Raw genomic sequence first — 57671 nt, forward strand, 5'->3', positions numbered from 1 at the left:
TCTGTAAATCCCCAGGAAAGGGGTTCTTCTGTGGTAAATCTTTCCTTAGCAGGAAATAATAAGCCTGAAATTGTTGACTACCTCAATGGTACGGTTCGGGTGTTGAGTGAGAATATGCTTGAGCGAAAGAACCTGTTCGCTACCAAGACCATCCGGTTCATAGATAGCAGCCTTGCCGTGAAATCTTTGGAATTGCAGACCGTAGAGGATGAGCTAAATAAATTCAGAAATGAAAATCAGATTATTGATATTTCCGCCGAAACAGGCAAATTGAACACTAAGCTTACCACGCTTGAAGTTCGCAAGGAAGATATAAATCGTCAATTGGCCTATTTCCAGACCTTGGAAGACTATCTAAAGACCCGGGAGGATTATTCAGATGTGCCTGCACCTTCAGTGGCGGGAATAAGTGAAGGAAGCATTGTTAGCGGGGTCGGAAGGATTTTGACCCTGGCAGAAGAAAGAAGGAAATACCAGTATTCGCTACAGGAAAATTCTCCTGTATTCGACAATATTGACCGACAGATAAACGCGGTAAAAGCGGTATTATTGGAAAACATGGATTCTTCCCAGCGATTGCTTAGACAGGAGCTGCAGGAGATCAACCGTGATATTGCCATTGCAGAAGCCGAGATCAGAAAGCTTCCACAGGAGCAGCAGGATCTTTTGAAGATCCAACGGAAATATTCGCTTAGCGAAAAAACCTATAACCTGTTTTTAGAGAAACGAAGTGAAGCCGGCCTGGTAAAGGCAGCCAATGTGAGTGATGTGATGGTGATCGATACCGCAAAGGATACCGGTGGCGGTCAAATAGGACCTAATACGCAGCTTAATTATGTGATGGCCCTTATGGTAGGAGGGCTTATTCCTCTTACATTCGTTTTCCTTCTGGTATTCTTGAATACGAACGTTCATAATGCACAGGAAGTAACAAGGCTATCACCAATTCCGATCCTGGGATTGATCGGGAAAAGCAGACTGAGCACCAATCTGGCTGTTTTTGAGAAACCTAAATCGGCTATCGCGGAAGGTTTCAGGGGGCTGAGATCCAGTCTCCAATTCATGTATAAGAAACATGGTGTTACCGGGGCAAAGACGGTTCTGATGACCTCTTCGGTTTCGGGTGAAGGAAAAACGTTCTGTGCCATGAACCTGGCGACCGTTTTTGCTTTGAGTGAAAAGAAAACAGTCCTGGTAGGTGCCGATCTTCGTAAACCCAAGATCTTTGATGATTTCAAGATCAATAACGACCATGGTATGGTGAACTACCTGATCGGGCAGGAAACGGTAGACGGAATTCTTCAAAAGAGTATGGTGCCGCATTTGGATGTGATTACAGCAGGGCCAATTCCTCCAAACCCTTCCGAATTGCTTATGAATGAGCAAATGGATACCCTTATTGAAGAGCTCAAAAAGCGTTATGATTATATCATTATGGATGCTCCCCCGATCGGGGTGGTGGCAGATGCACTTAACCTGGTCAAGTATGCCGATGCTACTCTTTATTTGGTGCGTCAGGATTACACCAAACGTGGAATGCTCGAGGTGATCAATGAAAAATACATGAAAGGGGAGATCAAGAATATCAGTTTTGTATTGAACCACTTCCAGCATAGCGCCAAATACGGTTATGGCTATGGCTACGGTTATGGCTATGGTTATGGCTACGGAAAGTACGCCCAGTACTATGGTATGGAACCGGGACCACGAGAAAAACTGAAAACCTGGTGGAGAAAGACCATGAGGAATTTCGAATAAGCTTCGGAATTACCTCTTATTCAAAATTAGGGCGGTATTGAACCATTGCCAGATATGGAAACTGCTTTCATTGTTTCCCTGCAGATAACTTTCCCATTCTTTTTTTATTTCCTGATGGTTGAACCAGGAAGAGAATTCTGAACTCTTTAAACTCTCCAGTTCAGTCCATACAACCTCTTTCAACTCATTCCCCAGCCACTCTCGTTGAGGTGTTTGCAAAGGCCTTTTTGGAGCGTAAGTAATATCCTCAGAAACCAAAGGTTTTAAGATCTCTCTCAGCATATATTTTTGAGTATTCCCCTTGATCTTGAAGTGATCTGGCATACTGAAAGCGAATTCCACCAGATTATGGTCCAGAAAAGGTTCTCTTAGCTCAGTGCTGTAAGCCATCGATATCCGGTCATTGAATCGAAGCGCTCTGGGGATCTTGGTATAGAACAGGTCCCGGTATTGCTTATTTTGAAGTTCATTTTTGAAAGGCTTTGAATAAACCGGTTTTTCTGCCAGTTTGGAGAAATCAGAAGATAGCGCCTCTTTTTTGAAAGCTGATTTGCTTCCGGTTCCCTGAATGACCCTGGTACTCTCTTTGGATAAGTAATAATCATAACCGGCCCATTGTTCATCCATTCCCTGCCCGTCCAATAACACTTTCACACCATCCATTTGGGCCTGCCGGAAAATTTTGGAATATGCCAGGGTAGGAATGCCTCCAAAGGGTTCATCCTGGAGATCAGCCATGGTCAGACATAAAGGCATTACTTCTGAAGCTGATAATTTTACTTTCTTCAAAGGATTTTGTGTCCGGGCTATCATTTTCTTCACCCATGGCAGTTCATCATATCTCTCGTCTCCGGTGTAGAAGGTATAGGCACTTATTCTACGCTTGTCTTCAAATAGATTCACCAGCGCGAGTAATAGAGAACTGTCTACCCCGCCGCTTAAGTTAAAAGCGACCGGTACGTCAGCTCTGAAGCGTAGTTTAATGCTCTCCTTTAAAAGCTCAAAATAGATTTCTTTAGCTTCTTCAAATGTATGATCGGGTTTACTTTTTGAGATGTTCGTCTCAAAATCATACCAGCGCTCAATGTTTAGCGTATCATTTGAAAATTCCAAATAATGACCTCCCGGTAATTGGTGGATATTCTTGAAAAAGGTTTCTTCAGGCATTCCATAAGTTCCGTAGGTAAAATAGTTGGCCCAGACCTTTTCGTTGGTTGTATCATTTTTAGTAACCGCCTGAAGGGCCTTTATTTCACTGCTAAAATAGAAGTGTCCGCTTTTTTGGATATAATAGAAAGGTTTAACTCCAAACCGGTCCCTGGCCGCGAAAAGTCTTTTTTCCCGATTGTCCCAAATGGCAAATGCGAACATGCCGTTGAATTTCTGAAGACATTCCTTTCCCCATTTAATATATGCTGCCAGCAACACTTCAGTGTCTGAAACCGTTTTAAAATCATAAAAATGTTTCAGTTCTTCCCGCAGCTCTTTGTAATTATATACTTCCCCGTTAAAGCTTAAAAAATACCTTCCGGAATTGTCCTTAAAAGGTTCATTCGCCTTAGCGGAAAGGTCAATTATTGAAAGGCGATTGTGCCCGATGGCCGCGAAACCTTTATCGACATAAGTCCCTGTGTGGTCAGGACCGCGATGTGCTTGCTGCCGAAGCATTTCACTGATAGCTGCCTCAGAAGGATCAGGGCCGATTATTCCCGCGATTCCACACATTATTTTTGTTTCAGAAGTTGTTCTGCTGCTTCCCAGTCAGAAGGATTGTCAATATTGACATAGGCTGAACCAGTGGTGTCAATAAAGCCGATATTTTTCCCAAAAAGGGAATGTTGTTCCCGGAGCACTTCAGTTTTGGTCAAATAGATCGCGCCGTCCCTGTGGTAAGCTTTCGGAAGGTCCTGTCTTCGTGAAATGATCTCGCTTTCTCCCGTAGCGAGCTTTAATCCTCCGTTTTTTTCTTCAAATACCCAATGCGGATTATAATCATCCGGTACTTCACGAACACTTACCAGGGAATCATAATTACCTTCTGAAAATCTGGTAATAGCTTCATCTATAAGTCCGGCCTTCCTGAATGGCGTGGTAGGCTGTAGCAGGCAAACCGCATCAAATTTTTCACCCTTTTCCTCAAAAAAATCAAGGGCGTGCAGGATCACGTCCAGGCTGGGTGTATTATCCCCGGCCAATTCTTTAGGTCTCAGAAATGGAACTTTCAGTCCTATTTTCTTTGCGGTTTTAACGATATTCTCATTATCAGTGCTCAGGATCACTTTTGTAAGCAATTTAGATGCTTTCGCTGCTTCAAAGGTATACTGTAATAATGGTTTTACCCCTAGTGGCTTGATGTTCTTTCCGGGTATGCCTTTACTGCCCCCGCGGGCGGGAATGAGTCCGAGTATTTTCATTATAAATTGTGTCACCTCGAGCGGAGTCGAGAGGTTGTTCAAATATAGGTTTTTTACCCCCAACCCCCTGAAGGGGGCTATAAGTTTTCGTGCGAGACTTATATTGTGACCTTATTTACTCTTTTGAGCGTTTAGAAAGGTATTTTATATTTTTATTGATTTCTTCTAATACCTGCTTAATATTATTCAGGATGTTTTGATTGGTGAAACGGATAACAGTGATGTTAAAGTCATGGAAAAGTTTAGTCCTGTCAGCATCATATGCCATTCGTTCTCGGTTTAAGTGATATGACCCATCTATCTCTATTACCAATCTGATCTCATGGGAGTAAAATCGGCAATGAATTGATTGATTGGATGCTGTCTTCGGAATTTTACTTTCATTTTTCTGTTTGATAAATAGCTCCAAAGGATTTTTTCTGTTTTTGTTTCTCTACCACGTAGATCCCTGGCCTGTTTATGGATGATCCAGGAGGCTCCGTAGAACATATTTTGTGATTCTTCCATCATTTAAATCTTATAAATCTATTTAAATTATCAGGAGCACACCTAAGGTGTTGAATTATATGAATTTAAGGATGGTTAAGCTTTGATTATAAATAAGGAATCCCGTTTAAGAACGTGGGATCAGGAAAAAAACTCAAAAGTCCTCTATAGGGGATTTAGGGGTTATAGGTTTTTTTAGATCTCTTTTTTCCTTGTTCTTTAAATAGCGGGAGATCATTCCCTGTTCGAAATTCTTATAGATCTCGCGAATAACATAAGGAGTAACGTCTTTATTCCGGCACAGTCTGCCTGAGTCCTTTTGTTTCTTAGGAGTGATCTTTCCGGTTGCATATTCCTGAAGTATTTTGGGAAGAACCTTTCCGGCTTTTTTGATCACTTTATTTCCAATGTCGTGCATCGTGTCAGCAGGAGCCATATCCGGACGTAATTGATATAAAATGGCACCTTTATCTACATTCTCGGTAGCCAGGTGAATAGTAGCTCCTATGCATTCCGGTTCGTCGAACAGGTAAGGGTATAAATTGGTGGCTGAGCCTCTGTAATATGGTGAAAGTCCCAGATGAAGGTTGATTATACGATCTTTAAAATGGCTTAGTAAGGGCTCTTTGATAATAGAAGTTCCGAATAGAACGATAAGGTCAGGCGCTGTATCAGTTATAATTTTAAAGATCTCTTCGTTATTTATACTTCCGTTTTGTACCTGAATTGAAGGAATCTTTTTAGTGAAGTCCAGGTATTCCCCAAAATACTTTTCCTCGCTTTCCGCGCGTGCCTTAAAATGATCGGCAAGAAATTGAGCGTCTTTCTTTCCGTAAGAAGATGTGTCCTGAATGTTTGGTGACTTATTTTCGGTAATTATCAGCGCTAGATCCAGACTTTCTGCGAGAGAAGCCGCGATATAATTATGCCGAAGGCTATCGCTTGTGAGTAAGACTACTTTCATTGCTATGCCATTTGCGCAGGAGCGGATTAGTAAAAATATTTTTTCCGTTGAAAAGGTCATTTTTCCCTAATGGAAGATCGTTACAATCAAAACGGGAGAGCAGGAGGGAATCTTCCTGTAAACTTTTATTAGCGGCTCTTTCCATGGTAAAACCAAGTTTGAAACCTGCATTTTCTATTTCTTCGGAAATACCCCGGCATGCTTCATAGGAACCATACGGATAACTGATGGTTTCTGAAATCTTTCCGAAATTTTCCATGAAAAATGATTGAGTCATTTTCAATTCTTTCCGAAGATCTTCAGAAGCAAGTTGCCCCAAAGGCACATGGGTGTGAGAGTGGGAGCCAAGAGATCCTTCACCATGCAGCTTCCCAAGCGTTTTCTTATCAAAATATAATTCCGAAGCGACTTTTTGTGCTTCAAAGAGAGCGTCAAAGAGCGGAGAAATAAAGTTTTCCTGTTCTTGCAGAGTCAATTTGAAGTTGAGCACATATTTTAGAATGGCGGTTCGTTCATCGTCATAGTTGTAATGATCGATAGCCTGCTTTTTTTCTTTATCTGAAAGGGGAGAAGTGTCTTTTTTTTCAAGGGCTTGCAGAATTTCTTCCGAGGCTAGTTGAGATCGCACCATATGGATCTTATGTACCAGGGAAACATTAGCCTCCTTAAAATTGGAAGTGTTAATGAAAAAGACCGCCGGAATGCCCATTTCATCCAATATGGGTTTGGCAAGCTCATATTGCTCCTTTAGTCCGTCATCAAAAGTGATAAGGATATAATTTTTATCAAATGATCTTCCGCGAAATTTCAGTAATTCCTCCTGAGAGATAAACTGTCCGTGTTTTGCCAGTTCTTCCAACTGCCTGCGGAATTTTTCAGGAGTAAGCCCGAATATACTGGGATACTTGGCTGAAAAGTCCTCGCGGATATAATGATAGTTGGAAACGATGAGCATATTTCAGTTGTCAGTTATCAGTTGTGGGTTGTCAGTTTTACTGTATTACAATCCCTACGGCGTTTTAATACGTGATCGTCTTACTAAACGTAAGATCGGTAGTAGCAAGGATCTCTGCGATCTTCTCTCCTGAATTTCCATCTCCATAGATCCCGGAGGAAGGAAAATGTCCGTTTTTAATTACTTTTTTAACAGCTTCCAGGATTTCCTTACGATCGTAGTTCACGTCAACCACATTTTCAGCCCGGCACCTTCGATGTTGCCTGTTCCCAATGTTGATCACAGGTACTCCCAGGTAAGAACACTCCCGTATTCCGGCGCTGGAATTTCCTATAAGAGCCTTGGAATTCTTCAGCAATTTCAAAAAGTCGATAGGATCCATGTTCTTGAAAAAATGGATGTTTTCAGGTTTTTCCAATTCCCTGAAAGTCCTTATTCCATTTGAAGTTCCGTCTGAACCTGCATCAACATTCGGCCAGAACCAGAAAGTGGGGTAATCTAATTCTTTAATAGCCCTGAGCGTTTCGGTGATATGCTTTTTTGACTCCTTATATTCGGTAGTGACCGGGTGCTGCATGACCACTATGTAACCGGTCTTCCAGTCTAATTTCTCACCCACCCCGCCGTATTTTTCGATAGGATCAAAATCCAGGTCAGGACTATTGGAAATATCTTTTGCAAGATCAATGGAAGGACAGCCGGTATTTAAAACTTTCGAAGGATCTTCTCCCAGTTTGATCACCCGCTCCCTTGCGTCATCAGAACTAACTAAATGCAGGTCAGCCAATTTGGTGTTGGAGTGGCGTACTTTTTCGTCGATACTGCCCGTGACCTCTCCGCCCTGAACATGGACGAGGGGAATATTTTGATACGCCGCAGCGATCGAGGTCGCGATGGTCTCGAACCTGTCGGCTATGGTAAGTACGGCATCCGGTTTCAGGTTATAGAAAACGTTGGTAAGCTCCATTAGACCGAGCCCGGTAGTTTTGGCCATGGTAGTAGGATTTTCTCCTTCCAGTACCATAAATACCTTTGCCGCGATAGGGAAACCATCTTTTTCAATGAAATCTACCGCGTTTCCATACCTGTCCAATAGTGCCGAACCTGCTATCACCAGCTGTAATTCAAGATCGGGATGGTTTTGTATAGCGGTCAAAGCCGTCTTGATCCTGCTGTAGGAAGGACGTGCGGTGACGACAACGCAGATTTTTCTTTTTTTCATGCAGATTGTTATTCCGGACTAAAGTACAAAAAAGTTGAGATGCTTTTGAATTGCTAAGCGATCGATTAAAGTGATTTATCAGGCGTGCCTTCTTAGAAATGGCTGTTAGTGATCTTTTGGTAAAACTCAATATTCCTTGCCGTTACTACCTCGGTAGCGAATCGGTCTTTTACCCTTTTACGGGCAGACTTACCCATTTTTTCCGATAGTTCCTGATCTTTTAGGAGCAGGAGTATTTTTTCTGCATAGGTGATATGATCTTCAGGGTCAACCGTAAACCCGGTTTCTCCATCCACCATAACTTCTTTGGCCCAGCCGATGTCTGAAGTGACCAGCGCCTTTTCCATCGCCATGGCCTCGATCCAGGTCATTGGCAATGCTTCAGCAAAGGAGGGGAGAACAACCACCTGAGCCTTTGCTATTTCTTCCTGAATTTGTTCATATGGCAGGTTTCCTAGCCAATCGATCCTTTTTGAGGCTTCGGAAGAAAAAATCTCTTCCATCAGCTCCTTCGTTGATCTTCCGGTTTTGGAGTCTGTAACATCCTTTCCTGCCAGCAGGAGCTTTGCTTCCGGATTTTGTTTCACTACCCAGTTGAAAATTTCGGCCAGTTCCAGGACGCCCTTTTTCCTGATGATACTGCCGAAGTACAAAATGGTGTTTGGGATTACCCGCTCATTGTTAGGGATGAAATTCCCGACGTCCACTGAATTCGGGATTATCTTGATCTCTCTTTTTAATCTGAATAATTTGGTGGTCTTTTCAGCTGTGAATTCGCTGACAGACAATAGATGCTCAGCCCCTTGCAGGGCCATTTTTTCGAACCAGTAATTTTTCTTCTTCTGAGGCCTTTTTTCAAGGTTACAGAAATAAGTGTCGCTGCCGTTCATTCTGATCACTAATGGACATCCAAGGCTCATAAAAGCCGTAATACCCGTCCAGTCAGGGGCCTCGACAGCGTCAATTTGTTCGACCGCGATATATTTGTTGAGGTAATTCTGTAAAAATTTGCGGTGCAGGTACCAACCTAACCATTTAGATCTTTGTTGTTTTATCAGGTGAAATTTTATTCCCCCTTCAGTAAATATGTCATTCTCATTTTGACCGTATATAAAAACCGAAACCTTCACGTCCTTTTTCACAAGGGCCTCAGCCATATTTTTGATGCTGGTGCCTATCCCGGCAGCCGGAGTGGTGCGGGAATGGGGGTATTCAGATGTGAGGAAGGCTAGGTGCATAAATCAGTTGTAAGTTATCAGTTGTAGGTATGGCAATTGTCATTGCGAGTCCGACAGGGGAGGACGTGGTAATCTGTTATTTGTTAATCCATCAATACTTTCCCAGATCCTTTCAGACGCTTTTTCTGCCGGCTGTAGATTAATCTTTTCAAACCAGTGTTTCGCCTCGCTCACTATTTGCGAGGTATCATTCAAGGCTAATTTTAGTTTTGCCTCAATTTCTTCTTTAGAATTTAACCAGATCACGGAATTATGGGAAGGCATCGACCTGAAATGTATAAAATTATAGACCTTCCGCGGATTCCAGTCGTTATCCTGCTTGTTATCTACCTCGTAGTTGAGATATAAACACGGCTTATCAAAAATAGCGAAATCAAAGACCATGGAAGATGCCAGATTTACAACAGCTTTTGAGTGAAGAATGGTGTTCACCTGTAACTCCAGGTCGGCTTTTGTGGGTAAAATAGCATTCCAGTTATCTCCTGCTTTCTTCCATTTTGGGGCGATAGGTGTGATAATTTCAGAATATTTCTCCAGTACCTTGTCATAGCGACCTGAAAGGTCCACCGGGCTACGCCTGAAAATTATTCCAAGCTTGTGTCCTTCCTGGTTTAAATTCTCTACTGCTTCTGCCATATCCTGTAAATACCGGTGGTCATCAGGGCAGGTTGTAACATCATCCCCGCTGAAACAGAGGTAGTCCTTGCGAAGGTCCAGGTTATTTTCTTTGAAGAACACCTCTCTGGATTTTCTAAGGCTTTCATCAAAATGTGGTTCGAATTGCGGGCTTCCGGTAATGTGTATATTTTCCGCAGGAATAAAAGGATAGTATTTTTGCAATTCATTTTTCATGTACTCGCTCCACACAAAATAATGATCTGTTTCCACCACCATGGTCGCCTTAGGTAAATTATCCCAGGAGAAAATGAAGGTCCCGGTAGGAATCCCCAAATCTTCTGCCGCGGTCAGGGGACCAATGGCAGTTACCGGCCGCTGGTTGGTGCAAAAAACATAATCCGGCCTTTCCTTTTCCAGTATCTCTTTACAGTGTTTATACAAGGGGCCTTTTTTTTCCGAGGCCTTTAATTTATTTCTTAATTTATGAAGACCTTTCTCTCCTTTATATTTTTCCTTATAAAAACTGACGATCCCGTTTTTTACTGTTTTCTTCAGTCCAATGTTTGAAGAAGGGAATTTATAGGTCTGGTAAACGGGTTCCCTAAACTTGTCGGTAAAATGATCAAGTTCCGCATTTATCTTAGCTCGCTTTAGCAGATCGGTTTTGGCACGTGGGTTGCCGGTTAGTCTTATTTCTTTAAATCCCAGTTCAGAAAGGTCAAAAGATGTCTGGTTCCAGAACACCACTTCCCAACCTTTTTGTTTTCCAATTTCCACAAATGAAGTGAATGCGAAATTTCGTAGGCCAACGCCATCGGGCAGTAGTATAAAGATCTTCTTTTTTTTCATGAATGTCTGGTTGGGACCAAAGATAATGGAAAATCAGATTCCGGTTCCCGTTCTCATTTTTCTGTTGTATTTTGCTCGTCTAAGAGTAAAAGATTTGATTCATACTATGTCCCACGCAGAAAACCAAGAACTCATTATTGACAAGCGAAAACCCATTCCTTTATTTTGGTGGAGTGAGATCAAATTCATTTTTAGAGAAAAGGAAAATTACGGGGATCTGCTGGGAAAATACCTGGTAGAAAAAATAGCCGGGCGCCCGATCAAATTTGTACATCCTAAAAAACAGCCATGGTATAAATGGAATAGAACCAATTATTTGACTGCAGGAAGTATTCTTCATCACGCAACTAAAGACAGCATTGTTTGGGGTAGTGGTATAATAGACAGGGAACATAGTATCGCGCCAGCCCACTTCAGAGCTGTACGCGGACCCCGAACCAGGCAATTTTTAATGGATTCTGGATATAATTGTCCGGAGGTATATGGGGATCCTGCCTTGCTAATGCCGGAATATTTCAATCCAAAAGTAATGAAGAAATACAAAGTTGGGATCATTCCTCATTATCATGATCATAAACAAGTATTTGATACCTATAAAGATGATCTGGATATTAAAGTGATCGACCTTTTAACCCTGGATGTTGAGGATGTGACCAAACAGATCCTGGAATGTGAAAGCACGATTTCTTCTTCCCTGCATGGCATTATCGTTTCCCATGCTTACGGTATTCCCAGTGTATGGGTGGAGTTTTCTAATAAGTTGTTCGGAGACGGTGTGAAATTCGCAGATTACCTGGAGTCCGTGGACGTGCCGCTTTATGATCCTGAATATTTGAATCGAAGATATTCTACGGAAGATTTTCTTAAATTGATCGGAGATTTTCAGGCTACTATTAAGCCTGAAAAGCTCAAGGGCCTGCAAGAGAGTTTGTTAAGAAGCTGTCCTTTTTTGTAGCAGTTTGATTAAGGAATGATTTTCTTTTTATGTTATAGATAAAAGTGAGGATTTTCCCGATGAAAGACATAGGATTATGTAAAAATCCCCCTGAAACTATCTATATTTGACCGGTATCCGTGTCGCCCGATATGGGAGTGACAGCGGCGAAGCCGTACCCTATGGTCAATGAACAATGAACAATGATCAATAAACAATGAGCAATGAACAGCCAACCCTCCTCCGCTAAAGCTATGGAGGGCAAGAAGCTAACAGCCAATGACCGACAACCAGGAAAAGAATAAAAATCATTACGAGAAACTTTATGCCAATTATGACATAAAGAACATTCTGTACTGGATCAATCACCTGGATGAATTCCTGGATTCGGCCACCACCACGGAAACCAGCTGGTTCGCCTTGTACCAAGATAATTTTCGTGAAAAGCTTAATGGTAAGAAGGTACTGGAGATGGGTTGCGGCAATTGCATTAACGCAGCAGTAATGGCGGCCCTGGGAGCTGAGGTTTTTGCGAATGATATTGCTTCTTCCAGCGGGGAGATTGTTACAAGACTCAATGAAAATTTTGATTTTAAATTCCCTATTGTCTTTGTGGAAGGAGATTTTCTAAGGAATGATCTTCCTGCGGCCAGTTTTGATTATGTCATTGGAAAAGCTTTTTTACATCATCTTACCCTGCCGGTTGAAAGACAATTTTTAAAAGAAACGGTAAGGCTGCTGAAGCCGGATGGGGAAGCACGGTTCTTTGAGCCGGCTGTGAATTCTCAACTCTTAAATGAATTGAGATGGTATGTCCCGGTGGGAAAGCGTCCTTCTAAATGGAATAAGAAAGCCTTTCAAAAATGGAAAGAGAATGACCCACATCCTGAGAGAAGTTTTAGTTCCCGTCATTGGGAAAAAGTGGGCAGAGAGTATTTTACTGAAGTGCATATTCTTCCGGTAGGAACTGTTGAGCGCTTCAGTAAAATAATGAAATGGGGTAAGAAAAGAGAAGCTTTTAGAAAAAGAGCTCTAAAGGTGGAGGCTTATTTCCCGGTCTCTCTAAACCGGGCCCTTGCAAGAAGTCAACTTTTAGTTTATCGTAAACCCATATAGTAATTTAAGGTTATATTATTCTTGCTCGTATGGTTCAATAAGAAGGGATTCTAAATAGCGGACCTCTTCTTTATTAAATACATCAGTAAATTGCTGATTTGTGTTCTTTCGGATATTCCAGCTTAAAATGGTTTTTTGAAAGGAACGCGGATAATCCAGATCTAAGAAATGACATAATTCTCGAAAAAAGTTGAGAGGATCGTGAATGAGAGCTTCATATGTGACTCTTTTAAATTTAAATTTTTTTAGTTGATCTTTTTCTTTTTTGATCCAGTTGTAATATTCAGCATATTCCCTGATTAACTCTTTTTTCTGTTTCGAGGAAAATTCCTCCAGATTATTCTTGTATCGCCATTTATATTTAAAATAAGAGGCAATGATAGATTTAGGATCGCGGTCGATCCATATCACATAGGGAGAACCGAATATGTCATTAAGAAAATCAGACCTGGAAGGACCGGTAATTTTTGTTATAAGTCGTTCACCTTTTTGTAATGCACTTACCTGATTTAATGAATGGATAAGGTTCATTTTTTCTTCTGGTTTGAAGGAAGAAAGGTTAAGACGAAAATCGGTGATATGGTGTGAGAAGTAATTAAATGGTTCTGCCGGGCGAGGAAAGTTTTGCTTTCCCCTGGTTGTTTTTTCAATCCATGGGATGGATTGAAAATTATTCAGAATTGAAAGAACAGGAAGCGCTGGAAATCGATTCGTATAGGTAGAAATCCAGAAAAGTTGAGGGTGCAGAGCTAAAATGTCGTTAAGGAGTGTAGTGCCACTTTTTCCTGGACCGTGTATAATAACTGAATCTTTTAATTCCATAATTTACTGTTTGGATATAAAAGTAGTTACTAAATACGTTTTTTAGCTTTTATTTTTAAAATGACTCAAAGGAAATATATGGTCAGCGTTTTTATGCTTACCTATAATCAAGAGGAGTTCATTTCTCAGGCTATCGATGGAGTACTGAGTCAGAAAACCTCTTTTAAGTATCAGTTGGTGATCGGGGAAGATTGCAGTACTGACGGCACACGGGAGATCTGTCAAAAATACGCGGAGGCTCATCCTGAAAAGATAAAACTGATACTGAATGATGAAAATATTGGGCTGGGAGCTAATTATGTGAAAACCTATGCGGCATGTAGAGGTAAGTATGTCGCCATCTGTGACGGGGATGATTACTGGACAGACCCATTAAAGCTTCAGAAGCAGGTGGATTTTCTGGAGTCTAATTCAGATTATGATGTGATTTTCACCAATAATGAAAATCTCTACCCTGCTGGAAAAAAGCATGTTCGTAATATAAGTAAGATTCCCGGTACCAGTTCGTTTCGGGAGCTGGTGTTCGGGAATTATATAGCTTCAGTTACAGTTCTGTTTAGGAAAAGGAAACTTAGTGCGTTTTTAGAGGATCTGATAAAAGATCTGCCCTACGGAGACTGGCCCACGTACCTTTGGGTTACCAAAGAAGGTGGCAAAATTCACTTTCTAAATGATGTTACCTCAGTTTACCGTAAGGATTCCGGGACTTCAGCGGTTTTAAGGCGTTCAAAAAGTCGGATAGGGGAAGTGAATTTAACAATACTTCAATATTTAAAACGATTACCTGAATTTGTAGATTTTTTGCCTGAAATTGAACAGGCGATTTTAAAATTAAAGACCGGATTGATGGCTAGTTATTTTAGGGAAGATAAAATATCAAAGTCAATTAAATTGTGGTTTGATCTTAAAAAAAAGACTGGTTTTCTTGGGCCTACAAGAACATACATTTATTTAATTAAACTAAAATTAAAGAAGAAGGTTCAAAAGATTTAAGAACTATCGTATAATGAGAAAATTCCTGAAGAGGAAATATAATAGCCTTAAAAAAGAAAAGGGCCTTCCTGTTTATTGGTCATCCCACAAGCATATAAAAGGGGAAAATTGGGATAACTTTGGTGATGCCCTGGTTCCTTTTCTTGTTGAAAAAATATCGGGCAAGAAAGTTAGCTGGCACCCTTTAAGGTCTTCGAAAACTAATAAGGTATATATTGTAATTGGTAGTATACTTGAGTTAGTGGGTACAGACAATATTGTATGGGGAGCTGGAATAATTAAATCTAATGCACAAATTGCGAATGCCAATATACTTGCTGTACGAGGACCAATTTCATATAGTAGGGTTCTTGCTAGCGGAATTAAAATGAAAAAAATTTGGGGAGATCCGGCCTTGTTACTTCCGTATTATTTTTCGGCTTCTAAAAAAGCTCAGTCAAATAAAACACTTGTGATTCCTCATTATGTTGACTTTGAAGAGGCTAAAAATTTATTAAGCGCGAACGAAAATTTAGAGTTGGTTGACCTGAAAAAAGGAAATCTGGAAGAAATTATTTCAGAAATAGCAGGTGCACGTTTGATTTTGTCCTCATCATTACATGGCCTTATTGTAGCACATGCCTATGGAGTGCCTGCGATTTGGGTGAAATTTACTGATGATTTGGATGGGGACGACATCAAATTTAATGATTACTTTCTGTCTGTTGGAATAAGGCTTTACAAACCTTTTAAATTTCATGAGCGTTTGTTGGAAGAGGTATTGGAGAAAGACATTCTATTACCTGACTTAAAGCTCTTGAATAAGGTGCAATTGAAGTTAATTGAATCCTGTCCGTTTTTAAATAAATAATTCTGAAAATACTTGTTGTAACACCTTTTTTTGGAAATTCAGGTTCGGAGGCTGCACTGCGAAACCTAATGAATTCTTCGTCAAGTAAAATCAATTTTACACTAACGGTTATTAATGGCGGATTAGAAAATTTTGACGATTTGAATCCCTCTGTTAAAATTTTAAAACCGAATAGAAACTCTGTTTTTAAAAAGATCAAAACTCGAGCTTTAAAAAGGAATGACGTATCAAGGTTTGATTATATCAGTAAATTCCTAAAAGAATATCCCCAAGATTTAATTTTACTGAATACCTTACTTTCATTAAAACATATTGATCCAGCTCTTATGAGTGGTTTTAAAACCATATTATATGTTCATGAGACTGAAGATATGTTGGTTAATTTGAATAAGGATAATTTAAAATTTTTAATAGAAAAGGTCGATCTGATTTTATGCTCATCTTCAGCAGTAAAGGAATATCTTGAAATTCTAGGAAGAAAAAAGCAATTGGAAGTGCTATATCCGGTTATAAACTTTCAAAGATTCAATCTGCCTCTTAGCGCAAAGAATAAACGTGAAGAATTAGGATATAAGGATACCGATTTTATCTGGATGATGAGCGGGGCACTATTGGTCAATAAAAACCCCAAAGCCTTTATAAATTCTGCAAAGTCAGTGGTCAGGGAATTTCCTGATGCAAAATTTTTATGGGTAGGGGCTACTGATTCACATGCCTACGAAATTTTCCTACGAAATTTCATCAGTAAAAATGGTTTAGAGTCAACTATTAAAATAATACCAAGGCTTTTGGCTGAATACTATCAATACCTTAATGTTGCTGATGGATTTTTATTAACATCGTTTAGCGAATCTTTTTCCATGGCTGCTTTAGAGGCAACCGCTTTTAACAAACCAGTAATTTCTTTTCCCTGTGGAGGTGTTTTAGAATCAGTCCCTGCAAACAGAAGGGAAGTTACTTCTAATTTTTCGGTGGACGAACTCGTTAATCTCATGAAAAAGGAAATGAACTCAGAAAAAAAAGATTTCGATGTTGAGGATATTCAACACCTTCTTAAAAAAGATAAGCAGTTTTCAGCCTTAAACTTTAAAAAAATTGTAGAGAAGGTGTGTCAGCAAAAAATATAAGAATTGAGACAGGTAAATACTTAGAATGATTGATTTATAATGCAAGAAACAGATAAAAGAGACAACTGGTTGTATATTATTTCGCCAAATAGAAAACTTGTGGATTTGAATTTCGCAGAGATATGGCGTTACCGCGATTTACTAATGTTGTTTGTGAAAAGAAATATTGTGACGGTCTACAAACAAACTATCCTTGGCCCACTTTGGTATTTTATACAACCTTTGTTTACAGCTATAACCTTTACTCTAGTCTTTAATAATATTGCCAACATACCTACGGGCGAGGTGCCTCCTTTTCTATTTAACCTTACCGGGATAACCGCCTGGAACTATTTTAGTCAGTGCTTTACAGGTACCTCCAATACATTCAGGTCTAATGCCGGTATCTTTGGTAAAGTATATTTCCCAAGGGTAATTATGCCTCTTTCCACAGTGATCACGAACCTTTTCAAATTTGGAATTCAACTTACAATTCTCATAATAGTTTACTTTTATTTAGTATCAAATGGTACAAATATTAGCCCTAATTCAAATCTTCTCCTTTTTCCGGTCTATGTACTCATGATGGCGTTATTGGGACTTGGGCTCGGAATGACTATTTCGGCTTTTACAACTAAATACCGCGATTTGACGGTACTGGTGGGATTTGCAACCTCTTTATTAGTTTATTTTTCTGCTGTACCGTATCCCCTTAGTGAAGTTTCCGAAAAAATGCCAGATTGGGCCTGGCTGGTAAAATACAATCCCCTTACTCAAATTATTGAAGGTTTTCGGTATATGATACTTAACACTGGGATTTTTACCTGGACCGGCTTTTTCTATACTTTAGGGGTGTCCATAATGCTGTTTCTTTTTGGACTGGTGGTTTTCAACCGGACCGAAAAGAATTTTATAGATACTGTGTAAATCATGGGAGAATTTTGAAACAACCAAACTTCTTAATCATTGGTTCTCCAAAAAGTGGAACCACTTCTCTTTATCAATATCTATCACAGCACCCGGAAATCGAATTTTCTGATAGAAAAGAGCCAAAATTTTTTTGTTGGAAAGATAGGGACCTAGATTTTTGTGGAAATGAAAAGGTATTAGAGCAAATCAAACAATCAACTATCCAGGATTTAAATTCTTATCTGATGTTATTTCAGAAAAAGGAAGCAAGATTTATTGGTGAAGCATCTGCAGATTATTTCCATACCGAAATTGCTCCACAGAATATACGTGAATTTAATCCCAGGATGAAGTTAATATTGATATTAAGGAATCCAATCGAGAGGGCTTATTCCGATTGGAGGCATAATGTGAAAATGGGCTATGAGCCTGTAAAAAGCTTTCGGAAAGCTATTGCCTGTATAGGGGAGAGAAGATTAAGAAATGGAGTGCCTTATTTTGAATATTTAGAAAAAGGGAATTACAGTAAACATCTTAAGAGGTATTATGAATTCTTTGATCCTGAAAATATACTGGTAGTAACTTTTGATGAATTGGAGAAAGATGCGAACGTAGTTTGTAATCAGATCATCCACTTTTTAGGAATACAAGAATCATTTCATTTTAATGTAGAGAAGGTCCACATGAAAAATTCGTATACCCCGAAATATTATGTTTTTCATCGGTGGGCCAAAAAATTAGGAACATTAAGTTCTTCATTAGAATTATTAATTAAGGATATGAATGCTTTGCCAAAAAAAATCTCCAGAAAGGAAAAGGTTATTTTATTAGATTACTATAAAAAGGAAATTTTGGAATTGGAAAAACTGATTAATAGAGATCTTCAGCATTGGATTCATTAAATGGTTCGACAATTATAAATGTTTTTAAACAAATTAAATTTGCAATCTGCTCATTAATGAGTAGTATATTAAAAGCAGATAGATGTTGAGGAAATACATTAATTTATTTTTTAAAAAAATCTTGGGTGACCGTTTTGAAGAAGTTAGAGCCTATTATTGGGATTTACGATATAGTAATAATTCTTCTCAAAATCTTATAATATATTCTCAAGGCCGCTCAGGTTCCACTTTACTAAACAATCTTCTAAAATCTACAGGGTATTTTGATTCTTACAATGAGATACTTGATCATGACAAAAAACAGGTAGCCTTTCCCTATCGCTATATAAATGGCTATTCAAAGATTGCCAAAAACAACTTTCTATTTAATTTAAAGATTCAGAATTTAAATTCTGCTCTTCGAAAAGGTGACACTCCAAATAAATTTTTATCGAAATTGTCACAAAAGGGGTGGAAAATAATTTGGTTGGAAAGAAGTAGTAAATTAGATCAAACCCTCTCAAATTTTCTTGCAGAGGACTCTTCACAATATCACTACACCTCGGGAAAGAAAAGGAAATTGAGAATTAAAATAGATTGTAATTCATTTAATAAAAGAATTAAAAGATATGAGAATTTAAGGGGCCAAGAAATAAGATCGCTTCATAATATACCTTATATCTATATCAATTACGAAAAAGATCTATTGCTTGCAGATCGACATCAGGCAACGGTGAATAAAATTTTACAACATTTGAGTTTGCCTTCAAAAGAAGTTTATAGTGTTTACAAAAAAATAAACACCTTTGAACAAGAAGATATTATAATAAATTATCCAGAATTTGAAGAGAAAGTATTGAACTCTCTAAAAGTTTAGAGAAAGTGAATTTTTAATAAAAGATTAAAAACCGGAAAAGAAAAGGCGTGGATGAGCACTATTTTAAAAGCTGAAAACATCAGTAAACAATACCGCCTGGGCACCGTAGGAACAGGCACTCTTGGAGATGACCTTAAACGCTGGTGGTACGGGATGCGTGGGAAAGAAGATCCGTTTTTAAAAGTTGGCGCTGTTAACGAACGCAATTCAGCGGCCAATGAAGATTATGTGTGGGCCCTCAGAGATATCAATTTTGAAGTAAAGCAGGGCGAAGTGCTTGGGATCATTGGGAAAAATGGTGCCGGGAAATCAACACTGCTTAAATTGCTTTCGCGGGTAACTGCGCCTACGACCGGGACCATAAAGACCAGAGGCAGGATTGCTTCTTTACTGGAGGTAGGGACCGGTTTTCATGGAGAACTTACCGGCAGGGAAAATATCTTTATGAATGGTGCGGTACTTGGCATGACCAAACCGGAGATCAAAAGAAAGCTGGACGAGATCATCGCCTTCTCCGGTTGTGAACGCTATATAGATACTCCGGTGAAGCGTTATAGCAGCGGGATGACGGTAAGACTGGGTTTTGCGGTAGCTGCCCACCTGGAGCCTGAGATCCTGGTGGTAGATGAGGTGCTGGCCGTTGGAGATGCCGAATTTCAGAAAAAGGCCATAGGGAAGATGCAGGACCTTTCCACCGGGGAAGGGAGAACCGTACTTTTTGTTAGCCATAATATGGCTAGCATTAATATGTTGTGTAATAGGACCTTGTTATTGGAAGATGGAGGTATTAGATTTGATGGTATTACGGCTGAAGCAATTTCTTCTTATTTGAATTATTATAGTGGTGAAGAAATTAAAGACTTAGAAGATCGAATTGATAGATTAGGAGATAATAAAAAATTTAAATTTAATTCTGTTGAATTACATGATTCTGAAGGGGTTGTGTCGGATGTTTTTACTTCTGGTGATTATACTAGATTAAGAATAGGATTTAAATATGGAGGAATAGACATTAATAAATTGATTATTACCGTAGGAATTAAGCAAAATGATGAATTGATATGCTTTTGGGCTTTTGACGAATTAGGTTTTAGGTTAGAAAAAAATTCTTCAGAATTAAATTTAGAAATACCAAATCTGAATTTAAGAGGAGGTAAATATCATTTTTGGCTTTTCTCCTCCTACGGTAATACAAGAGAGGAAAATTATTGTGATGTAATCGATAAGGTTTTACCATTTGAAGTCATACCTGGAGATTTTTGGGGATCAGGAAAGATTAATAGAAATACTTCAAAGATGTTACTGGATGGGAATTTTCAATAGAAAATATCTTTGGTATAAAGCCAAATTTTATCTTGATAAAAAATCTTTTAGAGGCAAATATTTTTTGAGAAGGTTATTAATGTTACTAAAACCTAATATTGAAAAAGGATTAATTGTAAAAATAAATAGCGGGTTTAAATTAAAAATATTTCCTCTTTATGATAAGGGTATTGAAAGAAGATTATTTGAGAATGGCATTTATGAAAAAGGAACTTTAAAAATTTTCAATAGAATAATCGAGAGTGGATACATCATTATTGATGCAGGTGCTAATATTGGTCTTATGAGTATTCATTTCTCTCGATTGACAGGATCAAATGGTAAAGTATTTTCTTTTGAACCCCACCCTGTAACTTTTGATATACTTAAAGATAATATTAATATTAATCAAAGTACAAATATCTATCCTAATCAATTAGCACTTGGGTCAGCAAATAAAAAAGGTGAAATTTTTGAAAGGTTACATATAAATAGGGGTGCAGCCTCCCTTGTTAATTCTGACAATAAAAATGGATTTCCCATTTTTATTGAGAAGTTAGATTCGTATATAGAAAGAAAGAGCATAAAGAAATTGAACTTATTAAAAATTGATGTTGAGGGGTATGAATTAGAAGTTTTAAAAGGAGCCTTAAAATCTATAAAGAAGTTTAAGCCAATTATTTGTTTAGAATATAGTACAGATGTTTATTCTCAAAATTCACCAATTAAAATTTACTTTTTGCTTAAAGAATTAAATTATCTAGTATTTAAACAGGAAAATGGCAAAGAAAGTGAATCAGGTTTAATTGAAGTAAAGGTAAAGGAAGAATTACCCCAACACGATAATTTATTCTGTTTTCAAGCTTTTCATTTGAATGAATTTGCTAAAGATATATTTGTGTCATGAAGGTATTATATATTGTAGGCCAATTTCCTTCTTTATCTGAAACCTTTATTATTAACCAAATAAACGCAATAATCAAGAATGAATTTGGGGTCAATATTTATTCATACAAAAAAGCTGTTTTTTTTGGGCACGATTCTATAAAAGAAAATAAATTACTTGAAAAAACTTATTATCATCAAAAGTGTCCAGAAAGCAGAAAAAAAAGGCTAAAGGATTTTTTTTTCTGGTTAATTGAGAATATTACTAAAGTTAATTTCAGCCCATTACTTCAAATTCTTAGAAGAAAAGACCTTTATCGTAAATCGTCTTTTTTCATGCTTTTTTATGAAGCTCGATGGTTCTTAATTCACAATCGTTACCGGAAGTTTGATGTTATTCATGCCCATTTCGGACATAATGGAGAGCGCATTGCCAGATTATTTGATATAGGGCTTTTTAAAAACACTAAATTAATTGTCAGCTTTCACGGGTTTGATCTAATTCCGAAGGTTGCTGCTAATATTAATTTGCATTATCCCAATATTTTAAAAACATATTCTGCTCTTACGGTAAACACCAAATATTTGGAATCTTTATTAAATGGCTCTAATCTTGATCTAAAAAATATGCATGTACTTCCCGTTGGACTAGATACATCTTTTTTCAAAAAAGAAGAAACGAATAACAAAAATGGAAAATTTAGAATATTATTCTGTGGCCGTTTGATACCACTCAAGGCACCCGATTTAGCCATTGAAATTCTGGGAAAAGTGATAAAAGATGGTTATTCTAATTGTGAGCTATTAATAGTGGGGGATGGTAAAATGAAGAACCAAATTTCGAATCTGATACTGGATAAGGGGTTGAAGGGAAAAGTTATATGTATGGGACCTTTAGTTCAATCAGAAGTTAGAGCTGCAATGGATAGGTCCTCGGTACTTATAATGCCAGGTATACCTGATCCTGAGACAGGGCGTGAAGAAACTCAAGGGCTTGTTATTCAGGAAGCACAATCCATGAATTTACCAGTAATCGTTTCCGATGTGGGAGGTATGAAATATGGATTAATTGAAAATGAAACTGGATATGTCATACCAGCTGGAAATATTAAAAAATTTGCAGAGAAAGTAGAATATTTAATTGATCATCCTGAAGTCAGAGAATGTATGGGGGAGGCAGGAAGATTATATGTTGAAAATAATTTTGATTCCCGAATATTAGCTGATGACCTAATTAAATTATATAAATCTTCTATATAGGATCTTGAAAGTTTTAATTTGGATTTTCCCAATCAATAAATTTTGAATAAACACCTTCTTTTTCTTCACCTCCCCAAAAATGGGGGAACTACCCTAAATTCTATCCTGGATCGTTTATATAAAAAGCAGAAGGTTTTCAGTATTCGAGAAAAGAATCCTCACGAGCTCAATACGGCTGATTTTTTAAAATTGCCGAAATTGGAGAAGGAAAGGATCAGGCTTGTAAAGGGTCATTTAAAGTTCGGGTTTCACGAACATTTCACCGGGCCATCAGAATACTTTACCTTTCTCAGAAAACCTGAAGAACGCATCATATCCTTTTATCAATATGTACTGGATAATCCTAGCCACAGATTATTCGAAGAAGTGAGCAAAATGAGTCTTTATGAATTTGTTACTCAACTCAAGGATGCCGATACTAATAACGGGCAGGTTAGGTGGATAAGTGGTATGGTTGAAGAAGGTGAAGGAATGCTGGAAAAGGCACTTGAGAACATACAGAATCATTTTTCTTTTGTAGGCTTTACCGAAGAATTTGATGAATCACTAATCCTCCTTCAAGAAAAATATGGGTGGAGCCTACCGTATTATAAGGTTCAAAATCGCACCAGGAAACGGCAGTCCTTGGAGGCACTTGATGATAAGACCAAAATGGCCATAGCAGATCATAATCATTTGGACCAGCAACTTTACACCATCTTTAAAGAAAGATTTGACCAGCAAAAAAAAATGATCAGGAACCTCAATTTGAAAGTCCTGCGACTAAGATCCTACAATAAGCTATATTCGATTTACAAAGGCTGATATGGTCTTGTAAAAGTAGGATTGACCTGTAGTTCTAAGGTCATGATCAAACACAACACTTTTCTTTCACCTGTTTAATATGGTTTCAGTTATTATACCAACCTACAATCGTGCGGAGCTCATTGGGGCTACCCTTGATTCCATCCTGGCTCAAACCTTTAAAGACTGGGAGTGTATTATAGTAGATGATGGTTCTACAGACTATACAGAAGAGTTACTTGAATTTTATTGTGGCCGTGATTGCCGGGTGAAATATGTTAAGCGACCAGAAGGCACCAGGAAGGGAGCGAATACCTGCCGCAACTATGGTTTTGAGATTAGCAGCGGAGAGTACATTCAGTGGTTTGACAGTGATGACCTCATGCTGCCTTCTTTTTTAGAAGAAAAAGTGAATGTTCTGGATAATAATAATGTAGACTACGTTATTTCCAAAGCCTTCAATTTTAGGGATCCCGATACAACCGATGTTATTAATAAGAATGAGTATCATTACAAGTTTGAAAATTATAGATTAACACATTACAATTATCTCGTTCAGAATATTAATTGGTTAACTTATGATTTCATGTGTAGAAGATCACTTGTAGAGAGTTTAAGGTTCAATGATAACCTTAGATCCGCACAAGAGCGTAATTTTTTTACCAGATTAACCTGTTATTCTGAGAATGCATTTTTATTGGACAGGTATCTTACAAAGAGAAGAATTCACGATTTTTCCATACAGACGAGATTAAAGAAAAATGAGGCTCTGATGCTCGGGCATGAATTGGAATTTTTCTATCATACATGGCTTGATTTTAAGAAAATGGATCGCTGTAAAGAATCACAAAATATCCTTTTTGTAGAAGCAGTAAAAAGGTCATTTTTTACAGAACCTTCATTTAAGGTCTTAAAAAATCTTACAGCAGGCTTTTTGACTAATGGAGAAATCCAATCAGGTGCCTGGTATTTTCTTTATCAATTGTCAATGAAAATCTTTGGAAGAGGGATCTTTTTCAGAGATCGGTTCCGAGAAGTTTCCCCAATCCTGAACCAAAAGAAATGTGCCTAATGAAGATATGGAAGAAGTTTACAACATTCTTTAAAGATCCTGCTCAGAAAAAAAAAAGGGATATTTTGATTAATGTCTTAACCCGTACTTCCGGCAGACCAGTAGGCTTTGAGAAATGTTTTTCTTCGGTTGATGACCAAACCTATCCCAATATAAGGCATATTGTTTCCTATGACACTCCGGAAGATCTGTCCTATTTAAAAGGAAAGAAAATAGATTTAATAAGAGTAAAAAAGAAAACTTATAAGGGAAGGCTAACTAGGAAAGGTCATAAATTGAATTTTGAACCTTACAACCTATATTGTAACCGGCTGCTTAGGAAAGTAAATCATGGTTGGATTTTATTCCTTGATGATGATGATATGCTGGCAAATGAAACAGTTTTAAAAGATTTGACGAAGGTGATTGAGAATGTCGATAAAGATACCCTGCTGATCTTCCAGACAGAATATCCTGATAGCCGAAAGCTGCCAGATGATGATGCATTCAAGGTTGAAAAAATCCAGTATATGAATATTGACACTGCCTGTTTCGCGTTTCATTCTAAATACAAAAAGGCGGTAAAATGGGATGCTTGGAGGGGTGCGGATTTCCGATATATTAGAGATCTTGCCAAGGAGATACCAAATCAAGTATGGATAAAAGATTCCTTTACTAAAAAAAATAATTTTGGTGATCAGGGAAGGAGAAACGATTTAAAAATATAAATGGGAATTGAAAATTATTCGGTCTGCGCTATTATCCTAAATTATAATACTTCCTCTGATACTATTATTCTTTATAACCTCCTAAGGTCTTTTAAATACAATTATTTAGATATTTTAATTATAGATAATAATTCAGAGGAAAAGGATTTTTTGAAATTAAAGAAAGAAATTCCTGAAGGTTGTCTTAAACGCAATGATCAAAATTCAGGCTACGCGGGCGGGAACAATATCGGAATTAAGATCGCTCTTCAGAAAGACGTCGATTATGTTTGGCTTCTGAATCCCGATATCCGTGTTTCTAAGACTACCCTGCCTCTATTATTGGAAACCTTAACTAATGACAAAAAAATAGCTGCCGTTGGGCCTAGAATTTTGAAGAGAGAAGAGGATGACAAGATCTTTTCGGACGGGGGTATTGTTTTACAAGATCAACTCTGTACTACACTGCATAAAAACCAAAACTTATTTTCTTCTGAAGTAAAGGAAATTGTAGACTATGAAATTGATTATATAGACGGTAGTTGTATTTTAATTAATACAGACTCATTTAGGTCAGTTGGATTTTTGCCTGAAGAATATTTCATGTATTTTGAAGAAACTGACTGGTGTTTAAAAGCAAAAAATAAGGGCTACAAACTTGCAGTGAATTCAAGCTGTCGCGCCTATAACCTTTGCAGTGAAAAAGGAAAAAAATATCATTTTTTAATGATGAGGAATCGGCTGATCTTTGCCAGAAAGTATCATCATGATTGGAAATCTGTAGTTCAAGCTTATGGAATTAACCTTAGAAACGAAGTTATCAATAAGTTAAAGGGAAAATATTTTAGTCCTTTCTTCTTAAGCAGGCTAAAAGGTTATTTTTTCGGTGTTTTAAGAATTCTGTTTTAAATGAAAATTTTCCTTCCTTTTAAGAAAGACCTGAATCCATATTTAGAAGAAATCGAAAAACATTCTCATTGTGAATTTGTTTATTCCCATTTTGAAAATTATGATTCTTCTTTTAAGATCGTCAATATACATTGGCCAGAAGCTATTTTTGACTGGTATGAACCAACCATTGATCAGTTGGAAACCCTTGAAGCTGCAATAAAAGAATGGAAGGCAAGCTCTACCATCATTTATACTAAACATGATGATGAGAGACATAAAGGAATGACTCCGAATTTTGAAAGACTTTTTAAGTTAATCGAAAAGAATTCCGATATTTTTATTCACTTAGGTCAATTCAGCAAAAGGAAATATGAAAAAATATATCCTACCGCCAGACATAAAGTTGTATATCATCCGCTATATTCTCATTTTTTTAAAATTTATCCGAAAGTTTATGCTCGAGAGGTATTAGGAATAGATAATAATTCTTTTGTAATAATAGCCCCTGGGACTATAAGGAATTTTCAGGAAAGGGAAATGGTTTTAAAATCTTTTAAAAAATTTAGGAGAAGGGATAAGGTGCTGATAGCTACTAAAATGAGAAATGAAATTGAATTTGAATTTCCGGGAAGAACCAGGCTGAAAGGTTTTTTTGACGTACGAAATTTTATTGTAAATAGATTTGAAAGGAATCACACCCCTCCAAAATATCTCTTTAGTTATGGGAAAATAAGTTTTGAAAAATTTTCTATACTAATGTCGGCTGCAGACATAGTATTGATTCCTCGAATTAAAACTTTGAATTCCGGAAATGTTCCTCTCGGGTTTACTTTTGATAAAATTGTCGTGGCAGCGGAAACAGGAAATCTGACAGAACAATTAAAAGAAATTGGACTTCCAACATTTGATCCTTTTTCCATTAGCTCAATTGTAGGAGCAATTGGTGAAGGAGAAAAACTTTTTAAAGAGGGTTTTAAATTACCGAAAAAAGTAATTAAAAAATATGAGCCTAAGGAAGTCGCAAAAGCCATGGATGAAATTTTTAGTAAAGCTTTTTAAATGACACCTAAAATTTCCATTGTAATTACTTGCTATAATGAATTTAAGCATATTAAGAAGGCAGTAGACTCGGCCATTAGTCAAACATATGTAAATAAAGAAATAATCCTTGTAGATGATGGTTCGGACAGAAAAACAAAAGCTGTTTTAAAAACTTTAGAACCAAAAATCGATCTGCTTATTACCCAGAGTAATATGGGGCCTGGAGCTGCACGGAATAATGGTATTAAAGCTGCTAATGGAGAATACATCTTGAACTTGGATAGTGACGATTTTTTTGAACCTACTTTTTGCGAAAAAGCCGTTAAAATTCTTTTAACCAATTCTGAGCTTATTAATGTAACCTGTTATGCCAAATGGTTCAAGGATGATAATAATTTCCAAATTTATAAACCTGCTGGCGGTGGATTGGAAAATTTCCTTTTTAAAAGTGCTTCTATAGGCAACTCTCTGTTTCCGAAGTCAGCTTGGCAGAAAATAGGAGGTTATGATCAAAAAATGAGTGGTTTTGAGGATTGGGAATTTTTTATTCGCCTTCACATTTCTGGAAAAAAGACCTTTGTTATACCCGAGATTCTATTCAATTATCGTAACAGTGAGAATTCGAGAAATTTTAAGGCTAATCAAAAGAAATACATTCTTTCTGAATATATCTTTCTTAAACATTCAGAACTATATAAAAAGTTTTATCCAAATCTGATAAGGCAACTATTAAGTCAGATATCAAGACAAGAGGTAGGCAAGATTAAGGCAAAGGCAAGTCTGGAATACCGAATTGGTAAATTTCTGACTTGGCCAATTCGCAAAGCATCTTATATTTTAAAAATGTATGGAAACTGAAACCCTCATAGGGATTGTTGTTCCGACATATAATAGGGCACACCTAATTGGAGAGACTTTGAATAGTATTTCTAAACAGACTTATTCACATTGGGAATGTCTAATTATTGATGATGGTTCTTCTGATAATACTCGTGAAGTTGTAGAAAATTATTTAAATATAGATAAACGATTTTTTTATTTTCAAAGAACAAAAGATTATAATAAAGGTGCTGCCGGTGCCAGGAACTATGGTCTTGACTTGGCCATAAAAAGAGGAGTAGAATTTGTTCAGTTTTTTGATGATGACGACATCATGTATCCTCAAAAATTGGAATTGCAGTTAAAACCATTTCTTTATGATGAGAAAATGGTTTTTACCGTTTGTAAATTTGACAAGCTTGTTGAGATGAAAGAAGGAGAGTCAAGTTTTCATAGACCTTCATATGACCTTCACCACGAGCATGCGGGTGATGCTATTCTTTCCGGTGACCTGAAGATAAATACCCTAAGTTCCATGTGGAGATTGAGTATTCTAAAGGACTTTAGATTTAATGAAACGCTTTCCCATGCAGAAGAATGGGAATTATTTACCCGGATTGGATACCATTTCCCTTCTAATTATGGGATTGTGGACGAATATCTTTACAGTTACAGAAAGCATAAAAATACTCTCACGATGGGAGCAGATCCAGATTATTCTAAAAGAAAAACCTCGGGAGTGATCAGGACTATCCTATGTGATTATCTTACCAAGGAAAAAATTCATACGAAATTCAGTATTTTGTTTTTTGCAAAGTACTTCCTGGTGTATAGTTATAATCCTTCCAATATTAAAAGCTTTTTGAAATATATAAAGGAGCAAAACATGCCGTGGAAAATTGAGCTATATCTTAGATTGGGGCTGACAATGGCAAAAATTAATCGAAAAATCATATTTAAATTAAGTAGTTGGATCTAGAAACAGCAGATTTATCTAAAACTCCGAAGGTTTCAGTAATAGTGCCGACCTTTAATCGAAAAGATCTTTTAAAAGAAGCATTGGATTCAATTCGGGCTCAGACTTTAAAGGACTGGGAATGTATAATTGTAGATGACGGCAGTACAGATGGAACTATTCCCTTTTTACAGGATTGGGTTATAAAAGATCAAAGATTTAAATATTTTTCAAGACCTGATTATTACTTAAAAGGTGCTGCATCGTGTAGAAACTATGGTTTGATACAAAGCAAGGGAAGATACATTCAATGGTTGGATGATGATGATTTGATTTCAAAAAATAAACTGGAATTTCAAATTAGAAAATTAGAAGAATATTCTGAAGAAGATTGCTTTGCAACTTGTAGTTGGGATTTGTATTGGACTGGAAAACAGATTGAACTGAAATATCTAATTTCTGAAGAAGAATATTTAAACTCCAAATCGTTTTTTAAAAAATTGTTTGAAAAACAATCATTTATTCCCGCCTCGGCATACCTAATTCCTAGATCAATAACCTTCTCCGCAGGTATGTGGAATCAAAGTCTTAGCCTTAATGACGATGCAGAATATTTTACAAGGATATTACTTCATTCTAAAAAACTTGTAATGACAGGTGGTTGCTATGTTTTATATCGTGAGCATTCGAATGAAAGAATAAGCACTAGGACCGATAAGAAGAGTCTGGATTCATTTTTATTAAGTTTACATTTAATATATTCTCACTTGTTAAGCCACCATATTAAAGTACCTTATTACTTTAAATGGAAACTCAAAAAAGTATTTCTGCAGTATTCGCATAATTCGATGGATGTTTTGCAGATGCATTATTATTTTTTTCGCGAAAATGGTATTGATCTCAGGTTCCCTCGATTATTGAATTTAAGAATCCTTTTTTTTAAAAAAATCTATCCGTTGTATAAGAAATTAATTCAAAGAAAAGTTTGGTGAAAATCCTAGTGTCCTTTGGAACGCGCCCTGAAGCCATAAAGATGGCCCCTGTTATTTATGAAATGAAGAAGCAGGGGGTTCATCATGTTATTTGCAACACGGGTCAACACCTGGAGATGCTGGAACAAGTTCTGGAATTCTTTGAGATCGAATCTGATCACAATCTGAATTTAATGACCCACGATCAGTCTCTGAATTCATTAAGCGCCAATATCCTGACAAGACTGGATGAAATACTAAATGAGGAAAAGCCAGACTGGGTCTTGGTGCACGGGGATACCACCACCAGCGTGATGACCGCCTGGGCCGCCTTTCACAAAGGGATTCCCGTTGCTCATGTAGAGGCAGGTTTGCGTACCTATAAAAAGAACTCTCCATTTCCCGAGGAATTAAACCGACAGATAACCGCAAAATTAGCTGATCTTCATTTTGCGCCTACTGAGCAGGCAAAAGAAAACCTGAGGAACGAAAATATCGAAAATGAAAAAATTGTTGTTACCGGGAATACAGTAGTGGATGCATTGGATCTTGGGAAACTCAAACTTGAGACCCAGGAAGATCCCATTTGTTTTGCCGGATTAGAAAAGGACATTACAAAATTAAAATATATACTGGTTACGGGCCACAGGAGGGAAAACCTGGGTGCAGGTTTTGACGAGATCTGTGAGGCATTGCTGGAACTGAAACGTTCGGAAAATATAGATTTAATTTATCCGGTACACTTGAATCCGAATGTAAAGGCCCAAGTACATGATAAGCTGGGAAATATTCCCGGGATACACTTAATTGATCCAGTTAATTACCCCGAAATGTTATGGTTGATGATGAATTGCGAATTCATTATATCAGATTCAGGCGGTATACAGGAAGAAGCACCTGGGTTAGGTAAAAAAGTTCTGGTAACCAGGAATTTTTCAGAAAGAATGGAAGGGGTAAATGCAGGTTTTTCCATATTAACAGGTACCGATAAAAAGAGGATACTGGCCGAAGCAAAAGAATTATTGAAAAACCCGTTTGATCCCGTAGGTTTAAAAAGTCCGTATGGTGATGGTAAGGCCTCTGAGAGAATAATTAACACCCTTTTGAATCCGCATCTACCTTTTAATAATTAAAATCTGCTGATAATTGTCATCCTCTCCTAAAATCCTTGTGGTAGTCGAATCGATTGATGTTGATGAAAGCAGTGGTTCTAAAGCTAATTGGGCGTTTATACAGAACCTGAAAAAGGCCGGATATCAACTCAAGGTATATCATTTTAGCAAGAAAGATATAGTGCTTAAAGATATCTCGACAGTAAAGATCCGGGAGAATCGAAGAAGTTTTCTATTTCTGTTAAGCAGGCTGGAACGCTATTTTCGTAATTATCTTAAAATAGAACTTCACCGTCCACTCGAAAATACTTTTGGTTTTTCTTTTACCCTGATGAACGATCGCAATAGCATAGTTTCAGAATTAAAGAACATGGATATTAAGCCCGACCTGGTAATTACCCTTAGCAAAGGAGGCAGTTTCAGGCCACACCACGCTTTACTTCAGATGCCAGAATGGCATTCAAAGTGGCTTGCTTATATGCATGACCCTTATCCCATGCACCACTATCCGAAACCATATACCTGGAAAGAGCCGGGCTATGAACAAAAGGAAACCTTTATTCGAAAGGTATCCCAAAAAGCTGCTTTTTCTGCCTTTCCTTCACAATTGCTGAAAGAATGGATGGGGCAATTTTATCCCAACTTTTTAAGAACGGGGATCATCATCCCGCATCAGAACGTTGCATACTCCCACGAAAAGGTTGATTTTCCGGAATATTTCAATCCTGAAAACTTCAATTTATTGCACGCAGGCAATTTACTGGGAGCTAGAAATCCAAAGCCTCTTTTGGAAGCTTATAATATGTTCCTGAATCGTCATCCGGAGGCAAAACCGGATTCCAGGTTGATATTTTTAGGAGGCAGTAACGAGAGGGTAATGGACGAAGCAGGCAAAATACCAAACATAATTGCCAGTGAAGGCTACCTTCCCTTTAAAGAGGTCTATGCCATGCAGCAGAAGACAGCTGTAAATATCATTTTGGAAGCAAGATCTGAGATCAGCCCATTCCTTCCGGGAAAATTCCCTCATTGTGTAAATTCCGATAAGCCCATGCTTTTACTGGGGCCTGAGAAGAGTGAAGTTCGAAGATTATTAGGGACAGAGTATCCCTACTGGTCAAAAATTATCGATTCCCAAAGAATTTCTCAACTCATAGAGGATTTGTATAAGTGCTGGAAGATTTCCCCGGAAAGCTTTCATCTGAAAAGACCTGATATTAAGGAATACCTGGAAGCTGGTCATTTGAAAAAGGTATTGGATACTGTTTTAGAGAAGAGTGCATGAAGATCCTCATGGTTTCCATATTTGCCCCACACTTCTTTAACTGGACCGAACAGTTGAGAGATTCAGGTCATGAAGTTTACTGGCTGGATGTATTCGATTCCAATACTCATGTTGAGAAAATAGACTTCGCACAACAAATTATAGGTTGGAGGTATAAAAAGAACTTTAAGGGCCGATATTTTATTAAGAACAGGGCACCAAAATTGAACCGGATAGTAAACCTTTTAAATGAGCGGAAACTTACAGATGTTTTGGAATCCAAAATTAAAGAGATCCGGCCGGATGTAATTCACAGTTTTGTGATCTATTTGTCAGGAGTTCCAATCCTTCCGGTGATTGAAAAATTTCCGGAGGTTAAATGGATACTTTCTACCTGGGGAAGTGACCTTTATTACTACAGAGAACAACCGAAGTATTTAGAGGGAATTAAAAAAGTATTACCAAAGATCGATTACCTATTTACAGACTGTAAACGGGATCAGGAGATCGCACGGGAGAATGGATTTCAAGGAAAATTTATGGGAGTATTCCCCGGTGGGGGAGGTTTTGAGCTTGAGAAGCTGGCAGAGTCTTCCAAACCCCATGAGGAAAGGAATATTATCCTCATAAAAGGCTACCAGGGGAAACACGGGAAGTGTGTGGAAGTTTTAAAGGCAGTTTCCGGGCTGCGTGAGGAATTCACAAATTATGAAATCGTAGTGTTTGGTGCGGCAGAAGAAGTTTTTGAATTTATAGATTCTTCAGATTTAAAGCACTGGAATAACCTGAAATGTTTAGAGAAATTAGCTCGTCAGGAGGTTTTGGAGTTGATGGGTAGATCTCTTTTATATATCGGCAACAGTAGTTCAGACGGTATGCCCAACACCTTGCTGGAAGCAATAGTCATGGGTGCATTTCCCATACAATCAAATCCCGGCGGGGCGACTGCAGAACTGATTGAAGACGGGAAAAACGGAGTGCTTATAGAAGATCCGACTGATGTTCAGGAATTAAAAAATATCTTAAAAGAAGCAATTAACGGGAGCCAGGATCTTAAAGCGGGAGTTGCTTATAATTTTGAATATATTAGGCCTATGCTGGACAGGGGCAGGGTGCGGGAGCAGGTTTTGGAAAAATATAAATTAATAGAAAGCGAAATCTAACTGATTGGAGAAACGATTTTCAATAGTATATGCTAACCGGAACCGTGATCCTGAAAGGATAAGAAGCTCTTTCAAGTCCCTGGAAGAACAGGTAGGACGTTCATTTGAGGTCATCTTTGTGGATTATGGTAGTAAGGCCGAACTAATTCCGGAATATCGGCAAATCGCAGGTGATTTTTCTTTTGTTAAAGCATTCTTTTTAGAAGTGCCGCAAGTCCTGTGGAATAAAAGCAAAGCTCTTAATTACGGGATCAAAATGGCCGATGGGGATTTTATTTTCATTGCCGATGTAGACCTGATCTTTCACCCTGAAACTCTCACGTTGTTTGAGAAACTGGCTAATCCTGAAAAATTCTTCCTGTTTAAACTCGGATATTTAAGTAAGCAAGAATCGGTGAAATTGAAAGGGAATTACACTTTTGAACATTTGAAACCGGTACGATATGGCAAGGTGAACGGAATGGTCCTGGCCGGGAAACAAGCATTGCTGAAAGTGAATGGGTTGGATGAATTCTTTCATTTTTACGGGGCTGAAGACGAGGATCTCTTTGCCCGCCTTGAAACTGCCGGCTATAAAAGAGATTTTGCAGGCGCTGAATATTTTTATCACAACTGGCACAGGAGTTTTAGCGGTTCCGAAGACAAACTGCTAACAGGCAATCCAAGGGTTAAGAATATAATGAGACTTAATCAGCGACATTTTCAGAGGAACAGGGACCTGGGGATCATCAAGCCTTCTAAAATGGCAGAGATCATTTCCCCTGAACAGGCAGATATTTTAAATGAACCTACGAGGTGTTTCCGGATCAAAAATATCATGGCGCACGTCGAGCATTTCCTGAGAGAAGAGCTACCCTCCCTCGATGGCGAGGTCGTTAAAGTGGAGTTCGTGGAGGATCCTTATTTCAATTCTTTTAAACATAAACTGAAAAAACTGCTCGGAAAACAAACACAACCTTATATTTCCATGAAACAGGTGAACGATATGCTGCTCAAGGAGATTATTTACTGTTACAGGGACCATAATTATTCATTTAAGTTGAAGGAAGATCTAAACAGTATCAGCTTTAGAATAGCTTTATGAAAAAACAAAAGCTCCGGCAAGCCTACCGGAAATTCGATCATGCCGAAGGAAATCAGCATATTGCCAGTGAATTTGCGGTGGAGAAACTAATGGAATTGATCACCTGGTTTAAAACGAAAAACATCCTCGAAGTGGGATTGGGTATCGGCAGCATTTCAGGAACTATCCTCGAACTCCAAAAAGACGGGGGGCAATATTACGCAGGAACTGAGGACAATCCATACTGTCTGGAAGCTTTGAATAGGAATCTGGGAACTAATTATGAGAAAGTGGATATTTATGGAGGGATAGGAGAGATTCCTGATTATTATAAATTTGACCTCATAATCATTGACGGGAAAGATCAAAACCTGAGTCAAATTCAAAGCCTGCTTTCCTCAAAGGGAATAATTGTCATAGAGGGAGACAGAATGCCTCAGCAAATTCTTCTTGACGAATTGTTTCCACATAATATAATGGTACATAGTATCAGTCTAAAAAAAAATTCTGCAAGGAGTCCTTTCCCAACAGATGAATGGCAGGGAGGTGTTAAGATTTTATTTATTAATCCTACTCTTAAACAAAAAATATGGTGGTTTAAAGAGAAGATATTTACAAAGTTAAAGTATCAATATCCAGGCAGACATTTTGGACAAACAATTACTGAATAAAATTCATGAGAAATAAAATTGTTAATTTTTATATTGACTTCAGAGCAAAATTTATACGTTTAAGAGATAGTATTTTTGGAGATACGAATTATAAGAAATTTATTATAATCAGTGACTCCAGAACAGGTTCTACTTTGGTGAATAATATGCTGAATTTTCACCCGAAAATTATTGCTAAAGGAGAGGTTTTCAGGGAGCTTAATTCAAAGAGCAGTGGGCAGGTTTGGAAGGAACTTTTTAGTAATTACCCCAAAAGGATAAAATATGTAGGCATTAAATTATTTTATCATCATCCTTTGAAGGGAGATAAGGGGGTCTGGGATCTGGTTGAAAGGGACAGATCAATAGTTATAATTCACCTGGTTAGGAAAAATATTTTACGTTCTCTTGTTTCAAAAAAAATAGGTTTAAAGACAAAGCAATGGACGGAGAATGTAAACTCGACAGAAACCATCGATGCGGAAAATAAAAAAATAGAGCTGAGTCCTGAGGAATGTGAAAGCTACTTTGAAGAGATCAAAGCATATCAGGAAAAGACCGACAGTATGTTTTCAAAACACAAGTTGATACCTTTAACTTATGAAGACCTGGCAAAAGACAGGAGAAAAGTTATTAATGGGTTATATAGAGCTTTAGGATTAGATAGGTTTGAAAGAGATTCTGAATTAAAGAAACAGAATCCTGAACCCCTGGAAGATCTGATTTTGAATTACCAAGAGCTTAAAAACCATTTTTACGGTAGTAAATGGGAAATCTATTTTAATGGAGAACAACAATAAGGTGTTTATCATAGCCGAAGTCGCACAGGCCCATGACGGTTCTTTTGAAAAGGCTCTGGAATATATTGAAGCCCTTGCCCAAACGGGCGTGGATGCGGTGAAATTTCAGGTTCATATTGCGGATGCTGAAAGTAGCATTCATGAACCTTTTCGCGTTAAGTTTTCTGATCGTGATAAAACCCGGTTCGATTACTGGAAACGTATGGAATTTAACCTGGAAGAATGGAAACGACTTAAAGCAAGCTGTGATGAAAAAGGAGTTGAATTCCTGGCTTCCCCGTTCAGCAATACCGCGGTTGATCTTCTGGAAAAGATGGGAGTGAAGAGATACAAAATTGGGTCGGGCGAGGTGAATAATTTCCTGCTTTTAGAAAGGATCGCCCGTACAGGGAAACCGGTAATTCTTTCCTCGGGAATGAGTTCGTTTGAAGAACTGGATGCAGCTGTGAATTTTTTGAGGGAAAGAAAGATGGAATATAGCATTCTTCAATGCACTACTGCCTATCCTACCCAGCCTGGAAATTATGGCCTGAATGTAATTCCTGAATTAAAAAAACGATATGGAGTTACAGTTGGTTATTCAGATCATTCGGCAAAGATGGAGACCTGTATTGCAGCCACCGCTTTAGGGGCTGAGATCCTTGAGTTTCATGCTGTTTTTGACAGGAATAGTTTGGGTCCCGATGCCTCGTCTTCCCTGGAAATGGAGGAGATCTCTCAGCTGGTGAATGCCGTTAAAAATATTAGGACCTCACTGAATAATCCTGTAGATAAAAGCGACAGTACTATTTTTGAAGGTTTGAAAAATATCTTTGAGAAATCCCTTTCGGTAAACAAAGATCTCCCGGCAGGTCATATTTTAACTTTTGATGACCTGGAAGCAAAAAAACCTAAAGGCTATGGGCTTGATGCTTCGAGATTCGAGGAGGTAATTGGAAAAAAGCTGAAAAAGGAATTAAAGAAATGGGATTTTTTGACGGAGCAGGAGGTATAAATGAAAAAGGTAGTTCTGCATTTCAATTCAGTAAACCACCATTTCAGTCAACTTATCACCGGGCTGGAATATCTAAATCATCATAGGAAAATTGACCTTAGCTATAACTTTGATTTTGGAAAATATCCCGAGAATATTTTCAGGGTGGAGATCTCCGGTTTGAACCTGTTCTTTGATCTTGCAGACCACTCTAAAATAGACCCTATTCTTTACCGGGAATCAGATTTCTACATTAAAAGAATGTTGTTGAAAAAAGATCATGTCGAAAATCACAAATTAACCCCCTATGGCTTATATTTTCCTGTTTATTACCGAAATCCTACCCTTAAATACCTTTTCTTAAAAGACCTTTCCTATTGGAAATATTCACTTAAATATTGGAAGGGAGTATCTAAATTTTTAGACATTCGGGATAGCATCGCAACCAATGAATTATCTATAATAGAATCAGACCTGACGGAGAACAAAGGCGTTATTTTTCGTTCAAGGTTGTGGGGTGCAGGTAAGGATCATCCAAAATGGAAAAGAGAAAATAGAAAAGCTTTAAATGACCAGCGTATCAGGATCAATAAATTATTGAAGGAGAAATTTGGAGATTCTTTTACCGGAGGTATAAGAAAAGATGATTTTTCAGATAAGCAATGCCCGGAGTTGGTGTTGCCGAAAAAGGAATTTCATCGGAAGCGGTATTTAAAAAAGATGCAAAATTCTTCTATTGGAATCGTTACTTACGGACTTGAAGAAAGTATAGGTGCTAAGTTTGGAGAGTATCTTGCAAACGGCCTCGCCATTGTGACCAATCCAATTGATGAATTTCAACTATTAGGCCCTTTAAAAGAGAAAGAACACTATTTTTCGTATCATTCCCCAGAAGAATGCCTGGAAAAAACTCAACTGTTATTTTCAAATGATGGTCTGCGTAGATCCATGCAAAAGGCCAACCGGGAATATTATAATAACTGGCTGCACCCGGGAACAAAAATGATGAAGATCTTTGAACGAATAGACTTACTATGATCCTTCTTATTCATAAAATAGGTGGCCGTATAGTTGAGGTTCGCAAAGATGGTGAGCCAATGATAGTTTCCAGCGATCCTTGTAATGCTATATGGAACCTGGCTGAAAAATTCCCTGAGGAAAAAATATTATGGGTAGAGGATGAACTGAAAGAATTTTTAGATCCCAGGCTTGCTGAAAAGAGGATTTTACATGAGCGGATAATGGTCTCTTATGCTGTAAATTCTAAATTTCTTCCTGGAAATATAGGTTATGTTGATCAATTACCTTTTATCAACATCAATCCTGAAATAAAGTTTCCAACCTGGAGAATGAGCAGCGATGTGGGAGGTATAAAGGGAAAAACCCTTCTTAGTTTCAAAGAGGAATTTAAAGGGATCAGGAACTTTGACTTTCTTCTCAATTCAATAGCCAAAGTGGGGCAGCAGAACGGTTTATTCTGTTATTCAGATCCCGGGCTGCTTCAACTTAATAAATTACCTAAGACAGCTAATGCCAGAGGAGGAGACGCTGAATTATTTTCCTTTGTTCACCGTCATTATAAAACAATTTGGGTCTATGTTTTATTCTTTTGCCTGATTCGATATGAAAATCGCTTACCGATCACTGCTTTCTTGAAAGCTTTTTTTGATAAGAAATTTTTCGGGAAAGTAATTGATATACCGGAAATCACTCAGACCGCAGAAGTAAATGAGGCCTCCATTGATGTGATCATTCCTACCATAGGAAGATCAAAATATCTGCAGCAGGTGGTTAAGGATCTGAGCAGGCAAAGTCTTTTGCCGCAAAGAGTGATCATAGTAGAACAAAATCCGGCTCCTGATTCAACTTCAGAACTGGTCCAAATGCTTGGGGAGGAATGGCCTTTCGAGATATCACATATTTTCACACATGAAGCTGGGGCCTGCAGGGCAAGAAACAAAGCCTTAAAAGAAGTGAAATCTGATTGGGTATTCTTTGCCGATGACGATATAAGGATGAATAGAGAAGTATTAGAAAATGTCATCAAGGAAGCCGTTAGGTTGGACGTGGAATGTCTTAATCTAAATTGCAAACAGGAAGGGGAAGAAACAGTATTCAAGAAGATCAAGCAATGGGGGAGTTTTGGTTCGGGAACCAGTTTGGTGAAAAGCCATTTTGCCTTACAAAATGAATTTTCTGAAGTTTTTGAACATGGGTATGGGGAAGATGCTGATTACGGAATGAAGCTCAGGAATTCGGGTTGTGACATCATTTATCATCCAGATCTTGAGCTCCTGCATTTAAAGGCGCCGGTTGGAGGATTCAGGAAAAAGCCTGTGCTGGAATGGGAAAAGGAAGATCCTCTACCCAAACCTTCACCAACATTAATGATACTGGGTAAAAGATACTATACCTCCAAACAAATGAAAGGTTTTAAAATTTCTCTCTATTTGAAATTTTTCAGAAAACAGAAAACGAAGAATCCCTGGACGTATTTAAAAAATATGGAAGAGCGCTGGAAAAGAAGCGAATATTGGTCAGCAAGACTGGAGAGAGAAATAATTTATCAAAAAACGCATGCAATAAAGAGAATAAAGGAATGAAATATTTGATTTCAAATCAGAAGACTTTGTTGCCCCCTAAAGACTGGCCTGTACCCACCAAGATTCAGAAGATAGGTGTATTAAATGTTCTTCTGGAGGAAGAAAGGAATATTGAAGTCATCCGGAAATGTTTACTACTGCATGATGGTTATCTGCGTGATTTAGATGAAAAAATCGATGACCTTGCGGGACAACTGCGAAGTGTCACTAAAGCTATCGGCGGAGAATGGCCCCTGGCCTCCAACTATACCGGTTCCTTTTCAGCTGCGCTGATTGATTCTGAAGAACAGAAAATAGTATTATGTACAGATCAGGTGGGACTCTATCCCTTATACTATCTCAGAAAAAGTGGCCTTTTTTATATTTCTAACAGCATAATTTTGATAGGCGCTATTTCGGGTTGTGATTTTGATGAAGCGGGAATTGTACAAAGATGCCTAGGACCTGAGTTGGAGAACATCGGCTCGAGAACAATACTTAAGAATTGCAAACGTTTGCTGCCGGGAGAATGTCTGAGGTTTGATTTTGAAGGAAATATTTTATCCAGGGAATACGACAACAGGCTGTATAATGATATAAGTGATCCTTCTCAGGATCATGACCTGGCAAAGGAATACTGGAGGGCCTACCAAAATGAAGTTAAGTATTGCGTCAATTATTCTGAGAATGTAAATATTGCACTTAGTGGGGGGATTGACAGTAGAATTGTGTTAGGTGCTATTCCCGATGAGAAACCGCCAACCTGTTTTACTTTTGGCGATCCAGGCAATTACGAATCAAGGGTTGCTTGGCGCCTGGCTAAGATCAAAAAAGCAAAATTTGTAGCCTGTCATGACTCTTCGGTTTACTTTCCTAAACCTGAAACTTTAAAACGTTATACTCTTCAAACAGAGGCCGTACAACTTTGTTCCTGGTTGGAGATCACCGAAAAGGTTGGAGAACCAAAAAAGGAACCGCTTTTATTTGGAGAATTGTGTGAGGCCTTGCCAGCGAGAAAAATAGAAAAATTTTCTTCCAGGAAGTTCAGACAGGAAAATTTCTATAAATATTATATCAGAGGAAAGGACTATGAGTTTGAAAAAGTGAACGAAAAAAATGTTTCAGAATGGAAAGAAAAGATAAGAAAGAGGTTTCGCATCTATTATCATGAAAGAAACCTGGTTAAAATTAAAGTGAAGTCTGGACAGGAGCAGTTAATCACTGCTCTTAATACCAATCTGGAAGAGATCTTCTCCCGGATCGATGCCCATAATTTGCCATATATTGAATTATATGATGAACTTTTTTCCTGGTATACCTATACTCGGATGCGTCTTTCCAAACAATTGTTATTAAGCGGAAGTAAATTTGATTCCTATTCTCCCGCTATGTCTTTACAGCTGCTAACCAGGACAAGTAATTTACACCCCAATTTAAGACTTAACTACCGTTTCGCGAAAAAACTGTTCAGGAACCATAAGGAGCTAAAGAAGCTCAACAGGGTACCCACCAGCCAGGCGCCTTTAATTCCACAGAATTTCCCTGACCTATTAAAATTCGCCATGTGGGGATTCCGTTCTAAGGCAGATCAGGTCATAACAAAACGGTTAATGAAAACAAGGGATATTTCAAAACCTTACCGACTTTTCAGATCCATAAACTGGGCGAAAGTATATCAGCATCCGGATATGGAAAAGAACCTGAAAGCTTACTTTGACCCTAACCATTTGGGAGAAGCTTATTTTAAAGACATATATGCTCAGGCAATTGAAAGGAAAGCATTAAAACAATGGCCTTTTGCAAATATGAATATTATGAATGCAGCCAGTTTGAATACCGAGTTAAAATTAATTAATGACTTTAAAAAAGGATAATGCGTTTCAGCCTCATCATATGTACCTTTCAGAGACCGAAAGCTTTAGTGAAGTTATTGGATTCGGTATCTGAACAAACTGAATATCCTGATGAAATATTGATCATTGATGGTTCAGATGATAATCAAACAAAGGATATTTTAGTTGAAAAGAAATTTCGAAACACCCGATATTTTAAGGTGCTGGAAGGCCAACGGGGACTCACCCGTCAAAGGAATTTTGGAATACAGGAGGTTTCAGAAGAAACTGAAATTATTTGTTTTCTGGATGATGATGTGGTTCTGAAAATGGATTATTTTGAAAACCTCTTTAAAACCTATATAAAATACCCAGAAGCCATTGGAGTAGGAGGATATATAATTGACGATATAAAATGGGAGGAGAACGGGGAGGCAGAATTTGGGGATTTTGTTTATGATGGCTTTAAAAGAAAACTAGGCAGCAGAAATGTGCTACGTAAGAAGTTTGGGTTATTAAGTGAAACCCCGCCCGGCGTTATGCCCAAAGCTTCGAACGGGTTCTCTACAGGTTTTCTACCACCTTCGGGAAAAGTATACCCGGTTGAATATTTTATGGGCGGAGTGGCTTCCTATCGGAAGGAACTCTTTCAAAAGATTAGATTTTCCCATTATTTTGAGGGCTATGGTCTTTATGAAGATATGGACTTTTGTTTGCGGGCTTCAAAATTGGGACAATTATATGTGAATACCACCGCTCAATTGTTTCACTACCATGAGGAGGCGGGTAGACCTAATCGTTATGAGTATGGAAAAATGGTGATCAGGAACGGCTGGTACGTATGGCGTGTAAAGAATCCTTCCCCTGATTTGGAGGCCAAGCTGAAATGGCATGCTACTGTTTTTTTGTTAACTTTTGTCCGAATGGGGAATATATTTACAACTTCAAAAAGAAAAGAAGCTTTAACAGAAAGCCTGGGAAGAGTGGTGGGGTGGTGGAGCTTAATTTTCAAAAAGCCATTGTAAATAAATGGCTTTCTATCTTTCGGTTTCGTTAAGCCTGTCTTTGCTTATGGGTAAGCAATTATTGCACGAAAGGAAAGAATGACCTTTTAACCCGAGATAGATCTAGGATAAAAATTTTTGACTCAGATTACGAATCATACGTGCATAATGGATCAATAGGTTATGCTTATATTCATTCCCGGAAAAACCACTTCTGCCTTTAATCCTTAATGGTTCGTAAAAAGGTTTATAGACTTTTCCTTCAATTCTTTTATATTGAACAGCGGCATCCCATAAGGATAATTCAAAATTATATCTAATGCTTAAATTTTGACCTACATTCCATTGGTAAGGCCAAAAATCCGGAGTAAAAAAGAAGCACCGGGAATCCATATTTCTAAATTTATAGGAATTGGCATATATTAAACAGCATTGATTATCTCTAATTTTAAGAAATTTACTGGATAACCTGTTGAAATTGAGAACTTTTAATCTGCCGGTTATTTTGGCAATAGCCTTCGCTTCTTTAATAAATTTAGAGTTTTTTATTGCATAATCAATAAGCTCAAGTTCTTTATAAGCTTTACCGCGATCAGGTTCAATAGGTTCAGATTTGAAGGTGAGATATTCAATTCTTTCAGGAAACAAAGGGAATCCATCTAAAGGATCACCTGAATTTTCAGCGAAAATAATTTTGAAAGGGGTTTTATGAAGGTAAAAATCTAAAGCTTTTAAATATTGCTTTTTGCGAATTTCCGGATCCAGAATTTTAAGTTTGGAATAGCTGTTCGGAGTAATTGTAGCAGTAAGCAATATAACAAGGTCCTGATTTATTGTTTTCATGAATAGAAATATTCAAATTCGAGTTAACGTATCCAAATGAGAGACAGTCAGAAAATTAAAGGTAAGCTTTATAATCATTTTACCATTAAAAATATCTAAAGTCTATCAATTAGGCGTAATCGTGAAGTGTAAACTACCGATTTTGCCTTTTTCTTTTTACATTTCCAGCATGAAGCCTGAAGAACGAATCGCCATCAATAAACGCCAGGAAGAATTCTATAACAGAAAGAATAAGAACCTGCCCACCCGTATCTGGTCCTATTTCAGGAACGGCCTTCTAAACCGGATCAAAAAAGGGATAGGTATAGAAAAAGATATCTACGAATTGCATAAAAGCTGGTTCGGAGATCTTTCTGACAAAAAGGTGCTGGACCTGGGTTGCTATATGGGGAACAGCCTAAGTATTTATCTGGCAGAAAATTCAAAGAGTTATTTAGGTATTGATCTTAGTGGGAAAGGTATCGCGCATCTTAACCGCCGTTTAGAAAAAGTGAAAGGAGCCAGGGCAGAAGTCATGGATTTTCTCTCCGATGATTTTACAGAAAAGGATTTTGATCTTATTTATGCTTATGGGGTATTGCACCATTTTAAGGATGTGGATGAATTGATCATAAGATTGCAGGAGAAGCTTCGACCCGGCGGAATAATTGTTAGCCATGATCCCTTACAGACTAGCACTCCTTTGAGAATTTTGCGTACTGTCTATCGCCCTTTTCAAAGTGATAAGGATTGGGAGTGGCCGTTTTCAAGGAAGACCTATTATAAGTTTGAAAAAGCTTTTGAAATTCAGGAAAGAAGAGGGGTGTTGGCAAAGACTAAATATGCAGCCCTTTTAGGTTTAGTGCCGATTACAGAAGAAAAAAAACTGTCGAAGGCGAAGGCATGGCATCAAATGGATTGGGAACAATCAGCAATTTCTGATTCTTATATGTTTAAATGTATGCATTTGAGTATGTTAATGCGAAACAAGACGACTTAATGTTATTTTCCATTTTCACACATGTTGAACATCTGAAGAAGAATAAGCATTACCTGGCCTATTCTCCTTATGTGAGGGAAATGAATTTATGGCTAAAACATGTGGACAGAGTAAAGGTCGTTGCCCCTTATTCTGAAATGGAATTAAATGGAGCTGCTGAATATGAGCATTCGGAATTTTATTTTTCGGAAATCCCGGGTTTTAACTTATTGTCATTAAAAGGTGTTTTTCTGAGTTTTTTTAAAATTCCTTTTATAGGTTGGAAACTTATCGAAAATATGAAACGGGCCGATCACATTCACCTTCGATGTCCCGGTAATATTGGACTGATCGCATGTATCTGTCAGATCTTTTTTCCGAATAAACCAAAAACGGCGAAATATGCCGGGAATTGGGATCCAAATGCGAAACAACCCTGGAGTTACCGACTGCAGAAATGGATCTTGAAAAACCCTTTTTTGACCCGGAATATGACAGTTCTGGTGTATGGCGACTGGCCGGGGCAAACAGCTAATATCAAACCTTTTTTTACCGCCAGTTTTTCGGAAAATGAAATTAAACAGATAAGAGAAAAAACATTTTCAACAACCTTTACTTTTTTATTCGTGGGTAACCTGGTGCCGGGAAAGCGACCTATTGAGGCTATTCAATTGGTTCATGGCCTGAAGGAATCCGGATCCCGTGTGAACCTGGAAATTTACGGCCATGGCCCGGAAAGAGACAATCTGGAGAGTTATTGCCGGGAAAATAATTTACAGGGAGACGTAAAATTCCACGGAAACCGTTCTCTTGAAGAACTGAAAGCAGCCTATCAAAATGCACATTTTGTGATCTTGCCATCCCGATCTGAAGGTTGGCCCAAGGCTCTTGCGGAAGGCATGTTCTTTGGATGTATCCCAATTGCCACTCCTGTAAGTTGTGTGCCATGGATGTTGGGAGAAGGGAGCAGGGGAGTGTTGATTACGAATAAAGCCAACGGCCAACGGCCAACAGGCAACGGTTCAAAAAAAGGGTCAGTCGACAGTGGTCAGTGGGCAGTTGATATAGAAAAGATCTTATGCTTACTTAGAAAACCTGAAGAAATGCAACGAATGTCTATGGAAGCAAAGAGATGGAGTCAGCAGTATACGCTGGAGAGGTTTGAAGAAAGGATCAAGGAAGTTTTGAGTGTCAGGGGTCTTAATAAATCGGCGGAAACCGGAAAACTTTCCCCGGCTCCCTTTAGGGATGGGGTAAAGCGGGGAAAGAATTAATAGAAGCAATTTGAGAACCAAATACTTCGACCGTCGTTCTGACTCAAAGTGACATTCAAAATTAAAACAATAAACAGAAAACCGAAAGCGGAAGAATGCGGGTCTTACAAATAATAGACAGTTTACGTAGCGGCGGCGCTGAACAGATGGCGGTTTCCTATGCGAATGCCCTATCCGGTAAGATAGAGGGATCATACCTTTGCTGTACCCGAAGGGAAGGACTGTTGAATGCTAAAATAGCTAAAGAGGTAGGATACGTATTTTTGAATAAAAAGCACTCTTTTGACCTTAAGGCTTTCCTGAAGCTTCGTCGATTTGTTGTGAAAAACGAGATCGATCTCTTGCAGGCCCATAGTACCTCCTGGTTTTTAGCGGTGATGTTGAAGATAACCCTTTGTGAAGTAAAACTTGTATGGCATGACCACTATGGAAGGGAATTGAAGAACAGACCGGCTTATCCTTTGAAAGCGTTTTCAGGATTCTTGGATGGGGTCATTTCTGTAAATCCCGATCTCAAAAATTGGGCTCTGGATACACTCAAGGCGAAAAAGGTTATCTTCTTTAAAAATTTTCTGCCTTCTATTTCTCTTGAAAGAGGTGCGAAACTAAATGGCGAAAACGATCTGAAGATAATATGTGTAGCCAATTTCCGGCCTCAAAAGGATCATCTTACTTTACTGAAGGCGTTTCAGAGATTACTTCTATCAACCAAAGAGAAAGTCAGTCTTCATCTAATAGGCAAAGACAACCAAGATGAGTATTCAGAGAAGGTTCAGCAGTTTATCAGGGAACATGCTTTAAAAGATGTTCATATTTATGGAGAACAGGAATCCATTGGGTTTCTTCTGGATCAGGCCGATATTGCAGTTCTTTCTTCGTCTTCGGAAGGTTTGCCTGTGGCGCTTCTGGAATACGGTAGAGCAGGTTTACCTGTAGTGTGTACAAATGTGGGGCAGTGCGAAGAGGTGATAGGTGGCTTCGGAAAACTGGTGGAACCGGAGGAACCGAATGCCTTAATGAAGGCTCTCCTTCAATATGTCAATAACGAACAGCAACGAAGCCAAGATGCAAGGAACTTTCAGCAAAAAGTTCTTTCCGAATATTCAGAAGAATTGATTATCCCACAGGTGATAAGGTTTATGCAATCTCTGTAAAAATACTCTTTTAACTTTCATTAAAGTTTTAATATTGTAATCTGTGAATGTAGCAAGTATTAATATAAGACGACAACGCGCCCTCCTGGAAAAGTTAGGAAAAATCGAGTACGTCAAAATGTTACTGCTGCATTTTGGTATCGCCTTTGCCATCTACATTTTTGAAGGGCTTTCCTTGCTGTATTTCCTGGGAGTATTTGGGTATTTCCTTTTCATCACTATTCAGAACGAAAACAGGAACAATGAAGCCTTGATGGCCGCGGCCTACATTGCGGGGGCAGAGGTGTATTGGAGGATGACCGGGGCTTTGTTCTTTTATGAAACGGGAAAATATGCTGTGATCCTTTTTTTGTTGATCGGTATCTTTTTTAAAGGAACATCTTCTAAGACTGTGCCTTTTTGGACATATTTATTTATTCTCCTACCCGGGGTAATAGTGGCTTCGGTCACTATAAGCTACGAAGCGGAATTTAGAAAACTCATTGCCTTTAACCTGGCTGGACCTGTATGCCTGGGGATTTCAGCCCTGTATTGTTATTATAAAAAGATCAGGAAAAAAGATTTTCAGAGAGTGCTCTTAATGCTCTTAATGCCGTTGCTCGCTCAGATGATATATCTCTTCCTATATACACCTTCTCTACAGGAAGGCATTATAAGCCTGTCTGGAAATTATGCTGCAACCGGAGGTTATGGGCCTAATCAAATATCTACAGTTTTTGGCCTGGGGGCTTTTCTTTTGGTGACTCGTTTATTCACGGTTAAAAATAAAACTGTGAATTTGATCGATCTTATTTTATTGGGGATGATGGGATATAGAGCTTTGATCACTTTCTCTAGAGGAGGGGTTATTACTGCCTTGATATGCATAGCTGCATTTATTGCCCTGTTTTATTATAAACAAAATTCTGGTGAAAAAACTAAGATAAGGTTCAAGCTGATCATTCTTCTTGCAATTTTTCTTGGTATTTGGAGTTTTTCTTCACTCAAGACATTTGGTTTACTGGAGAACAGATATGAAAATAGGGATGCAGCAGGAAATCTAAAAGAGGATATTACCACAGGTAGGGTCGAATTGGTGGAGACCGAACTGCAGGGTTTTTATGAAAATCCGGTAATAGGGATAGGGGTTGGAAAAGGCCGGGAGTATCGAGAAGAAAATCTAGGAGTAGAGATCAATACCCATAACGAAATTAGTAGGTTATTGGCTGAGCACGGAATTTTAGGGGTGGTAGCCGTTATTATACTTATTATTGTTCCATTAGTTTTCTGGACAAAATTCAAGAATAACTATTATTTTCTCGCTTTTCTGGGCTTTTGGTTTTTGACCATTAATCATTCGGCTATGAGGATTGCCCTGCCTGCATTTGTGTACGGACTCGCTTTATTATATATCGTTGATGACAAAAAGAATTCTCTATATAGGTAATAACCTTACGAACCCCACCTTTACGGCCACCTATATTTCTTTTTTTAGCGAGGCTTTAAAGGAGGAAGGGTATGAAGTAAAGACGGCGTCGGGTAAGGATAATAAGATCCTCAGGTTGACCGATATGCTCAACCTGATATGGCATAACCGCAACCAAACCGACCTGGTTTTGATCGATACCTACGGTGCGCAGAATTTTTATTACGCATATAGCACCGCTAAGTTATGTTATCGATTAGACCTGCCTTATATTCCCATCTTACATGGAGGTAATTTACCGGAACGTCTGAAAGATTCAAAAGACCTGAGTGCTGAACTGTTCGGGAAGGCCTTTGTGAACATCGCGCCCTCTCACTTTTTGCATGATGCTTTTAAAGCCGAAGGGTTCGATAATGTACAGATAATCCCAAATTCCATTGTTCTCAGAAATTACCCTTTTAAAGAAAGACAGCGATTTGATCCGAGATTGCTTTGGGTGCGGCGGTTTCAGGAAAGGTATAATCCATTGATGGCCTTAAAGGTTTATGAAAAACTTTACCAAAAGTATCCCGGGGCTCGATTATGTATGGTAGGTCCCGAAAAGGACGGATCTTTATCCCGCTGTAAGAAATATGCAAAGAAGAATAACCTTCCGGTTTATTTCCCTGGGAAAATGAAGAAGGAGGCCTGGTCATCTCTCTCGGTAGATTATGATTTTTTCATTAATACCACCGATGTTGATAATACGCCAATCAGTGTTATAGAGGCCATGGGGCTTGGACTGCCGGTAGTTTCTACTAATGTTGGCGGCATGCCAAATCTAATTAACGATCCCCATGATGGAGTACTGGTGCCCCAAAATGATGAAACGGCCATGACTCAGGCATTAGAAGAACTTTTAGAGAACCAGGAGAAAACGAATGCTATAGCTCTCGCAGCCAGGCGAAAAGTAGAAGAGTTCGATTGGGAAAAAGTGAAGGAACAATGGAATGAGGTCTTGTCTTCTGTACCTAGCCACACTTCACTGCAGTAAATGAGCAAAAAACAGCTGATATATATAGGAAATAAATTGAAGGAGAGAGGGGGGAATCCTACCTCAATAGATATACTGGCGCCTTTATTTCAAAAGGAAGGTTATAACGTTATCACTGCCTCAGGTTTCAAAAACAAGGCTTTTAGGATCCTTCACATGCTGTCTGTAATTCTTAAGAATTCCCGGTCTGCAAATTGGGTGTTGATAGATACTTACAGTACGAGCAATTTTTGGTATGCCTATTCAGCAGGAAGATTAGCTCATTTTCTTGGGTTAAAATATATTCTTTTGCTACATGGCGGAGAACTTCCGGAGAGACTTCAACGCACTCCCGGGAAAACACATTGGCTTCTTAAGCACGCGTGCGCTAACATAGCGCCTTCTGCTTATCTTAAAGACAAATTCCAGGCTGCAGGTATCTCCGGAATAAAATATATTCCGAATAGCATAAACTTAAAGGATTATCCTTTTAAGGAGCGAACAGGCTTTCAGCCGAAACTGTTATGGGTACGGGCGTTTGCCGGAATCTATGATCCTATGTCGGCAATACAAACTTTGGAACTGCTTTTAGAAAGGTATCAAGATGCTGAACTCTGCATGGTGGGCCCGGAAAAAGACGACTCCTTCAAAAAGTGTCGGGATTATGTTAGCAAAAAAAACTTACCAGTAACATTTAAAGGAATACTCGATAAACGTGAATGGCATAGGCTTTCGGAGAGCTATTGTATTTTTTTAAATACCAGTACCATCGATAATACTCCCGTAAGTGTGATCGAAGCTATGGCTTTAGGTTTACCGGTGGTCTCTACAGCAGTGGGCGGTATTCCTGTACTGATCGAGGATCAAAGAACCGGCCTGTTGGTTCCTGCCAACAATTCTCCTGCCATGGCAAATGCTGTAGAACATTTACTTTCCCATCCTGAAAATGCAAAGCAGATTTCAGTTTCAGCCCGTCAGCAGGTTGAAAAATTTGACTGGAATTCTGTCAAAGATTTATGGGCTCAGGTTTTCTCCTGAATAATTTTCTTTCCTTTTTTTAAATCCATAAGATTTTAACTTTTTTAAGTATTTGATATTTAGTACATTTCTTCAGTATTAAATCTCACCCCTGCACGAACTTTTTATAGAATTCATTTCCTTAATAGGATTTTGAAATATAAAAACTGAGTGAATATTTTAGTGCCCTCCTCATCTTTCACTCTGTAAAGCAATTATTTGACCTAACTTATAATGGGATTCTGTAATGAATTCCACTGGTTAATGTTATGGAAGAAGCAGAACTCTTGACAAAAAACAGGCGGCCGGATCTTTCGGAAGTAAACTCTTCCTTATATTTACCGCGTAAATTTTTCCGAATGTCCCAAAGACGGCGAATTCATTTTGAGATCTCTGAACGCAAAATCTTCCTGAGGATTTTTGATATATTTTGGGTGTTGACCACTCTTTACTTTACAGGACTTTTTTTTCACTTAGATTACTTTACCATCAATGCCGACTTCTGGGTGTGGACCCTGATGCTTACTCTTTATCTTACGCTGTTTTCTTCGGTTTTTGAGCTCTATGATCTGCAAAAGGCAAGCAGGTATGAGACAGTACTTAAAAATGTCTTTTTAGCATCTTCTGTGACCGTTCTAGTGTATCTTTTAACGCCAATTCTTACTCCGGTATTGCCGAATAACAGAATGCAGATCCTGTATTTTTACCTCGCGGTTGTTTTCGCTCTTTTGGTATGGAGGTTCGCATATATCAGGTTCATTTCTTCCCCGCGTTTTTATAAAAGGGTTCTGGTGATTGGTGATGCTTTCGATATGGATAAGATCGCTGATCAGCTTCTACGTGCAGATCCAAATTATTCTGTGGTAAGTTATTTGAATACGGGCTCTGAACAAAACCGTGAGATTAAATCACGAAAAGGTATATCACATTATCATTCTGAAAGTATTACGAACATAATCAGACGGCATAAGATAGATGAGATCTTAATTAATGAACTGGATCCCGAAAATGACAGTGCAGACCTTAGTGAGGAGATCTTTGTATTGCTGAAAAGAGGTTTTCCCGTGCGTGACTTTAACCAGGTCTACGAAGAGAAGACACACAGGATTCCGGTGCAGATGATCAACCGGAACTTTTATGAATTTTTCCGCTTTAGCCGAAGTAATGACAATAAGTTTTACCAGATCTTTCATCGTACAGCAGATATTATTATCTCGGTTATAGGGCTGGTGATCGGTTTTATCCTGGTGCCTTTTATTTTTCTCGGCAATTTGGTTGCCAACAGGGGAAGTCTGTTTTACAAACAGGAACGTGTGGGGCGAAACGGAGAGGTTTTTGAGATTATTAAGTTCAGAACCATGGAACTCAATGCCGAGCCCAACGGCGCTCAATGGACCACAAAAAATGATTCCCGGGTTACCCGCTTCGGAAAGTTTCTTAGAAGGTCCCGACTGGATGAAATTCCACAGTTTTATAACATATTGAAAGGGGAGATGAGCTTTATAGGGCCCCGTCCTGAACGTCCTTTCTTTGTGAAAGAATTATCTGAAGCCATACCATTTTATGATACCCGGCACTTCATTAAACCGGGCCTTACCGGTTGGGCGCAGGTAATGACTGATTATGCCGACAGTCATGCCGACAGCCTTGAAAAACTTCAATACGACTTGTATTATATCAAGTACAGAAATATCTTTATTGATATCACCATCCTTACCAAGACCTTAAGCACCATCATTTTCTTCAGAGGTCAGTAAGATTCAATTAACAATTATCAGGCTGGTAACCATCAACTGACCACTGACAACCGGTTACTGCTTTAACTGATCCGGCTGCGTTTCCATTTTATCATCGCAAAAAGGAAAATGAAGAGGGCTAAAAATTGTGCGATACGGGCAATGTAATCTCCATGGCGGGAGTAAAAAGTGACTTTATCGTTCAAAGTTATTTCTCCTATCAAAGCTCCTTGCTTTTCATAGCCTAATGATTTTGTGATCTCTCCCTTCTCGTTGATAAAAGCCGAGATCCCTGTATTGGCGCTTCTGGCTACCGAGCGTCGGTTTTCAATTGCGCGAAGCCTCGCATAACTCAAATGCTGTTTGTGACCCTGGGTTTTTCCCCACCAGGCATCATTGGTAATGATCGCCAGGAAATCGGCTCCGTTATTTACATAGCCCGTAACGTAATCTCCATAGACCGATTCATAACATATTATTGGTCCGGCCTCTCCCGATTCATCCAGTTCAAAAACACTTCTTTCTGGCTGGGTGGTTTTCATGGCCACCGTTCCTCCAAGATCGATCATGACATCTCCCAGGATAGGGCGCAACACCTCCTGATAAGGGAAATTCTCAACTCCCACCACCAGTTTTGACTTGTGGTAGAAGCTCACGGAATCATTTGCGTTCACCAAAAATGCCGAGTTGTAGTCATTATACCAATCCATTGGTCCGATCTGGTTACTTTGCCCTGTAACTCTTGAAGGATCATTGAATCGCTCATACATGGAAATACCACTCAAAAATGATATTTCCGGATGGTTTCTCACGAATTCTCGGGTGTAGTAACTGGCTTCAGAATTCCTGAACCTGCTCAGCACAGTTCCGTCAGCAAAAACAGTCTCGGGAGCGATCACCACTTTAGTATTAGGAGTGATCTTATTTTCGGCAAGTTTGGTAAGAAGTTCGCCTATGCGGGTGTCTGTGGTATTGTATTTTTCGGTGTAGGGGTTGATATTCGGTTGGAGTACAACGGCTTCGATACTTCTGTCACTTTCTTCATAATTGTTCAGAATGATCAAAGAAATAAGGATCGGAACAAGAATTAATAGCCCGGTTTTTAACGCCCCCCGATATATGATTCCTTTATCCTGATATTTTTCAAAAAGAAGCCACATTTTCAGTAATGAAAAATTAGCAAGCAGGACCCAAAGCGTTCCGCCGAAAGTACCGGTGTATTCATACCACTGTATCCAGGAGGTGAATTCAGAAAACCCATTTCCCAGGTTCAGCCAGGGCCAGGAAAATTCCCAGTTCAAATGCAGATATTCAAAGACCATCCAAATACTTATGAAGAAGGATGCGGAAGCTTTAAAATTCACTTTTTTGGCAACCTGGTGAAAAATGAGGAATACCAATGCCATGAAAAGGGAATTCATGACGATGGCGAAAACACCTCCAAATGGCGTGGAAATATAAAGCCAATAGGTAGTGATCACATTCCAAATGAAAAAGCTTAAATAAGAAAGCCCGAAGATCTTCCATTTATGATGCTTCGCGCCTTGTTCCCTCAGGTGGTTTTCAACATAGAGTAAAGGAACGAATCCGAAGAAAAGAAGAAACGGAAATCCATATGTGGGCCAGCCCAGGGCTAGTATAAATCCGGAAACAAGTGCGTATATAAAGTATTTCATCAGGGAGCTTTGTGCCAAATTTAGCAAACTCTGTTTACATTCCGGGAAGCCTTTTCGGGAATACCGGTTTTTTCAGAATTTAATCTTTGACTAACTCTGCTGCCTTTTTACTATTTTTACCCAAAACCAACCAATATGAACCTTACCAGACATATTCCCAATACTATCACTTTGCTAAACCTTCTCTGCGGAAGTATCGCGACGATCTTCGCGGTGCAAGGCAACCTGGTGATGGCTGCTATTTTTGTAGCTCTGGGGATCTTTTTTGACTTTTTCGACGGACTTGCCGCGAGACTTCTTAATGTGAAATCTGAATTAGGGTTACAGTTAGATTCGCTGGCAGATATGGTTACCAGCGGATTGGTGCCGGGAATTATTATGTTTCAGCTATTCCGAAAGGCTCTCCCTAAATATGAGGCTACAGCAATTGACTGGGAGGCGGGACAAAACTTTTTTGAATGGAATTTTCCGGTTTTGGCTTTGTTAGGTTTGTTAGTGACCTTAGGATCAGGGTACAGATTGGCGAAATTCAATATTGATGAGCGTCAATCAGATTCTTTCATTGGTTTGCCCACTCCAGCGAACGCGTTATTAATAATAAGTTTACCCCTGATACTCATTTATCAGCCTCAACCGGAACTGGTAGCGATTATACTCAATCCGTGGTTTCTAGTAGGGCTGAGTTTATTCAGCTGTTTTATGCTGAATGCTGAGGTGCCATTATTTGCACTGAAGTTCAGTGATTGGTCTCTTGGTAAAAATAAATTGCGTTACGGATTTTTACTTTTCTGCCTGCTGTTATTGATCTTTCTGCAGTTCGCGGCGATCCCTGTAATAATAGTCAGCTATGTAATTCTGTCAATTATCTCTAACAGGACCGGGAAATAAAGTTTGATAAAAGGTATTTCTGAAAGTATTTTCAGAAATAAAAATCAGAAATTACTGAGCTTTTCAGCGTCTTTCAGTAAAAACTATTGGAATAATTTTTTCTTCCGAAGTTCAAAATTCTGACCTAGATATACTTTTCGAACCATTTCATCTTCCGCCAGCTCTTCCGGAATTCCGGCTTTAAGAATGCGACCTTCGAACATTAAGTACGTTCTGTCTGTAATAGCAAGGGTTTCCTGAACGTTGTGGTCAGTAATAAGAATTCCGATGTTCTTGTCTTTCAGCTGAGCGACGATCCTTTGAATATCTTCAACCGCTACAGGGTCAACTCCGGCAAAAGGTTCATCCAGGAGAATGAAGTTTGGATCTGTTGCCAGGGCACGGGCGATCTCGGTTCTACGACGCTCTCCTCCACTTAACAGGTCTCCGCGGCTCTTCCGAATATGCCCAAGACTGAATTCTTCGATCAGGGATTCCATTTTCATCTGGCGTTCCTTTTTTGACAACTTGGTAAGCTCCAGAACGCTCATTATATTGTCCTCAATACTCAGCTTTCTAAAAACAGAAGCTTCCTGTGCCAGGTATCCAATCCCGTGTTGAGCCCTTTTGTACATCGGGAATTTGGTAATGTTTTCCTTATCCAAAAAAATACGGCCGCCATTAGGTTTGATCAATCCTACGATCATATAAAAAGAAGTGGTTTTCCCGGCTCCGTTCGGTCCAAGAAGCCCCACGATCTCGCCCTGATTTACTTCAAGAGAAATGCCTTTAACGACTTCCCGTCCTTTATATGATTTAATAAGATTTTCGGCTCGTAGTTTCATGTTGATATAAGATTTTGGTTTTCGACCAGAGGATAAAGTTACATGAAAGAGAAGAGAATTAAGACTTCAGAAATAACATCTCTCAATTCTCAATTCTCAGATCTCAATACTATTTTTCCAATTCTTCCCAGTATTCGTACGCTCTTCTAAGGTGTGGAATGACAATAGTCCCACCTACCAGGGTGGCGATACTTAGAGCTTCCATAGTTTCTTCTTTAGAAATACCTTCCTTATAACAGGTCTCTAAATGATATTTTACACAGTCATCGCACCTTAACACCGTAGAGGCTACTAAACCAAGTAACTCTTTCGTCTTTATGTCAAGAGCGCCCGCAGAAAATGCATTGGTGTCAAGGTTAAATATACGTTTTATGATCTTATTGTTGTCGCCAAGGATCTTATCGTTCATCTTCTGGCGGTACTCGTTGAATTCTTCTACCTGATTTTTCATCGCTGCTGCTTTCTTAATTTTCTTTCTTCTTTTTTAGTTACAATTTTTGCAATAATAATGCTGATCTCATACAGGACCAGTACCGGTATCGCGACAATGATCTGGCTTAGAATATCCGGCGGGGTAATAATGGCCGAAATTATAAGTACGATCACCAAGGCGAATTTCCTGTATTTTCTTAAAAATTCAGGGGTAACCAATCCTATCTTGGTCAGGAAATAAATGACGATGGGCAGCTCAAATATCAGGCCACATGCGAGGACAGATGATCTCACTAATGAGATATAACTGCCAATATCGAATTCATTCAAAACTTTCTCACTTACCTGGTATTTTCCGAGGAAGTTGATGGAAAGTGGCGTGATCAAATAATAACCAAATAATACCCCTAAAAAGAACAGAAGAGAGGAAATGAAGATAAAACCTCTGGCTGTGTTCCTTTCATTGGTGTACATGGCCGGTGAAATAAACTTCCAGAATTCATATAGTACGTAAGGAAACGCGATTATGAATCCAGCGGTGATAGCAGTCCAGATGTGCGCTGAGAATTGTCCGCCCATGGTTCTGGATTGTATGGTGAATGGCATCTCTTCAAAACAGAAACCGCCTTCCAGACCAACTAACGATGACATTCTGCACAAGATGTCATATGTGAAAAAATCGGCGTTGGTGGGTCCGAATAATAGAACGTCAAATATGAAACTTTTTGCCAGAAAAGCTGCGGTGGCCGCTATGACAACTGCCAAAGTGGCTCTTATCAAATGCCAGCGTAGCTCCTCCAGGTGGTCCAAAAATGACATTTCCCCGGCTGCTTTCTTTACTTTCTTTGCCATCTAGATTATTCCTTCTCTTATTAGGTTGTGTAAATGTACTACCCCGTAGTATTTGTCATTTTTGACAGCCAGCAATTGAGAGATCTTGTTCTCTTCCAGAACATCGAGAGCATCAACTGCCATGGCTTTATGAGAAATGGTTTTTGGATGAAGGCTCATAATATCTTTGGCCTGAAGTCCGGAAATATCGGTGCTTTTATACAACATACGGCGTATGTCACCGTCTGTGACGATCCCTACGATCTCATCGTTTTCGATCACTGCGGCTACTCCCAGCATTTTTTCCGAAATTTCCACGATTACTTGCGGGATAGGGGTGGTGGGAGTTACCGCCGGTTTTTGGTTTTGATCGGCGATGTCACTTACTCTCAAATATAATTTTTTACCTAATGCACCTCCAGGGTGGTATTTTGCGAAGTCCTTACTGGAGAATCCTCTTAACTTCAGTAAACACACTGCCAGGGCATCTCCCATCACTAATTGCGCGGTGGTACTGGTTGTTGGAGCCAGGTTATTGGGACACGCTTCCTTTTCTACAAATGAGTTTAGCGTAAAATCGGCTTGCTGCCCTAAAAAGGAATCAGGGTTGCCGGTTATTGCGATCAAGGTGTTTTTAAAATTCTTGATAAGTGGAACCAATACCTTAATTTCTGGGGTATTTCCGCTCTTAGAGATACATATGACCACATCATCCTGAAGAATGGTTCCAAGGTCCCCGTGAATAGCATCGGCAGCATGCATGAAAACAGAGGGAGTACCGGTGGAATTCAGAGTGGCGACAATTTTTGTGGCAATTACTGCACTTTTGCCAATTCCTGTGATAATAACCCTACCTTTGGATGCGTAGATAGACTCCACGGCCTGAGCAAAATTTTGGTCTAATAATTGCTCTAAATTTGCTATTGCTTTGGCTTCAGTTGAAATGGTTTCTCTGGCAACAGAGAGTATTTTTTCTTGAGGTGTCAAATTTGTAGAATTATGAATTGCACGACTTAAAGAAAAACGTATCTTTAATTGTGCAAATGTATGTAAAATTGTAACACAATTGAATGACTTCGCAGGAAATCAACTTACACGAACAGCTTAAAAAATACTTTGGTTTCAGCCAGTTTAAAGGCCTTCAGGAAGAGGTGATTAAAAGTATTGTCAATGATCACAATACTTTTGTTGTCATGCCTACGGGAGGCGGTAAATCTTTATGTTATCAATTACCGGCTTTGATTAAGGAAGGGACTGCAATTGTGGTTTCTCCTCTTATCGCCCTGATGAAAAACCAGGTAGATGCGATCCGCGGAATTTCTTCGGAAAATGGGATCGCGCACGTGCTGAACTCTTCCCTTAATAAAACGGAAGTGAAACAGGTGAAGGAAGATATTACCAACGGAATTACGAAATTGTTGTACGTCGCCCCCGAATCCCTTACAAAAGAAGAAAACGTTGAGTTCTTACGCAGCGTTAAAATCTCTTTCCTGGCGATTGATGAAGCTCACTGTATCAGTG

Annotated in this window: 54 protein-coding genes and 1 pseudogene (2 of these 55 running past the window's edge); 40 read left to right on the forward strand and 15 right to left on the reverse strand. The window is 38.6% G+C overall.

Annotated elements, in window-relative coordinates:
* Positions 1 to 1758: the 3' portion of a GumC family protein gene (locus ACFQ1G_RS14060; protein WP_380740596.1), read on the forward strand. It extends 708 nt beyond the left edge of the window; 1758 of the gene's 2466 nt are visible here — the last part of the coding sequence; the start codon falls outside the window, past its left edge; the stop codon is at positions 1756 to 1758.
* Between the two features lie 9 nt (positions 1759 to 1767).
* On the opposite strand, the gene asnB is transcribed toward ACFQ1G_RS14060, so the two are convergent.
* The 8 genes and pseudogenes from asnB to ACFQ1G_RS14100 all read right to left on the reverse strand — a co-directional run bounded on the left by asnB (position 1768) and on the right by ACFQ1G_RS14100 (position 10504).
* On the reverse strand, positions 1768 to 3483 hold the full coding sequence (gene asnB / locus ACFQ1G_RS14065; protein WP_380740598.1) for an asparagine synthase (glutamine-hydrolyzing): 1716 nt from the start codon (positions 3481 to 3483) through the stop codon (positions 1768 to 1770).
* Positions 3483 to 4214 carry an acylneuraminate cytidylyltransferase family protein gene (locus ACFQ1G_RS14070; RefSeq protein WP_380740600.1) on the reverse strand — a complete coding sequence of 244 codons (732 nt, stop codon included), beginning with the start codon at positions 4212 to 4214 and terminating at the stop codon, positions 3483 to 3485. The genes asnB and ACFQ1G_RS14070 overlap by 1 nt, the downstream gene beginning before the upstream one ends.
* A 73-nt stretch (positions 4215 to 4287) precedes the next feature.
* Positions 4288 to 4682 (reverse strand): annotated as a pseudogene (locus tag ACFQ1G_RS14075) (endonuclease domain-containing protein).
* A gap of 130 nt (positions 4683 to 4812) precedes the next feature.
* Positions 4813 to 5622, reverse strand: a complete 810-nt coding sequence (locus tag ACFQ1G_RS14080; protein ID WP_380740602.1) for a formyl transferase — start codon at positions 5620 to 5622, stop codon at positions 4813 to 4815.
* Entirely contained in the window at positions 5594 to 6577 is a 984-nt protein-coding gene (locus ACFQ1G_RS14085; protein ID WP_380740604.1) for a polysaccharide deacetylase family protein, read from the reverse strand. The genes ACFQ1G_RS14080 and ACFQ1G_RS14085 overlap by 29 nt, the downstream gene beginning before the upstream one ends.
* 64 nt (positions 6578 to 6641) lie before the next feature.
* Positions 6642 to 7799 (reverse strand): UDP-N-acetylglucosamine 2-epimerase, encoded by a 1158-nt coding sequence (neuC, locus tag ACFQ1G_RS14090; RefSeq protein ID WP_380740606.1) that lies wholly within the window; start codon positions 7797 to 7799, stop codon positions 6642 to 6644.
* Positions 7800 to 7891: 92 nt separating this feature from the next.
* On the reverse strand, positions 7892 to 9037 hold the full coding sequence (locus ACFQ1G_RS14095; RefSeq protein WP_380740608.1) for a glycosyltransferase family 4 protein: 1146 nt from the start codon (positions 9035 to 9037) through the stop codon (positions 7892 to 7894).
* 39 nt (positions 9038 to 9076) lie between these two features.
* Positions 9077 to 10504 (reverse strand): UDP-glycosyltransferase, encoded by a 1428-nt coding sequence (locus ACFQ1G_RS14100; protein ID WP_380740610.1) that lies wholly within the window; start codon positions 10502 to 10504, stop codon positions 9077 to 9079.
* A 106-nt stretch (positions 10505 to 10610) separates the two neighbouring features.
* Between ACFQ1G_RS14100 and ACFQ1G_RS14105 the strand changes: the two genes are divergently transcribed.
* Entirely contained in the window at positions 10611 to 11459 is an 849-nt protein-coding gene (locus ACFQ1G_RS14105) for a polysaccharide pyruvyl transferase family protein (protein ID WP_380740612.1), read from the forward strand.
* Between the two features lie 258 nt (positions 11460 to 11717).
* The gene (locus ACFQ1G_RS14110; protein WP_380740614.1) at positions 11718 to 12554 is read left to right on the forward strand and encodes a class I SAM-dependent methyltransferase; all 837 of its coding nucleotides are present in this window, start codon (positions 11718 to 11720) and stop codon (positions 12552 to 12554) included.
* Between the two features lie 15 nt (positions 12555 to 12569).
* On the opposite strand, the gene ACFQ1G_RS14115 is transcribed toward ACFQ1G_RS14110, so the two are convergent.
* Positions 12570 to 13376: a sulfotransferase gene (locus tag ACFQ1G_RS14115; RefSeq protein ID WP_380740616.1), complete on the reverse strand. Its 807-nt coding sequence runs from the start codon at positions 13374 to 13376 to the stop codon at positions 12570 to 12572.
* Positions 13377 to 13454: 78 nt separating this feature from the next.
* Here ACFQ1G_RS14115 and ACFQ1G_RS14120 point away from each other — a divergent pair, with 78 nt between their 5' ends.
* The 28 genes from ACFQ1G_RS14120 (at position 13455) to ACFQ1G_RS14255 (ending at position 42121) form a co-directional block, all read left to right on the forward strand.
* Positions 13455 to 14369 carry a glycosyltransferase gene (locus ACFQ1G_RS14120; protein WP_380740618.1) on the forward strand — a complete coding sequence of 305 codons (915 nt, stop codon included), beginning with the start codon at positions 13455 to 13457 and terminating at the stop codon, positions 14367 to 14369.
* Between the two features lie 13 nt (positions 14370 to 14382).
* Entirely contained in the window at positions 14383 to 15219 is an 837-nt protein-coding gene (locus ACFQ1G_RS14125; protein WP_380740620.1) for a polysaccharide pyruvyl transferase family protein, read from the forward strand.
* Positions 15220 to 15287: 68 nt separating this feature from the next.
* The gene (locus ACFQ1G_RS14130; protein WP_380740622.1) at positions 15288 to 16346 is read left to right on the forward strand and encodes a glycosyltransferase; all 1059 of its coding nucleotides are present in this window, start codon (positions 15288 to 15290) and stop codon (positions 16344 to 16346) included.
* A 39-nt stretch (positions 16347 to 16385) separates the two neighbouring features.
* On the forward strand, positions 16386 to 17252 hold the full coding sequence (locus tag ACFQ1G_RS14135; RefSeq protein WP_380740624.1) for an ABC transporter permease: 867 nt from the start codon (positions 16386 to 16388) through the stop codon (positions 17250 to 17252).
* Between the two features lie 14 nt (positions 17253 to 17266).
* The gene (locus ACFQ1G_RS14140) at positions 17267 to 18136 is read left to right on the forward strand and encodes a sulfotransferase domain-containing protein (protein WP_380740625.1); all 870 of its coding nucleotides are present in this window, start codon (positions 17267 to 17269) and stop codon (positions 18134 to 18136) included.
* Positions 18137 to 18218: 82 nt separating this feature from the next.
* Positions 18219 to 18992 carry a hypothetical protein gene (locus ACFQ1G_RS14145; RefSeq protein ID WP_380740627.1) on the forward strand — a complete coding sequence of 258 codons (774 nt, stop codon included), beginning with the start codon at positions 18219 to 18221 and terminating at the stop codon, positions 18990 to 18992.
* A 51-nt stretch (positions 18993 to 19043) separates the two neighbouring features.
* Positions 19044 to 20315, forward strand: coding sequence for an ABC transporter ATP-binding protein (locus ACFQ1G_RS14150; RefSeq protein WP_380740629.1), 1272 nt, complete (start codon positions 19044 to 19046; stop codon positions 20313 to 20315).
* Entirely contained in the window at positions 20299 to 21201 is a 903-nt protein-coding gene (locus ACFQ1G_RS14155; RefSeq protein WP_380740631.1) for an FkbM family methyltransferase, read from the forward strand. Before ACFQ1G_RS14150 ends, ACFQ1G_RS14155 begins: the two co-directional genes overlap by 17 nt.
* Positions 21198 to 22439: a glycosyltransferase gene (locus tag ACFQ1G_RS14160; protein WP_380740633.1), complete on the forward strand. Its 1242-nt coding sequence runs from the start codon at positions 21198 to 21200 to the stop codon at positions 22437 to 22439. Before ACFQ1G_RS14155 ends, ACFQ1G_RS14160 begins: the two co-directional genes overlap by 4 nt.
* 42 nt (positions 22440 to 22481) lie before the next feature.
* Positions 22482 to 23243: a sulfotransferase family 2 domain-containing protein gene (locus tag ACFQ1G_RS14165; protein WP_380740634.1), complete on the forward strand. Its 762-nt coding sequence runs from the start codon at positions 22482 to 22484 to the stop codon at positions 23241 to 23243.
* 79 nt (positions 23244 to 23322) lie between these two features.
* Positions 23323 to 24294 carry a glycosyltransferase family 2 protein gene (locus tag ACFQ1G_RS14170; RefSeq protein ID WP_380740636.1) on the forward strand — a complete coding sequence of 324 codons (972 nt, stop codon included), beginning with the start codon at positions 23323 to 23325 and terminating at the stop codon, positions 24292 to 24294.
* On the forward strand, positions 24294 to 25001 hold the full coding sequence (locus ACFQ1G_RS14175) for a glycosyltransferase family A protein (RefSeq protein ID WP_380740638.1): 708 nt from the start codon (positions 24294 to 24296) through the stop codon (positions 24999 to 25001). Before ACFQ1G_RS14170 ends, ACFQ1G_RS14175 begins: the two co-directional genes overlap by 1 nt.
* On the forward strand, positions 25002 to 25889 hold the full coding sequence (locus ACFQ1G_RS14180; RefSeq protein ID WP_380740639.1) for a glycosyltransferase: 888 nt from the start codon (positions 25002 to 25004) through the stop codon (positions 25887 to 25889).
* A 177-nt stretch (positions 25890 to 26066) separates the two neighbouring features.
* Complete coding sequence (locus ACFQ1G_RS14185; RefSeq protein WP_380740641.1) at positions 26067 to 26930, forward strand: hypothetical protein; 864 nt, start codon at positions 26067 to 26069, stop codon at positions 26928 to 26930.
* Positions 26931 to 27770 carry a glycosyltransferase family 2 protein gene (locus ACFQ1G_RS14190; protein ID WP_380740643.1) on the forward strand — a complete coding sequence of 280 codons (840 nt, stop codon included), beginning with the start codon at positions 26931 to 26933 and terminating at the stop codon, positions 27768 to 27770. It abuts the gene before it with no gap.
* Positions 27760 to 28710, forward strand: coding sequence for a glycosyltransferase family 2 protein (locus ACFQ1G_RS14195; protein ID WP_380740645.1), 951 nt, complete (start codon positions 27760 to 27762; stop codon positions 28708 to 28710). The genes ACFQ1G_RS14190 and ACFQ1G_RS14195 overlap by 11 nt, the downstream gene beginning before the upstream one ends.
* Complete coding sequence (locus ACFQ1G_RS14200) at positions 28701 to 29678, forward strand: glycosyltransferase family 2 protein (RefSeq protein ID WP_380740647.1); 978 nt, start codon at positions 28701 to 28703, stop codon at positions 29676 to 29678. The genes ACFQ1G_RS14195 and ACFQ1G_RS14200 overlap by 10 nt, the downstream gene beginning before the upstream one ends.
* A complete protein-coding gene (gene wecB, locus ACFQ1G_RS14205; protein WP_380740649.1) occupies positions 29675 to 30790 on the forward strand; it encodes a non-hydrolyzing UDP-N-acetylglucosamine 2-epimerase in 1116 nt (371 codons plus the stop codon). Before ACFQ1G_RS14200 ends, wecB begins: the two co-directional genes overlap by 4 nt.
* A gap of 37 nt (positions 30791 to 30827) precedes the next feature.
* Positions 30828 to 32054: a UDP-glycosyltransferase gene (locus tag ACFQ1G_RS14210; protein ID WP_380740651.1), complete on the forward strand. Its 1227-nt coding sequence runs from the start codon at positions 30828 to 30830 to the stop codon at positions 32052 to 32054.
* On the forward strand, positions 32051 to 33196 hold the full coding sequence (locus ACFQ1G_RS14215) for a glycosyltransferase family 4 protein (protein WP_380740652.1): 1146 nt from the start codon (positions 32051 to 32053) through the stop codon (positions 33194 to 33196). The genes ACFQ1G_RS14210 and ACFQ1G_RS14215 overlap by 4 nt, the downstream gene beginning before the upstream one ends.
* Positions 33197 to 33200: 4 nt before the next feature.
* Positions 33201 to 34280, forward strand: coding sequence for a glycosyltransferase family 2 protein (locus tag ACFQ1G_RS14220; protein WP_380740655.1), 1080 nt, complete (start codon positions 33201 to 33203; stop codon positions 34278 to 34280).
* Complete coding sequence (locus ACFQ1G_RS14225) at positions 34277 to 34930, forward strand: hypothetical protein (RefSeq protein WP_380740657.1); 654 nt, start codon at positions 34277 to 34279, stop codon at positions 34928 to 34930. Before ACFQ1G_RS14220 ends, ACFQ1G_RS14225 begins: the two co-directional genes overlap by 4 nt.
* A gap of 5 nt (positions 34931 to 34935) precedes the next feature.
* A complete protein-coding gene (locus ACFQ1G_RS14230; RefSeq protein WP_380740660.1) occupies positions 34936 to 35709 on the forward strand; it encodes a sulfotransferase domain-containing protein in 774 nt (257 codons plus the stop codon).
* Entirely contained in the window at positions 35693 to 36703 is a 1011-nt protein-coding gene (locus tag ACFQ1G_RS14235; RefSeq protein WP_380740662.1) for an N-acetylneuraminate synthase family protein, read from the forward strand. Before ACFQ1G_RS14230 ends, ACFQ1G_RS14235 begins: the two co-directional genes overlap by 17 nt.
* Positions 36704 to 37720 (forward strand): glycosyltransferase, encoded by a 1017-nt coding sequence (locus tag ACFQ1G_RS14240; RefSeq protein WP_380740664.1) that lies wholly within the window; start codon positions 36704 to 36706, stop codon positions 37718 to 37720. It abuts the gene before it with no gap.
* Positions 37717 to 39285, forward strand: coding sequence for a glycosyltransferase family 2 protein (locus tag ACFQ1G_RS14245; protein ID WP_380740666.1), 1569 nt, complete (start codon positions 37717 to 37719; stop codon positions 39283 to 39285). The genes ACFQ1G_RS14240 and ACFQ1G_RS14245 overlap by 4 nt, the downstream gene beginning before the upstream one ends.
* Positions 39282 to 41138 carry a hypothetical protein gene (locus ACFQ1G_RS14250; RefSeq protein ID WP_380740668.1) on the forward strand — a complete coding sequence of 619 codons (1857 nt, stop codon included), beginning with the start codon at positions 39282 to 39284 and terminating at the stop codon, positions 41136 to 41138. The genes ACFQ1G_RS14245 and ACFQ1G_RS14250 overlap by 4 nt, the downstream gene beginning before the upstream one ends.
* Positions 41138 to 42121, forward strand: coding sequence for a glycosyltransferase family 2 protein (locus tag ACFQ1G_RS14255; protein ID WP_380740670.1), 984 nt, complete (start codon positions 41138 to 41140; stop codon positions 42119 to 42121). Before ACFQ1G_RS14250 ends, ACFQ1G_RS14255 begins: the two co-directional genes overlap by 1 nt.
* 102 nt (positions 42122 to 42223) lie before the next feature.
* Here ACFQ1G_RS14255 and ACFQ1G_RS14260 read toward each other — a convergent pair whose 3' ends face one another.
* Positions 42224 to 42943 carry a hypothetical protein gene (locus ACFQ1G_RS14260; protein WP_380740672.1) on the reverse strand — a complete coding sequence of 240 codons (720 nt, stop codon included), beginning with the start codon at positions 42941 to 42943 and terminating at the stop codon, positions 42224 to 42226.
* Positions 42944 to 43112: 169 nt separating this feature from the next.
* Here ACFQ1G_RS14260 and ACFQ1G_RS14265 point away from each other — a divergent pair, with 169 nt between their 5' ends.
* From ACFQ1G_RS14265 to ACFQ1G_RS14295, 7 genes are all read left to right on the forward strand, one after another.
* A complete protein-coding gene (locus tag ACFQ1G_RS14265; protein ID WP_380740674.1) occupies positions 43113 to 43922 on the forward strand; it encodes a class I SAM-dependent methyltransferase in 810 nt (269 codons plus the stop codon).
* Positions 43922 to 45175, forward strand: coding sequence for a glycosyltransferase family 4 protein (locus ACFQ1G_RS14270; RefSeq protein ID WP_380740675.1), 1254 nt, complete (start codon positions 43922 to 43924; stop codon positions 45173 to 45175). The genes ACFQ1G_RS14265 and ACFQ1G_RS14270 overlap by 1 nt, the downstream gene beginning before the upstream one ends.
* 95 nt (positions 45176 to 45270) lie before the next feature.
* Positions 45271 to 46329 (forward strand): glycosyltransferase, encoded by a 1059-nt coding sequence (locus ACFQ1G_RS14275; RefSeq protein WP_380740677.1) that lies wholly within the window; start codon positions 45271 to 45273, stop codon positions 46327 to 46329.
* Positions 46330 to 46372: 43 nt separating this feature from the next.
* The gene (locus ACFQ1G_RS14280; protein ID WP_380740678.1) at positions 46373 to 47755 is read left to right on the forward strand and encodes an O-antigen ligase family protein; all 1383 of its coding nucleotides are present in this window, start codon (positions 46373 to 46375) and stop codon (positions 47753 to 47755) included.
* Positions 47727 to 48767: a glycosyltransferase family 4 protein gene (locus ACFQ1G_RS14285; protein WP_380740680.1), complete on the forward strand. Its 1041-nt coding sequence runs from the start codon at positions 47727 to 47729 to the stop codon at positions 48765 to 48767. The genes ACFQ1G_RS14280 and ACFQ1G_RS14285 overlap by 29 nt, the downstream gene beginning before the upstream one ends.
* A complete protein-coding gene (locus tag ACFQ1G_RS14290; protein WP_380740682.1) occupies positions 48768 to 49784 on the forward strand; it encodes a glycosyltransferase family 4 protein in 1017 nt (338 codons plus the stop codon).
* A 338-nt stretch (positions 49785 to 50122) separates the two neighbouring features.
* On the forward strand, positions 50123 to 51520 hold the full coding sequence (locus ACFQ1G_RS14295; protein ID WP_380740684.1) for an exopolysaccharide biosynthesis polyprenyl glycosylphosphotransferase: 1398 nt from the start codon (positions 50123 to 50125) through the stop codon (positions 51518 to 51520).
* 62 nt (positions 51521 to 51582) lie between these two features.
* On the opposite strand, the gene lnt is transcribed toward ACFQ1G_RS14295, so the two are convergent.
* Positions 51583 to 53175 (reverse strand): apolipoprotein N-acyltransferase, encoded by a 1593-nt coding sequence (gene lnt / locus ACFQ1G_RS14300; RefSeq protein WP_380740686.1) that lies wholly within the window; start codon positions 53173 to 53175, stop codon positions 51583 to 51585.
* Positions 53176 to 53310: 135 nt separating this feature from the next.
* Here lnt and ACFQ1G_RS14305 point away from each other — a divergent pair, with 135 nt between their 5' ends.
* Positions 53311 to 54063, forward strand: coding sequence for a CDP-alcohol phosphatidyltransferase family protein (locus ACFQ1G_RS14305; protein ID WP_380740688.1), 753 nt, complete (start codon positions 53311 to 53313; stop codon positions 54061 to 54063).
* A gap of 83 nt (positions 54064 to 54146) precedes the next feature.
* On the opposite strand, the gene lptB is transcribed toward ACFQ1G_RS14305, so the two are convergent.
* The 4 genes from lptB to ACFQ1G_RS14325 form a co-directional block, all read right to left on the reverse strand.
* Positions 54147 to 54887 (reverse strand): LPS export ABC transporter ATP-binding protein, encoded by a 741-nt coding sequence (gene lptB, locus ACFQ1G_RS14310; RefSeq protein ID WP_380740690.1) that lies wholly within the window; start codon positions 54885 to 54887, stop codon positions 54147 to 54149.
* A gap of 109 nt (positions 54888 to 54996) precedes the next feature.
* Complete coding sequence (locus ACFQ1G_RS14315; RefSeq protein WP_380740691.1) at positions 54997 to 55338, reverse strand: carboxymuconolactone decarboxylase family protein; 342 nt, start codon at positions 55336 to 55338, stop codon at positions 54997 to 54999.
* Positions 55335 to 56171, reverse strand: coding sequence for a twin-arginine translocase subunit TatC (gene tatC, locus ACFQ1G_RS14320; protein ID WP_380740693.1), 837 nt, complete (start codon positions 56169 to 56171; stop codon positions 55335 to 55337). Before tatC ends, ACFQ1G_RS14315 begins: the two co-directional genes overlap by 4 nt.
* Positions 56172 to 57137, reverse strand: a complete 966-nt coding sequence (locus ACFQ1G_RS14325; RefSeq protein WP_380740695.1) for a KpsF/GutQ family sugar-phosphate isomerase — start codon at positions 57135 to 57137, stop codon at positions 56172 to 56174.
* Positions 57138 to 57220: 83 nt separating this feature from the next.
* On the opposite strand from ACFQ1G_RS14325, the gene ACFQ1G_RS14330 reads away from it, so the two are divergent.
* Positions 57221 to 57671, forward strand: partial view of a RecQ family ATP-dependent DNA helicase gene (locus tag ACFQ1G_RS14330; protein ID WP_380740697.1) — the beginning only. Its footprint extends 1748 nt past the window's final position; 451 of the gene's 2199 nt are visible here — the first part of the coding sequence; its start codon is at positions 57221 to 57223; its stop codon lies beyond the right edge, outside the window.

The sequence above is a fragment of the Salinimicrobium gaetbulicola genome, from assembly GCF_042676025.1.
Taxonomy (GTDB): Bacteria; Bacteroidota; Bacteroidia; order Flavobacteriales; family Flavobacteriaceae; genus Salinimicrobium; species Salinimicrobium gaetbulicola.

Coding starts and splice junctions, on each gene's coding strand:
- asnB (WP_380740598.1), bottom strand. CDS start 3,483: ATGTGTGGAATCGCGGGAATAATCGGCCCTGATCCTTCTGAGGCAGCT.
- ACFQ1G_RS14080 (WP_380740602.1), bottom strand. CDS start 5,622: ATGAAAGTAGTCTTACTCACAAGCGATAGCCTTCGGCATAATTATATC.
- ACFQ1G_RS14085 (WP_380740604.1), bottom strand. CDS start 6,577: ATGCTCATCGTTTCCAACTATCATTATATCCGCGAGGACTTTTCAGCC.
- neuC (WP_380740606.1), bottom strand. CDS start 7,799: ATGAAAAAAAGAAAAATCTGCGTTGTCGTCACCGCACGTCCTTCCTAC.
- ACFQ1G_RS14095 (WP_380740608.1), bottom strand. CDS start 9,037: ATGCACCTAGCCTTCCTCACATCTGAATACCCCCATTCCCGCACCACT.
- ACFQ1G_RS14100 (WP_380740610.1), bottom strand. CDS start 10,504: ATGAAAAAAAAGAAGATCTTTATACTACTGCCCGATGGCGTTGGCCTA.
- ACFQ1G_RS14105 (WP_380740612.1), top strand. CDS start 10,611: ATGTCCCACGCAGAAAACCAAGAACTCATTATTGACAAGCGAAAACCC.
- ACFQ1G_RS14110 (WP_380740614.1), top strand. CDS start 11,718: ATGACCGACAACCAGGAAAAGAATAAAAATCATTACGAGAAACTTTAT.
- ACFQ1G_RS14115 (WP_380740616.1), bottom strand. CDS start 13,376: ATGGAATTAAAAGATTCAGTTATTATACACGGTCCAGGAAAAAGTGGC.
- ACFQ1G_RS14120 (WP_380740618.1), top strand. CDS start 13,455: ATGGTCAGCGTTTTTATGCTTACCTATAATCAAGAGGAGTTCATTTCT.
- ACFQ1G_RS14125 (WP_380740620.1), top strand. CDS start 14,383: ATGAGAAAATTCCTGAAGAGGAAATATAATAGCCTTAAAAAAGAAAAG.
- ACFQ1G_RS14130 (WP_380740622.1), top strand. CDS start 15,288: ATGAATTCTTCGTCAAGTAAAATCAATTTTACACTAACGGTTATTAAT.
- ACFQ1G_RS14135 (WP_380740624.1), top strand. CDS start 16,386: ATGCAAGAAACAGATAAAAGAGACAACTGGTTGTATATTATTTCGCCA.
- ACFQ1G_RS14145 (WP_380740627.1), top strand. CDS start 18,219: ATGTTGAGGAAATACATTAATTTATTTTTTAAAAAAATCTTGGGTGAC.
- ACFQ1G_RS14150 (WP_380740629.1), top strand. CDS start 19,044: ATGAGCACTATTTTAAAAGCTGAAAACATCAGTAAACAATACCGCCTG.
- ACFQ1G_RS14155 (WP_380740631.1), top strand. CDS start 20,299: ATGGGAATTTTCAATAGAAAATATCTTTGGTATAAAGCCAAATTTTAT.
- ACFQ1G_RS14160 (WP_380740633.1), top strand. CDS start 21,198: ATGAAGGTATTATATATTGTAGGCCAATTTCCTTCTTTATCTGAAACC.
- ACFQ1G_RS14170 (WP_380740636.1), top strand. CDS start 23,323: ATGGTTTCAGTTATTATACCAACCTACAATCGTGCGGAGCTCATTGGG.
- ACFQ1G_RS14175 (WP_380740638.1), top strand. CDS start 24,294: ATGAAGATATGGAAGAAGTTTACAACATTCTTTAAAGATCCTGCTCAG.
- ACFQ1G_RS14180 (WP_380740639.1), top strand. CDS start 25,002: ATGGGAATTGAAAATTATTCGGTCTGCGCTATTATCCTAAATTATAAT.
- ACFQ1G_RS14190 (WP_380740643.1), top strand. CDS start 26,931: ATGACACCTAAAATTTCCATTGTAATTACTTGCTATAATGAATTTAAG.
- ACFQ1G_RS14195 (WP_380740645.1), top strand. CDS start 27,760: ATGGAAACTGAAACCCTCATAGGGATTGTTGTTCCGACATATAATAGG.
- ACFQ1G_RS14215 (WP_380740652.1), top strand. CDS start 32,051: ATGAAGATCCTCATGGTTTCCATATTTGCCCCACACTTCTTTAACTGG.
- ACFQ1G_RS14225 (WP_380740657.1), top strand. CDS start 34,277: ATGAAAAAACAAAAGCTCCGGCAAGCCTACCGGAAATTCGATCATGCC.
- ACFQ1G_RS14230 (WP_380740660.1), top strand. CDS start 34,936: ATGAGAAATAAAATTGTTAATTTTTATATTGACTTCAGAGCAAAATTT.
- ACFQ1G_RS14235 (WP_380740662.1), top strand. CDS start 35,693: ATGGAGAACAACAATAAGGTGTTTATCATAGCCGAAGTCGCACAGGCC.
- ACFQ1G_RS14240 (WP_380740664.1), top strand. CDS start 36,704: ATGAAAAAGGTAGTTCTGCATTTCAATTCAGTAAACCACCATTTCAGT.
- ACFQ1G_RS14245 (WP_380740666.1), top strand. CDS start 37,717: ATGATCCTTCTTATTCATAAAATAGGTGGCCGTATAGTTGAGGTTCGC.
- ACFQ1G_RS14250 (WP_380740668.1), top strand. CDS start 39,282: ATGAAATATTTGATTTCAAATCAGAAGACTTTGTTGCCCCCTAAAGAC.
- ACFQ1G_RS14255 (WP_380740670.1), top strand. CDS start 41,138: ATGCGTTTCAGCCTCATCATATGTACCTTTCAGAGACCGAAAGCTTTA.
- ACFQ1G_RS14260 (WP_380740672.1), bottom strand. CDS start 42,943: ATGAAAACAATAAATCAGGACCTTGTTATATTGCTTACTGCTACAATT.
- ACFQ1G_RS14265 (WP_380740674.1), top strand. CDS start 43,113: ATGAAGCCTGAAGAACGAATCGCCATCAATAAACGCCAGGAAGAATTC.
- ACFQ1G_RS14270 (WP_380740675.1), top strand. CDS start 43,922: ATGTTATTTTCCATTTTCACACATGTTGAACATCTGAAGAAGAATAAG.
- ACFQ1G_RS14275 (WP_380740677.1), top strand. CDS start 45,271: ATGCGGGTCTTACAAATAATAGACAGTTTACGTAGCGGCGGCGCTGAA.
- ACFQ1G_RS14285 (WP_380740680.1), top strand. CDS start 47,727: ATGACAAAAAGAATTCTCTATATAGGTAATAACCTTACGAACCCCACC.
- ACFQ1G_RS14290 (WP_380740682.1), top strand. CDS start 48,768: ATGAGCAAAAAACAGCTGATATATATAGGAAATAAATTGAAGGAGAGA.
- ACFQ1G_RS14295 (WP_380740684.1), top strand. CDS start 50,123: ATGTCCCAAAGACGGCGAATTCATTTTGAGATCTCTGAACGCAAAATC.
- lnt (WP_380740686.1), bottom strand. CDS start 53,175: ATGAAATACTTTATATACGCACTTGTTTCCGGATTTATACTAGCCCTG.
- ACFQ1G_RS14305 (WP_380740688.1), top strand. CDS start 53,311: ATGAACCTTACCAGACATATTCCCAATACTATCACTTTGCTAAACCTT.
- lptB (WP_380740690.1), bottom strand. CDS start 54,887: ATGAAACTACGAGCCGAAAATCTTATTAAATCATATAAAGGACGGGAA.
- ACFQ1G_RS14315 (WP_380740691.1), bottom strand. CDS start 55,338: ATGAAAAATCAGGTAGAAGAATTCAACGAGTACCGCCAGAAGATGAAC.
- tatC (WP_380740693.1), bottom strand. CDS start 56,171: ATGGCAAAGAAAGTAAAGAAAGCAGCCGGGGAAATGTCATTTTTGGAC.